General features: G+C 34.6%; 63 protein-coding genes, 1 tRNA gene, 2 pseudogenes and 1 CRISPR repeat array. Of the genes and pseudogenes, 29 read left to right on the forward strand and 37 right to left on the reverse strand.

Annotated features, from left to right (window positions below):
- Window positions 1-33: 33 nt before the first annotated feature.
- Window positions 34-108: transfer RNA gene (locus MVE07_RS00170), tRNA-Glu, on the forward strand.
- Between the two features lie 3 nt (window positions 109-111).
- Here the strand turns inward: MVE07_RS00170 and MVE07_RS00175 are convergent.
- The 6 genes from MVE07_RS00175 to MVE07_RS00200 form a co-directional block, all read right to left on the reverse strand.
- Window positions 112-552 (reverse strand): TIGR00725 family protein, encoded by a 441-nt coding sequence (locus MVE07_RS00175; protein ID WP_297452604.1) that lies wholly within the window; start codon window positions 550-552, stop codon window positions 112-114.
- On the reverse strand, window positions 549-1,001 hold the full coding sequence (locus tag MVE07_RS00180; RefSeq protein ID WP_297452605.1) for a hypothetical protein: 453 nt from the start codon (window positions 999-1,001) through the stop codon (window positions 549-551). The genes MVE07_RS00175 and MVE07_RS00180 overlap by 4 nt, the downstream gene beginning before the upstream one ends.
- Complete coding sequence (locus MVE07_RS00185; RefSeq protein ID WP_297452606.1) at window positions 988-1,449, reverse strand: tetratricopeptide repeat protein; 462 nt, start codon at window positions 1,447-1,449, stop codon at window positions 988-990. The genes MVE07_RS00180 and MVE07_RS00185 overlap by 14 nt, the downstream gene beginning before the upstream one ends.
- Window positions 1,407-1,889, reverse strand: a complete 483-nt coding sequence (locus MVE07_RS00190) for a C39 family peptidase (RefSeq protein ID WP_297452607.1) — start codon at window positions 1,887-1,889, stop codon at window positions 1,407-1,409. The genes MVE07_RS00185 and MVE07_RS00190 overlap by 43 nt, the downstream gene beginning before the upstream one ends.
- Window positions 1,886-2,284, reverse strand: coding sequence for a PA2779 family protein (locus MVE07_RS00195; protein WP_297452608.1), 399 nt, complete (start codon window positions 2,282-2,284; stop codon window positions 1,886-1,888). Before MVE07_RS00195 ends, MVE07_RS00190 begins: the two co-directional genes overlap by 4 nt.
- Before the next feature lie 126 nt (window positions 2,285-2,410).
- The gene (locus tag MVE07_RS00200) at window positions 2,411-3,940 is read right to left on the reverse strand and encodes an IS200/IS605 family accessory protein TnpB-related protein (protein WP_297452610.1); all 1,530 of its coding nucleotides are present in this window, start codon (window positions 3,938-3,940) and stop codon (window positions 2,411-2,413) included.
- A 164-nt stretch (window positions 3,941-4,104) separates the two neighbouring features.
- On the opposite strand from MVE07_RS00200, the gene MVE07_RS00205 reads away from it, so the two are divergent.
- Genes MVE07_RS00205 through MVE07_RS00230 form a run of 6 tightly spaced genes read left to right on the forward strand, consistent with a single transcriptional unit; the run spans window position 4,105 to window position 9,263 of the window.
- Window positions 4,105-4,518 carry a hypothetical protein gene (locus MVE07_RS00205; protein WP_297452612.1) on the forward strand — a complete coding sequence of 138 codons (414 nt, stop codon included), beginning with the start codon at window positions 4,105-4,107 and terminating at the stop codon, window positions 4,516-4,518.
- Window positions 4,515-5,639, forward strand: a complete 1,125-nt coding sequence (locus tag MVE07_RS00210) for a KamA family radical SAM protein (RefSeq protein WP_297452614.1) — start codon at window positions 4,515-4,517, stop codon at window positions 5,637-5,639. Before MVE07_RS00205 ends, MVE07_RS00210 begins: the two co-directional genes overlap by 4 nt.
- A 35-nt stretch (window positions 5,640-5,674) precedes the next feature.
- The gene (locus MVE07_RS00215; protein ID WP_297452616.1) at window positions 5,675-6,817 is read left to right on the forward strand and encodes an alanine--glyoxylate aminotransferase family protein; all 1,143 of its coding nucleotides are present in this window, start codon (window positions 5,675-5,677) and stop codon (window positions 6,815-6,817) included.
- Window positions 6,818-6,829: 12 nt separating this feature from the next.
- Window positions 6,830-7,468, forward strand: a complete 639-nt coding sequence (pspA, locus tag MVE07_RS00220) for a phosphoserine phosphatase PspA (protein WP_297452618.1) — start codon at window positions 6,830-6,832, stop codon at window positions 7,466-7,468.
- An 8-nt stretch (window positions 7,469-7,476) separates the two neighbouring features.
- A complete protein-coding gene (hisZ, locus tag MVE07_RS00225; protein WP_297452620.1) occupies window positions 7,477-8,736 on the forward strand; it encodes an ATP phosphoribosyltransferase regulatory subunit in 1,260 nt (419 codons plus the stop codon).
- A gap of 38 nt (window positions 8,737-8,774) precedes the next feature.
- Window positions 8,775-9,263, forward strand: coding sequence for a peptidylprolyl isomerase (locus MVE07_RS00230; RefSeq protein WP_297452622.1), 489 nt, complete (start codon window positions 8,775-8,777; stop codon window positions 9,261-9,263).
- 11 nt (window positions 9,264-9,274) lie between these two features.
- Here the strand turns inward: MVE07_RS00230 and MVE07_RS00235 are convergent, their stop codons facing one another.
- The 3 genes from MVE07_RS00235 to MVE07_RS00245 are packed head-to-tail and all read right to left on the reverse strand — an operon-like array spanning window position 9,275 to window position 12,283.
- Complete coding sequence (locus tag MVE07_RS00235) at window positions 9,275-10,000, reverse strand: glycerophosphodiester phosphodiesterase (RefSeq protein WP_297452624.1); 726 nt, start codon at window positions 9,998-10,000, stop codon at window positions 9,275-9,277.
- A gap of 1 nt (window position 10,001) precedes the next feature.
- A complete protein-coding gene (locus MVE07_RS00240; RefSeq protein ID WP_297452626.1) occupies window positions 10,002-11,882 on the reverse strand; it encodes a copper-translocating P-type ATPase in 1,881 nt (626 codons plus the stop codon).
- A gap of 53 nt (window positions 11,883-11,935) precedes the next feature.
- Window positions 11,936-12,283 (reverse strand): heavy metal-associated domain-containing protein, encoded by a 348-nt coding sequence (locus MVE07_RS00245; RefSeq protein ID WP_297452628.1) that lies wholly within the window; start codon window positions 12,281-12,283, stop codon window positions 11,936-11,938.
- Between the two features lie 155 nt (window positions 12,284-12,438).
- Here MVE07_RS00245 and alr point away from each other — a divergent pair, with 155 nt between their 5' ends.
- The 3 genes and pseudogenes from alr to MVE07_RS10570 all read left to right on the forward strand — a co-directional run bounded on the left by alr (window position 12,439) and on the right by MVE07_RS10570 (window position 15,036).
- Window positions 12,439-13,488, forward strand: coding sequence for an alanine racemase (gene alr, locus MVE07_RS00250; protein WP_297452713.1), 1,050 nt, complete (start codon window positions 12,439-12,441; stop codon window positions 13,486-13,488).
- Window positions 13,488-14,849 (forward strand): sigma-54 dependent transcriptional regulator, encoded by a 1,362-nt coding sequence (locus tag MVE07_RS00255; RefSeq protein WP_297452629.1) that lies wholly within the window; start codon window positions 13,488-13,490, stop codon window positions 14,847-14,849. The genes alr and MVE07_RS00255 overlap by 1 nt, the downstream gene beginning before the upstream one ends.
- Before the next feature lie 2 nt (window positions 14,850-14,851).
- Window positions 14,852-15,036: pseudogene (locus MVE07_RS10570) on the forward strand (4-oxalocrotonate tautomerase family protein).
- A 28-nt stretch (window positions 15,037-15,064) separates the two neighbouring features.
- On the opposite strand, the gene MVE07_RS00270 reads toward MVE07_RS10570, so the two are convergent.
- Genes MVE07_RS00270 through serA form a run of 3 tightly spaced genes read right to left on the reverse strand, consistent with a single transcriptional unit; the run spans window position 15,065 to window position 18,552 of the window.
- Window positions 15,065-15,832 carry a TIGR04219 family outer membrane beta-barrel protein gene (locus tag MVE07_RS00270; protein ID WP_297452632.1) on the reverse strand — a complete coding sequence of 256 codons (768 nt, stop codon included), beginning with the start codon at window positions 15,830-15,832 and terminating at the stop codon, window positions 15,065-15,067.
- A 10-nt stretch (window positions 15,833-15,842) separates the two neighbouring features.
- Window positions 15,843-16,952, reverse strand: coding sequence for an inositol-3-phosphate synthase (locus MVE07_RS00275; protein WP_297452634.1), 1,110 nt, complete (start codon window positions 16,950-16,952; stop codon window positions 15,843-15,845).
- 10 nt (window positions 16,953-16,962) lie between these two features.
- On the reverse strand, window positions 16,963-18,552 hold the full coding sequence (serA, locus tag MVE07_RS00280; RefSeq protein ID WP_297452636.1) for a phosphoglycerate dehydrogenase: 1,590 nt from the start codon (window positions 18,550-18,552) through the stop codon (window positions 16,963-16,965).
- 691 nt (window positions 18,553-19,243) lie between these two features.
- On the opposite strand from serA, the gene MVE07_RS00285 reads away from it, so the two are divergent.
- From MVE07_RS00285 to thiS, 7 genes are all read left to right on the forward strand, one after another.
- Window positions 19,244-19,402, forward strand: a complete 159-nt coding sequence (locus tag MVE07_RS00285; protein WP_297452637.1) for a hypothetical protein — start codon at window positions 19,244-19,246, stop codon at window positions 19,400-19,402.
- Window positions 19,399-19,890, forward strand: coding sequence for a hypothetical protein (locus MVE07_RS00290; RefSeq protein ID WP_297452638.1), 492 nt, complete (start codon window positions 19,399-19,401; stop codon window positions 19,888-19,890). The genes MVE07_RS00285 and MVE07_RS00290 overlap by 4 nt, the downstream gene beginning before the upstream one ends.
- On the forward strand, window positions 19,890-20,237 hold the full coding sequence (locus MVE07_RS00295) for a 6-carboxytetrahydropterin synthase (RefSeq protein WP_297452639.1): 348 nt from the start codon (window positions 19,890-19,892) through the stop codon (window positions 20,235-20,237). Before MVE07_RS00290 ends, MVE07_RS00295 begins: the two co-directional genes overlap by 1 nt.
- Window positions 20,238-20,302: 65 nt before the next feature.
- Window positions 20,303-21,202 (forward strand): KaiC domain-containing protein, encoded by a 900-nt coding sequence (locus MVE07_RS00300; protein WP_297452641.1) that lies wholly within the window; start codon window positions 20,303-20,305, stop codon window positions 21,200-21,202.
- Between the two features lie 27 nt (window positions 21,203-21,229).
- A complete protein-coding gene (locus MVE07_RS00305) occupies window positions 21,230-21,886 on the forward strand; it encodes a bacterio-opsin activator (protein ID WP_297452643.1) in 657 nt (218 codons plus the stop codon).
- A 55-nt stretch (window positions 21,887-21,941) separates the two neighbouring features.
- On the forward strand, window positions 21,942-25,445 hold the full coding sequence (gene rgy / locus MVE07_RS00310) for a reverse gyrase (protein WP_297452646.1): 3,504 nt from the start codon (window positions 21,942-21,944) through the stop codon (window positions 25,443-25,445).
- A 65-nt stretch (window positions 25,446-25,510) separates the two neighbouring features.
- A complete protein-coding gene (gene thiS / locus MVE07_RS00315; protein ID WP_297452648.1) occupies window positions 25,511-25,714 on the forward strand; it encodes a sulfur carrier protein ThiS in 204 nt (67 codons plus the stop codon).
- On the opposite strand, the gene MVE07_RS00320 is transcribed toward thiS, so the two are convergent.
- Genes MVE07_RS00320 through MVE07_RS00335 form a run of 4 tightly spaced genes read right to left on the reverse strand, consistent with a single transcriptional unit; the run spans window position 25,711 to window position 27,905 of the window.
- Entirely contained in the window at window positions 25,711-26,250 is a 540-nt protein-coding gene (locus MVE07_RS00320) for a DUF1439 domain-containing protein (RefSeq protein ID WP_297452650.1), read from the reverse strand. The genes thiS and MVE07_RS00320 overlap by 4 nt on opposite strands.
- Before the next feature lie 11 nt (window positions 26,251-26,261).
- Window positions 26,262-26,642 (reverse strand): preQ(1) synthase, encoded by a 381-nt coding sequence (gene queF / locus MVE07_RS00325; RefSeq protein WP_029520647.1) that lies wholly within the window; start codon window positions 26,640-26,642, stop codon window positions 26,262-26,264.
- A complete protein-coding gene (locus MVE07_RS00330; RefSeq protein ID WP_297452652.1) occupies window positions 26,643-27,515 on the reverse strand; it encodes a polyprenyl synthetase family protein in 873 nt (290 codons plus the stop codon).
- 45 nt (window positions 27,516-27,560) lie between these two features.
- Window positions 27,561-27,905: a YraN family protein gene (locus MVE07_RS00335; protein WP_297452653.1), complete on the reverse strand. Its 345-nt coding sequence runs from the start codon at window positions 27,903-27,905 to the stop codon at window positions 27,561-27,563.
- Between the two features lie 62 nt (window positions 27,906-27,967).
- Here MVE07_RS00335 and purB point away from each other — a divergent pair, with 62 nt between their 5' ends.
- The 4 genes from purB (at window position 27,968) to MVE07_RS00355 (ending at window position 33,483) form a co-directional block, all read left to right on the forward strand.
- Window positions 27,968-29,278 carry an adenylosuccinate lyase gene (purB, locus tag MVE07_RS00340; RefSeq protein ID WP_297452654.1) on the forward strand — a complete coding sequence of 437 codons (1,311 nt, stop codon included), beginning with the start codon at window positions 27,968-27,970 and terminating at the stop codon, window positions 29,276-29,278.
- 8 nt (window positions 29,279-29,286) lie between these two features.
- The gene (locus tag MVE07_RS00345) at window positions 29,287-30,645 is read left to right on the forward strand and encodes a DUF4139 domain-containing protein (protein WP_297452656.1); all 1,359 of its coding nucleotides are present in this window, start codon (window positions 29,287-29,289) and stop codon (window positions 30,643-30,645) included.
- A 121-nt stretch (window positions 30,646-30,766) separates the two neighbouring features.
- A CRISPR array of direct repeats spans window positions 30,767-31,331; the repeat unit is 30 nt; unit sequence GTTTCAATTCCTTATAGGCACTCTAAAAAC.
- 340 nt (window positions 31,332-31,671) lie between these two features.
- Window positions 31,672-32,988: a tRNA (N6-isopentenyl adenosine(37)-C2)-methylthiotransferase MiaB gene (gene miaB / locus MVE07_RS00350; protein WP_297452657.1), complete on the forward strand. Its 1,317-nt coding sequence runs from the start codon at window positions 31,672-31,674 to the stop codon at window positions 32,986-32,988.
- An 18-nt stretch (window positions 32,989-33,006) separates the two neighbouring features.
- Window positions 33,007-33,483 carry a bifunctional nuclease family protein gene (locus MVE07_RS00355; RefSeq protein WP_297452658.1) on the forward strand — a complete coding sequence of 159 codons (477 nt, stop codon included), beginning with the start codon at window positions 33,007-33,009 and terminating at the stop codon, window positions 33,481-33,483.
- Here the strand turns inward: MVE07_RS00355 and MVE07_RS00360 are convergent.
- From MVE07_RS00360 to MVE07_RS00445, 18 genes are all read right to left on the reverse strand, one after another.
- Complete coding sequence (locus MVE07_RS00360; protein WP_297452660.1) at window positions 33,480-34,418, reverse strand: beta-ketoacyl-ACP synthase III; 939 nt, start codon at window positions 34,416-34,418, stop codon at window positions 33,480-33,482. The genes MVE07_RS00355 and MVE07_RS00360 overlap by 4 nt on opposite strands.
- Window positions 34,419-35,435 carry a phosphate acyltransferase PlsX gene (plsX, locus tag MVE07_RS00365; protein WP_297452662.1) on the reverse strand — a complete coding sequence of 339 codons (1,017 nt, stop codon included), beginning with the start codon at window positions 35,433-35,435 and terminating at the stop codon, window positions 34,419-34,421. It lies immediately after the preceding gene.
- Between the two features lies 1 nt (window position 35,436).
- Window positions 35,437-35,619 carry a 50S ribosomal protein L32 gene (rpmF, locus tag MVE07_RS00370; protein ID WP_029520675.1) on the reverse strand — a complete coding sequence of 61 codons (183 nt, stop codon included), beginning with the start codon at window positions 35,617-35,619 and terminating at the stop codon, window positions 35,437-35,439.
- A gap of 114 nt (window positions 35,620-35,733) precedes the next feature.
- Window positions 35,734-36,228, reverse strand: coding sequence for a TlpA disulfide reductase family protein (locus tag MVE07_RS00375; RefSeq protein ID WP_297452664.1), 495 nt, complete (start codon window positions 36,226-36,228; stop codon window positions 35,734-35,736).
- Window positions 36,225-36,602 carry a hypothetical protein gene (locus MVE07_RS00380; protein ID WP_297452666.1) on the reverse strand — a complete coding sequence of 126 codons (378 nt, stop codon included), beginning with the start codon at window positions 36,600-36,602 and terminating at the stop codon, window positions 36,225-36,227. The genes MVE07_RS00375 and MVE07_RS00380 overlap by 4 nt, the downstream gene beginning before the upstream one ends.
- Entirely contained in the window at window positions 36,603-36,863 is a 261-nt protein-coding gene (locus MVE07_RS00385) for a replication initiation protein (RefSeq protein ID WP_297452668.1), read from the reverse strand.
- A gap of 3 nt (window positions 36,864-36,866) precedes the next feature.
- Window positions 36,867-37,160, reverse strand: a complete 294-nt coding sequence (locus tag MVE07_RS00390; RefSeq protein WP_297452670.1) for a cupin domain-containing protein — start codon at window positions 37,158-37,160, stop codon at window positions 36,867-36,869.
- On the reverse strand, window positions 37,157-37,603 hold the full coding sequence (locus tag MVE07_RS00395; protein WP_297452672.1) for a hypothetical protein: 447 nt from the start codon (window positions 37,601-37,603) through the stop codon (window positions 37,157-37,159). Before MVE07_RS00395 ends, MVE07_RS00390 begins: the two co-directional genes overlap by 4 nt.
- A 9-nt stretch (window positions 37,604-37,612) precedes the next feature.
- Window positions 37,613-38,215, reverse strand: a complete 603-nt coding sequence (locus MVE07_RS00400) for an outer membrane lipoprotein carrier protein LolA (protein WP_297452674.1) — start codon at window positions 38,213-38,215, stop codon at window positions 37,613-37,615.
- A 22-nt stretch (window positions 38,216-38,237) separates the two neighbouring features.
- The gene (locus MVE07_RS00405) at window positions 38,238-39,377 is read right to left on the reverse strand and encodes a hypothetical protein (protein WP_297452676.1); all 1,140 of its coding nucleotides are present in this window, start codon (window positions 39,375-39,377) and stop codon (window positions 38,238-38,240) included.
- Between the two features lie 32 nt (window positions 39,378-39,409).
- Window positions 39,410-40,228 (reverse strand): thioredoxin, encoded by an 819-nt coding sequence (gene trxA, locus MVE07_RS00410; RefSeq protein ID WP_297452679.1) that lies wholly within the window; start codon window positions 40,226-40,228, stop codon window positions 39,410-39,412.
- A gap of 81 nt (window positions 40,229-40,309) precedes the next feature.
- Window positions 40,310-41,260: a TIGR00269 family protein gene (locus MVE07_RS00415; RefSeq protein WP_297452680.1), complete on the reverse strand. Its 951-nt coding sequence runs from the start codon at window positions 41,258-41,260 to the stop codon at window positions 40,310-40,312.
- Between the two features lie 74 nt (window positions 41,261-41,334).
- Complete coding sequence (locus MVE07_RS00420) at window positions 41,335-42,288, reverse strand: hypothetical protein (RefSeq protein WP_297452682.1); 954 nt, start codon at window positions 42,286-42,288, stop codon at window positions 41,335-41,337.
- Window positions 42,289-42,373: 85 nt separating this feature from the next.
- A complete protein-coding gene (locus MVE07_RS00425) occupies window positions 42,374-42,577 on the reverse strand; it encodes a MoaD/ThiS family protein (protein WP_297452684.1) in 204 nt (67 codons plus the stop codon).
- 11 nt (window positions 42,578-42,588) lie between these two features.
- Window positions 42,589-42,999, reverse strand: coding sequence for an NUDIX hydrolase (locus MVE07_RS00430; protein ID WP_297452685.1), 411 nt, complete (start codon window positions 42,997-42,999; stop codon window positions 42,589-42,591).
- A complete protein-coding gene (locus MVE07_RS00435) occupies window positions 43,000-43,296 on the reverse strand; it encodes an STAS domain-containing protein (RefSeq protein WP_297452687.1) in 297 nt (98 codons plus the stop codon).
- Window positions 43,296-44,741, reverse strand: a complete 1,446-nt coding sequence (locus tag MVE07_RS00440) for a GNAT family N-acetyltransferase (protein ID WP_297452689.1) — start codon at window positions 44,739-44,741, stop codon at window positions 43,296-43,298. The genes MVE07_RS00435 and MVE07_RS00440 overlap by 1 nt, the downstream gene beginning before the upstream one ends.
- Before the next feature lie 9 nt (window positions 44,742-44,750).
- Window positions 44,751-45,740: an NAD(P)-dependent oxidoreductase gene (locus tag MVE07_RS00445; protein WP_297452691.1), complete on the reverse strand. Its 990-nt coding sequence runs from the start codon at window positions 45,738-45,740 to the stop codon at window positions 44,751-44,753.
- Between the two features lie 93 nt (window positions 45,741-45,833).
- Here MVE07_RS00445 and MVE07_RS00450 point away from each other — a divergent pair, with 93 nt between their 5' ends.
- Window positions 45,834-46,646 (forward strand): mechanosensitive ion channel domain-containing protein, encoded by an 813-nt coding sequence (locus MVE07_RS00450; protein ID WP_297452693.1) that lies wholly within the window; start codon window positions 45,834-45,836, stop codon window positions 46,644-46,646.
- A gap of 33 nt (window positions 46,647-46,679) precedes the next feature.
- Here MVE07_RS00450 and MVE07_RS00455 read toward each other — a convergent pair whose 3' ends face one another.
- The 3 genes and pseudogenes from MVE07_RS00455 to MVE07_RS00465 form a co-directional block, all read right to left on the reverse strand.
- On the reverse strand, window positions 46,680-47,735 hold the full coding sequence (locus tag MVE07_RS00455; RefSeq protein WP_297452695.1) for a linear amide C-N hydrolase: 1,056 nt from the start codon (window positions 47,733-47,735) through the stop codon (window positions 46,680-46,682).
- Between the two features lie 11 nt (window positions 47,736-47,746).
- Window positions 47,747-49,312, reverse strand: coding sequence for a glycosyltransferase family 39 protein (locus MVE07_RS00460; protein ID WP_297452697.1), 1,566 nt, complete (start codon window positions 49,310-49,312; stop codon window positions 47,747-47,749).
- 38 nt (window positions 49,313-49,350) lie between these two features.
- A pseudogene (locus tag MVE07_RS00465) lies at window positions 49,351-52,497 on the reverse strand (EAL domain-containing protein).
- 116 nt (window positions 52,498-52,613) lie between these two features.
- On the opposite strand from MVE07_RS00465, the gene cbiM reads away from it, so the two are divergent.
- From cbiM to MVE07_RS00500, 7 genes are all read left to right on the forward strand, one after another.
- Entirely contained in the window at window positions 52,614-53,282 is a 669-nt protein-coding gene (gene cbiM / locus MVE07_RS00470) for a cobalt transporter CbiM (protein WP_297452699.1), read from the forward strand.
- The gene (locus MVE07_RS00475; protein WP_297452701.1) at window positions 53,275-53,571 is read left to right on the forward strand and encodes a PDGLE domain-containing protein; all 297 of its coding nucleotides are present in this window, start codon (window positions 53,275-53,277) and stop codon (window positions 53,569-53,571) included. Before cbiM ends, MVE07_RS00475 begins: the two co-directional genes overlap by 8 nt.
- Window positions 53,561-54,112, forward strand: coding sequence for a hypothetical protein (locus MVE07_RS00480; RefSeq protein WP_297452703.1), 552 nt, complete (start codon window positions 53,561-53,563; stop codon window positions 54,110-54,112). Before MVE07_RS00475 ends, MVE07_RS00480 begins: the two co-directional genes overlap by 11 nt.
- Before the next feature lie 2 nt (window positions 54,113-54,114).
- Complete coding sequence (locus MVE07_RS00485) at window positions 54,115-54,885, forward strand: energy-coupling factor ABC transporter ATP-binding protein (RefSeq protein ID WP_297452705.1); 771 nt, start codon at window positions 54,115-54,117, stop codon at window positions 54,883-54,885.
- 48 nt (window positions 54,886-54,933) lie between these two features.
- Window positions 54,934-55,695 (forward strand): hydrogenase nickel incorporation protein HypB, encoded by a 762-nt coding sequence (hypB, locus tag MVE07_RS00490; protein WP_297452707.1) that lies wholly within the window; start codon window positions 54,934-54,936, stop codon window positions 55,693-55,695.
- A gap of 80 nt (window positions 55,696-55,775) precedes the next feature.
- A complete protein-coding gene (locus MVE07_RS00495; protein ID WP_297452709.1) occupies window positions 55,776-56,378 on the forward strand; it encodes a TetR/AcrR family transcriptional regulator in 603 nt (200 codons plus the stop codon).
- Window positions 56,371-57,300, forward strand: coding sequence for a Ni/Fe hydrogenase (locus MVE07_RS00500; RefSeq protein ID WP_297452711.1), 930 nt, complete (start codon window positions 56,371-56,373; stop codon window positions 57,298-57,300). The genes MVE07_RS00495 and MVE07_RS00500 overlap by 8 nt, the downstream gene beginning before the upstream one ends.
- Window positions 57,301-57,509 lie beyond the last annotated feature (209 nt).

The raw sequence follows: 57,509 nt of genomic DNA on the forward strand, positions 1-57,509 counted from the left end.
GTCCTGGGTTCGACCCCCAGGCGGCTCACCATTGCCCCCGTCGTCTAGCCAGGCCTAGGACACCGGCCTTTCACGCCGGCGACACGGGTTCGAATCCCGTCGGGGGCATTTTTATTTTATATACTCTAAAACGTCTTCTATCTTTTTTATCTCAATAACTCCATCAACTTTATGGGTTTTATAACCTAAAATCGTTTTCCCATAAACAAGGCTGTATGCTATTTCTGACAATGTTCCATAATTTCCACCTACAGCAATTACCAGTTCCCCGGAAGCTACTACAATTGGATTTCTGGCAAATCCTATACCTGTATTTATTTTTATATCTACATATCTGTTAGCATCACTTCCATCCAAGGAAGGCATTATCCCTATTGTTAATCCTCCTTTTTCCTTGGCACCTTTGCATACCGCCTCCATTATTCCTCCTCTACCACCGCAAACAACACCAAAACCTTTTTCTGCTATTAATTGCCCTAATCTATAAGCAAATTTATATTCATCACTATCAGGAGTTGCTGTTGAACTACCAATTACAGAAATAAGCCTCAATTTTCCTCCTCCGGTGGTTTATAAAAATATGCAAGGGTTGTTCCCCAAGATAGATGTAATAAAAAAAGTGTTATATGCTGCTTAATATCCATATTTATTATTCCTGAGAGCCATTTTGCACCGCCAAGTCCAAAAATGAAGGCAACAATTAGCACAAGGATATGCCAGCCAATAGAAAATATAAATCCTTTCAGTAGCTTGAAACCGGGAATATAATGGTAAATATATGCAAACACAAACCCAAAAAGAATACTGTTTAACTGATGTCCTATAAAAAGGGCTATGTCCTCATATCCTTTAAATAGGTTTTCTTGAACAAGCCATTCTTTGTAGACTTTATAAGAGCCAAACAGACCAAACCAGCCTTCTAATGCAAGGTCAATAACATACATAACATATCCGGCTATAAAGCCTGCAATAAGCAAAGAACTAAAATTAATTCTGTTCAATTTTTTCCTTAATCTTGTTGTATGTATCTATATACTCAGGTTTTTGTTTTATTTTAAGGGCTTTCTGGATATACTCCCATGCTTCCTTGTATCTTCCTTCCAGATAAAGTAGATACGCAAGGTTATTTAAAGCGTCGGAGTTCTTTGGATTTATTGAAATTGCTTTTTTATAATATTCCTCTGCCTTTTTGTAATCTTTTTTCTGATAATAAAGATTTCCCAGATTAAAATAAGGAATATCCCAGTTCCTATCTCTTGCTATTGCCTTTTTATATTCCTTTTCTGCAAGGTCTAAATCCTCTTTTTTCTGATAAGCAACCGCAAGGTCATTATGTTCCTTTGCTGATAAAGGGTCATCATAAACTATAATTCTGGGCTTACTGCAAGAAGTTAAAAATATCAGCCCTATTGATATACAACCAAGTAAACATTTCCTGCCTTTTCCCATATCTTTTTAAATTTCCTGTAGTTTATTTTTTGAAATTTTTTATATCCGGTGTGAACAATAAATCCATCTTTATCATATCCTACTACGACAATATAATGGGGCTTTGATATTACCCAAAAGCCTAAATCAACAAGGACAATAACAGGTATATCCTTATCAATATACTTTTTTATCTCTTCAATATTACCCTTCTTCAAAATAGTTTTAAAGCCCTTTTCTCTGGCAAAATTTTGCAGGTCAGTTATCAGAGCTCCTTTTAGTTTAGGAATATAAACCTTTTTGCCAATTTCTTCCTGGGATATATTTTTTCCATAATACTGAAAAACAGAAGAAAGGGCGGCGGGCCCACAAAAACCCGACTGCTGTTTAACAAAAGGAACATCTAAAACTTTACCAAATGCAAAAAATACAACAAGTAAAACAGGTAATATTCTTATCAAGCTATGATTATTTCTTTTCCAAGAAGTTTAAGTATTAAAACAATTAAAAGCACAATTATTAAAACAGCTATGATTGCACCGAATATATCACCGCCGGCAAGAACTTTGTCTGAAGCCTGTGCCAACATGTGAATCTGTTCATCTGACATATTAGCCAGTTCCTTATTAACTTCTTCTGGTGTAAGCCCATAGGCTCTGAGCTTTTCCCTTACAAGCTGGTTTTCAAGGGCACGCTGAATTTTGTTAATTTCCATATCTCTAAGGGACTGAACCTGCGTTGTTCCGTCAGACATTACAGAACCAACCATACCGGCGATAGCAGGGGAAGTTTGCAGGAATATAAAATAAACTGCCACAGCAAGAACTATAACTGGATGTGCTACTTTCTTTATCATATTGCCCTGGTAAACCAAAGTGCACGTAAACTAACTACACTTTGGGCTGGGGTATTTGTATTCCGCCTTCTTCAGGTGTAAGCACTCCCCAGCTGGCGGTATTTCGCTTACACCATAGCCCCTGTCTCAAGCAACAGGAACTAACCGACTCACTACCCTGTCCCAATCCCCTTCTACCAGTATAGGTTTCAGGGGTGATAAGTCTCTTGGCACAGACTTTCCTAGAACAGGGATAGTGAGGGCTACCTTAACAACTTGCCACAGTTTGTAACTACTCCTTGAGTAGTCCCTCACCTGTTCCTTCCTTTGGTTTACAGGCTCTAGGGTCTGTGGCTCACTGTTAAGGCTTTGCAATATCTTTATTTGTTTGTTTAGCTCTTTTAATTTCTTTTTTAAAGGTTCTTTCTTGTATTGGTTTTTCTCTATATTTAGTTTTTCTTTTGTCTTTAGTCTTTCTTGTTCTATTTTGTTTATTGCATGTTGCAAGTATTCCTCATCTGATATTAGATTTTCATAGTGTTTTGGCAGTTCTTCCTTAAATCCTAATCCTTTTCTTGCTATTACAAATGCTCCTGCTGTGTCTTTATCTAAACTATATTGGGGTGCATATTTTAGCATTCCTATTATTGATGTGTATGCTGGATTTACTTCTATTACCTCTATCCCTTCTCTTTTTGCTACTGTCTTTATTTTCTCAAGTATCCCTCTGTATATCCACTGCTGTTTGATTTTTCTTAATTTTTTTCTTCCATCTCCTTTGTTCCCTTTTGGTATTGTGTCTAATTTCTCTATTGCTATTGCTTTGTTTTGCACTGTCGCTGTTTCTACTACCTGATGGGCTATCTGCCAGCTTTGGTATTCTCTTTGGTTCTTTGTTTTGTTTATTAAATTGTGTAGGGATATTTTGTTTACTGCCTGTAGATTTCCATCCGGTTTTATGGTTGCAAGGGCTATATGAAATGGTTTTGCGTTTATGTCTATTCCTATTATTCCTTCTTTTTTTGTTATTATTGGCTCTTCTGGTAGTTTTTCCTCAAAGCTTATAAATGCGTAAATTTGTCCGTTTATTTGTCTTATCTCTACTGAGTAAGAAAAATATTCTCCTGTTTCTTCTGCTCCCAATAATCTTGCAATAAACTCTGTCCATTTGTCATTTTCTTTGTTTACTGCTCTTTTTATGTTTGCTGTTATCCAGTCTCTTTCTCCTGTATTTATTCTTAGTCTTAATCCTTCTTTTTCAATTATTATTCTTGTGTTTAAGTTACCTTTTTTAGCCCTGTCTCCTCTTGAGTATAAGTATCCTTTTCTTCGCTCTTGCCATTTTTGTTCCAGTTTTTCTCTTTGCTCTCCATTTAGGTGTCTTTTGCTTAGTTTCTCAAATAGTTTCCTGCCTCCGAATATTACTTTTCTTGGGCTTTGTCCTCTTTCTTTGCAGGAATTTATGAGATTTTGGGCTTTGTGTATTGCATCATCGCAGTATCTACTGTTTAGGTTAAACACTTTTTGTAAGTGTTTTTTTAGCTCTTTTCTTTTGTGTCCTTCCAGTAATCTGTTATATGTGTATCTATGGCAGGATGAAAATTGTCTCATCAGTTCAAATAGTTTTTGTTTGCCTTTTTCGTTTTCGAAAGTTAGCTTGCATTGTAGGGTTATCATTTTTTTACTCAATTTATAAAAGTTGTTCTGTTTATCCCATAGACCTTTTTTATATAATTATAGTTAATAATTTTCACTCCATAGCGATTTATAGTAGTTGTTGTTTACCTCCTTTTGATTTTATTTATAATATCTTATCGGTATTTAATATAGCGGAGGTTTAATTGGAATACAATCTTGTCCATGCAATGATTGGAAGGTTCGCAGTGCTAATTCCACTACTTGGATTATTCTTTGAAGTTGCCACTTTGATAACCCAGAAAGAGCTGGTTTTTAAATTAGCAGGAGGAATAGTTATTTTAGGTAGTATCCTTGCAATAATTGCAGGACTTACAGGGGCACAGGAATATTTTTATCTAATGGAAGAAGCAGAAGCGTCAGTTTATTTCTGGCATGCAGTAGCAGCTTCAGTAATAACATTTTCATTTGTATTAATTCTAATTATGAGAATAACGCTGTTTTTCAAGAAAAAAGAGGCTTTATTTGTGGTTTATATGATTATTTATGTGCTTAATGTTATAGCAAACCTTTTCAGTAATGAGGTTGTAGTTCATACCTTAAGGGAGCATCTGACTTGAGGGTTTTACCTGAAAACCACTGGAAAAAACTATGGAATGTTGAGGAAAAAGACTGGAAAAACTGGCACTGGCAGATTAAAAACAGGATAAAAAGCCTTTCAGAACTTGAGAAAATCACAGGAAAAGATTTTTCAAAAGAAAAAATAACAGAAAAAATTTTTAAAGTCGGAACTACTCCCTATTATCTAAGCCTTGCAAAAGATTTTTCAAAAAATGACCCAATATTCAAACAGATAATACCTGACCTTGCAGAAATAGATGAAACAATCCAATCCTACGGTAGTTTTGACCCTTTTAATGAAGAAGTCTTAAGTCCGGTTGAAGGATTAACCCATAGGTATCCTGATAGGGTTTTGTTCAGGGCTACAAATTTTTGTTCTGTTTATTGCCGACATTGTATGAGAAAAAGAATTTTCCTTGAAGAAGAAAAGGCAAGGACTTATCAGGAATATGACCGTATGTTTGAGTATATTAAAAACAACAAAAATATAAAAGAAGTGCTTATCTCAGGGGGAGACCCTTTAACTCTGCCTAATAAAAAACTTGAGTATATTCTGGAAAATCTTTATAGGATTGAGCATATAGACATAATCAGAATAGGAAGTCGGGAACTTGTTGTTAATCCATTTAGATTTTACGATGAAAAACTTCTCAAGCTTTTTGAAAAATATGAAAAAATCTGGCTTGTAACCCATTTTAACCATCCTGATGAAATCACACAGGAAACAAAACAGGCTGTAAAAAATATATTTTCTACAGGAACACCTGTTTTAAACCAAACGGTTTTACTCAAAGGCATTAATGATAATGAAAAAACAATAGAAAGTCTTATGAGAAGCCTTTTAAAAGTAAAGATTAAACCCTATTATCTATTTTTCTGTGACCCGACAAAAGGAGTTCTCCATTTTAGAACTTCTCTGGAAAAAGGCATAAAAATAATGGAGTATCTAAGGGGAAGGGTTTCCGGTCTTGGAATACCAACTTATGCAATAGACCTTCCCGGTGGTATGGGAAAAGTTCCTCTGCTTCCTGATTACATTATTAGAGAAGATGAAAATCATATAATTTTCAAAAATTATGAAGGAAAAACAGTAAAAGTGAGCAAATCTTATCTGATATAATAAATAAAAGCTCAAAATCTATTTCCGGAGGATGTATGTTAATAAAAGAAAGATTGTTTACACCGGGACCTGTTCCATTACCACCACAGGTTATCAAAGCACTGGGACAGCAGATAATTCACCACAGAACACCAGAATTTACACAAATTTTCAACGATGTTCGCCAGAAACTCCAGAAATTACTTAAAACTGAAAGAGATGTTATTATGTTTGCCTCCTCAGGCACAGGGGCAATGGAAGCTTCAGTTCTAAATTTCTTTAAGAAAAAGGATAAAGTTCTTGTTATAAATGCTGGTAAATTCGGCCAGAGATGGAAAGAGCTTGGAACAACTTTTGAGCTTAATGTTATTGATTATCAGATAGAATGGGGAAAAACATATAGCAAAGAAAAAATTGAAGAAATTGTAAAAGAAAACCCTGACATAAAAGGAATTTTTGTTCAACAATCAGAAACTTCAACAACAACATACCACGACGTTAAGTTTTTAGGAGAAATATCTAAAAAGCTTGATGATTGTCTTCTTGTAGTTGATGGCATTACATCAGTCGGAGTTTATGAAGTTTATCCTGAAGAGATAGGCATAGATGTCCTTGTAACAGGTTCACAAAAGGCCTTAATGCTTCCACCGGGACTTGCTGTTTTGTATTTTAGTGAAAAAGCAGAAAAAAGACTTTCAACAAGCGATATTCCTAAATACTACTTTGATGTTGCAAAGGAAGCAAAAAAACAGGAAAACGGCCAGACAGCATACACACCGGCAATAAATCTAATCATTGCTTTAAACGAGAGCCTTAACCTTATACTTGATGAAGGGCTGCCGCAGCTTGCAAAAAGACATGAAATTATGGCAGAAGCCACAAGGGAAGCTGTTAAAGAAATAGGCCTTAAGCTTCTGTCAGAAAGTCCTGCAAACTCTGCAACAGGAGTTTATGCACCTGAAGGAATAAATGCAGATGATTTGAGAAAACAGCTGCTTAAGATAGGATTTAGAGTTGCAGGTGGACAAGACCATCTAAAAGGTAAAATATTCAGAATTGCCCACATGGGATACTTTGATTTTAATGATGTTATTCAGGTTATCGCCGGTCTTGAGCTTGCTTTGGCAAAAGTTGGTTATCCGGTTGAATTAGGTAAAGGTGTCAAAAAAGCACAGGAAATAATTCTCAAAAATATATAAGGAGCGGTCAAAGTGGCAGTAAGAATTATATATGTCAGACATGCAGAAAGTTTATGGAACCCAATCGGGAAATATCAGGGAAGATTAGACCCTGAATTATCAGAAAGGGGACACAAACAGGCACAGCTTCTTGCTTTAACACTGAAGAAATACTCTCCAACCGCTTTATATACAAGTCCGCTTAAAAGAACATATATGACAGCTGAATATATTGCAAAAGAGCTGGGACTGGAAATAAATATTGATGAGGATATTATTGAGATAGACCATGGGGAATGGTCTGGAATGCTTGTTGAAGAAGTTAAAGAAAAATATCCAGACATGTTCCGCCAGTGGCTTTATGAACCGGAAACAATAAAATTTCCCCACGGGGAAACCCTTGTTGATGTTTATAACAGGGTAAAAAGATTTCAGGAAAAAATGCTTGAAAAACATGATGGAGAAACAGTTATAGCAGTTTCCCATACAGTTCCAATCAGAGCCTCATTTGTCGCAGGACTGGATATTCCACTTTCAAAATTCTGGAGTTTTGGGTGTGATAATGCATCTTACTCAATACTTGATTATGACAAGGTCAGACCAATTCTTTATAAACTGAACAACACATACTTTTTAGGTGATTTATTTATACCTGCATTAGATGCACTATAAGGTGAGATATGGATATAGAAATTCCTGCCGGTGTTAAAGTTTTTAATCGGGCTGAAACCTACCAGCTAAACACCATAATAAACAAAATAACTAACACTTTTGAAAAATGGGCTTATGAGGAGATAAAACTACCTGTTTTTGAGTATTTTAATGTCCACAAAAAAGCCCTTGATGAAAATATAGCAGGTAAAAGCTTTAAAATTGTTGATAGAACAACAGGGGATATTCTGTCTTTAAGGGCTGATTTTACAGCCCAGATTGCAAGATATTTTTCCTCCCTAAAAAGAAAAGAGCTACCTAAAAGATACTACTACAAAGGAAGCATTTTCCGTTATTCTCCGCCGAAAACAGGGGATTTATGGGAGATATTCCAGACAGGTATTGAACTGATTGGCTCAGACAGACTTGAGGCGGATGCAGAGGTTATAACAATAGCCTGTAATGCTTTAAGCAATATCGGAATTAAAGATTTCCAGATAGACCTGAATAATATAAAAATTTTCACTGGTTTAAAAAATATTCTCCACCTATCAGAAAAGGAATACCAGCAGTTTATGCAGTTTATAAAAAACAGGGAAATATTTAATCTAAAAAAATTTGTTTCCCGATATGAAACCTCGCAAGAAATAAAAGAGTTTATTGTAAATATTCCAAAATATCAGGGTGGATTAAAACTTATACAGGGTTTAAAGAAATTTGTATCCAATTATCCCCAGCTTTTAGAACCACTTGAAGAGCTTGAGAATATATACAATATTCTTACAGAATATGGAGTAGCAGACAACGTTGTTTTTGACCTTGGGGAACCAAGGGAGTTTTCATACTACACAGGAATTGTTTTTGAGATTTTTATAAAAAATTTCTCTAAATCTATAGGACAGGGTGGTAGATATAACAACCTAATTTCCAGATATAATGGAGATATTCCTGCTACAGGATTTGCCTTTTATGTTTTGAATATCTGGCAGTATGCAAAAGAAAACAAACTGCTGGAAGAAAAGAAGCTTAAAGACTTTTTTATCATTGACCTAACACCTGATAAAAAGGCTGCATATCAGATTGGAAAAGCTTTAAGGGAAAAAGGATATATTGTAGGAAGGGATATAATAGATAGGGATTACAAAGAATCACTGAAATTTGCCTTTAACAACAGATATAAAAAAGCAATAATCATTGGACTGGACACAGACCCAAAAACTGTATATATTTATTCAACCCCTGAAAAATATGAAAAAATAAAAATACAGGATTTACTGGAAAAAATATAGCACCTCAGGTGCTAAATACACATAAAGGAGTTTTTTTTATGAAGGCTACAAACAACAAAGTGGTAACATTCCACTACACACTCAAGGACAAAGAGACAGGAGAAGTTCTTGACAGCAGTCAGGAGTATGGGCAACCTTTAACTGTTTTATTCGGTGCTCAAAATATCATTCCCGGACTGGAAAGCAGAATGGAAGGTATGGAAGCAGGGGAAAAAAGAACCATTGAAGTTCCTGCTTTAGAGGCTTACGGAGAGAAAAATCCAGAATTAATCCAGAAAGTTCCAAGGGAATACTTCCAGGGAATTGAACTGGAAAAAGGAATGCCTCTTCAGGCTCAAACTCCAGACGGACAAATCATAAATATGATTGTTGTTGATTTTGATGATAATGAAGTTACTGTTGATATGAACCACCCATTAGCCGGAAAAGACCTTGTTTTTGATGTTGAAGTTGTAAATGTTAGAGATGCCACACTTGAAGAAATTCAACACGGACACGCACACGGCGAAGGCGGAGTTCATCATTAAATAGAAGGGGTTTACAAGCCCCTTTTAATCTCTTCTCTCCATCTAACCATAAGGTCAGGATAATCGGTTGCTATTCCATCACTGCCCCTTTCTGCAAAAATCTCGGCAGTTTCTTTGTCATTTATAATCCATGATACAACCTTTAGCTTTAGCCTGTGGGCAAATCTAATTGCCTTTTCTGTGGCAAGTTTATAGTAAGGCAAAACAAATTCACAATTTATATCCTTGGCCTCAAGTATTTTTCCCGGAGGTCTCATATAGATTAATCCTGTTACAAGGGAATTATCTATCTGTTTTACCTGCTCAAGTGCTTCCTCATAAAAAGAGATAAAAGCCACCCATTCCTGTGCAGAGTGTTCAAAAACTTTATTTACAATATCCTGTGTTGTTTCAAGCTCTTTGATTTCTATGAACAAACCTGATTTTCCGTTAACCGTCTGTAAAGCCTCATCAAGGGTAGCAACAGGTTCTCCCTCAATGGTTATATTTCCCCTTATAAAATCAAAATCCACTTGTGAAGGTGGAATAGCCCTACCTGTTAGCCTTTTAAAATCTTTATCATGTAATAAAATAAGCTGCCCATCTTTTGTTTTTCTAATATCTACCTCAACAATATCAGCTCCGGATTTTATTCCATACTCAATGGCTGCAATTGTATTTTCAGGCTTTACCCCTTTTGCGCCTCTATGTCCAATAATTGCAAAAGGTTTCACAGAAAGCTTTTTTAGAATAAGCATATCAATCTCCTAATCTGGTATTATTTATTCTAAGGGCATTCAAAACAACACTCACAGAGCTAAAAGACATTGCAACCCCTGCAATAACAGGCTTAAGCAGTATTCCTGCCACAGGATATAAAATTCCCGCTGCAACAGGTATCCCGATAACGTTATAAATAAATGCCCAGAACAGATTTTGTTTTATAACATTCATACTAAACGAAGAAAGATTTATTGCCTTTAAAACTAAATTTAGCTCATTTTTCAAAAGTAGAATATCACCTGTTTCTTTTGTTATATCTGTTGCCTGAACAACGGCTATTCCAACGTTTGAAGATGCCATTGCAGGAGCATCATTTATTCCGTCCCCGATAAACATTACCTTCTCACCTTTCTGTTGCAGTTCCTTCACAATTCTGTATTTATCCTCAGGTTTTAGCTGGGCAAAGCATTCATCAAAGCCGGCTTCAGCACATATTCCCCTTGCTACTTCTTCTTTATCCCCTGTTAGTAAAACAGTTTTTATCCCTTTTTCTTTTAATTTATTTAAAACAGTCTTTGCTTCAGGTTTGAGGTTATCGCTAAGATAAAAAACAGCAACAAGTTTATCATCAACAGCTATTAAGAGCTCTGTTTTTTTAGAGTTTTCCTTAATAACAAACCCGTGTTCTTTTAGGAAAGCTTGATTTCCTGCTATAACATTTTTTCCTTCAATCATCGCAATAATTCCTTTTCCGGAAACTGATTTAAAACTTTCAGGTTTTGCCTCATACTCAGGGATTTTTTCTAAAACAGCTTTTGCAACAGGATGGTTAGAGTTTTTCAAAGCAGGATAAGCATATTTTAACAGCTGTTTATCAAATATTTTTTCTTCTATAACAGAGAGCTTTCCTTCTGTTATTGTTCCCGTTTTGTCAAAAATAGCAACGGTAATATCCTTAATCCCTTCAATAATTTCCGGATTTTTAATCAGTATCTTTTCTTTAGCTCCTTTGCTTACTGCAACAACAATGGCAATTGGTGTAGCAATTCCGAGGGCACATGGACAGGCAATGATTAAAACAGAAACAGAAGATAAAAATGCTATATCCGGTTTATCCATCAAATACCATATATCAAAAGTTAGAATAGAAATAATAAGAATAGCAGGAACAAAAACTGCCACAACCTTGTCAGCAAGTCTTCCAACAGGTGGTTTTTTTTCTTGTGCCTGTGACACCAGTTTTGCCAGCTGGGATATAAATGCATCTTTTCCTGTTTTTGTGGCTTTGATTAATATATATCCATCAACAAGAAGACTACCGCCTAAGACTGTATCCCCTGTTTTTTTCAAAACAGGCAGGCTTTCCCCTGTGAGAATTGACTGGTCAATCTCTCCGGAACCCTCAATAACTACGCCATCAACAGGAACCCTTTCGCCGGCTTTCACCACAACAATATCTCCAACTACTATACTATCAGCAGGAATCACTGTCTCTTTTCCATCTACAATTATTAATGCTTTTTGGGGTTTTAGTTTAAGGAGTTTTCTCAAAAATCCTGTTGCCTTATTTCTGGAACGGCTTTCTAGATATCTGCCAAGTAAAACAAATGTGATAATAGCAGCTGCACCGCCAAAATAAGTTGACCTCATATTCTCAGGAAAAAGGAAAGGAAAGAATATAACAAAAACCGAATAAAAATAAGCAGCAGAAGTCCCTATAACAATAAGCAGGTTCATATCGGCAATTCTGTTTTTCAGACCACCTATTGCAGACCTGTAAAACTCCCAGCCTGCCCCAAACTGGACAATAGAGGCAAATATCAGGGAAAGGACATTTTTCAGGTTTAAAAATTCATTTGACTGGATTAGAGGCTTTTCCAGAAAAGGCAGTTTAAAAAATTCAAGGGAAAATACCAAAACTGTAAAAATTAAAGCAATAATAAACCTAATTTTAAGGCTTTTTTCTTCCTCTAACTTTTTTTTTCAAAATTTTCTAAATCTTCAGAGGCATCATAACCAAGCTCTTTTATCTTGGCTATTATCTGTTCTTTGGTTATTTTTGCAGGGTCGTATTCAAAAACACCTTTTGATGTTGCCAGATTAACCGAGGCAGAAATAACTCCTTCTGTAGCCCTAAGTGTTGCCTCTATACCAGCGACACATCCGGCACAATGCATTCCTGATATGTTAAGTTCTACTGTTTTCGTTTTTCCTGTAGTTTCTTTCTTTTCATTCTTATCATCTTTTCCACCGAAGAAAAACCAGCTTATACCACCTATCATTAACGCGGATACCGATAAAACAGCGAATTTATCCAACTTTCTGCCTCCTGGCTATGATACAGAATAATTTATTCCAAACTCTGCGAAAAGTGAACTCTTTTATTATAAAATTTTTTAGCCTTAAGATTTAACCGAAAAATATTAAAAAGCGGAGGTAAACATATCTGAAAGGATATAGAAGCTGGGCAGAAATCAGCAAAGACCGAGTTGAATATAATTTAAAATTAATACACAACTATGTAAAAAAAGATATATTTGCCGTAGTAAAGGCAGATGCCTATGGGCATGGTGCAGAAAATATATCCAGAATTCTCCAGCAGTATCCATTCGTAAAATATCTATGCGTTGCAACAGCAGAAGAAGGAAAAGAGCTAAGGCAGGCAGACATAAAAAAAGATATTCTGGTTTTAGGGGGAGTTCTTCCTGACGAAATCAAATGTTTTAAGGATTATGACCTTGTCCCTGTAATCTCCGATTTTAACCAGCTTCAATTAGTCCAGAAATATAATATATCCCGTATCCATATAAAATTTGATACAGGAATGCATAGACTCGGATTTCTACCGGAAGAAATAGACCAGGTGTTAAATAGCTTGAATGGTTTAAATGTAGAAGGCATTTTATCCCATTTTCCATCTGCTGACATTGACCCTGAGCTAACCGAAAAACAGATAAAACAGTTTCAAAAAATAGTTGAAATGGTAAAAAAAGCCGGAATAAATCCCAGATACATACATCTACAAAACAGTGCAGGACTTATGTATAAATGTGATTATTGCAATGCAGTCAGGATAGGTATTTCCATATACGGAGAAAAATCTGCTCCTAATTTTTCAATTCCTGTTAAAACTGTTATGTCAATCAAATCAAAAGTTATTGCTATAAAAAATCTGAAAAAAGGAGAAACTGTATCCTACGCAGGCACTTTTACAGCCCCAAAAGATATGAAAATAGCAATTGTGTCCTTTGGATATGCAGATGGTTTGCCAAGGGATTTATCAAACAAAGGATACTTCCTTATTAATCATCAAAAAGCAAATATTATAGGCAATGTGACAATGGACATGACAATAGTTGATGTCTCCCATATAAAAAACATAAAAATCGGGGATACTGTAACGGTTGTTGGCAAAGACAACGGAAATGAAATATATTTTGAGGATATAGCAAGGTTGTGCGGCACAATACCTTATGAGATAATGTGCAGAATATCAAAAAGGGTTAAAAGGGTTGTTATCTAATGGAAAATCAAAACTTTTCCATACTTGTTGTTGATGATGAGGAAAACATAACAAGTCTATTAAAGGATATACTGGAAGACGAAGGATTTAATGTTGATGTTGCCTATTCCCTTCACTCTGCAAAGGAAAAACTAAAGGAAAAAGATTACGATATTGTTTTTCTTGATGTCTGGCTTCCTGACGGGGAAGGAACAGACCTTATACATTTTATAAAAGATATAAATCCTATAACAAAAATCATTATGATTTCCGGCCATGCAAATATCCCTATTGCCGTAAAAGCCCTGAAAGAAGGAGCCTTTGACTTCCTTGAAAAACCTATTTCAACAGATACAATCCTTGCGGTCTTAGAAAAAGCCATAAAAGAAATCAAAAAGGATTTAGAATACACATTTCTAAAACAGGAATTAACCAAAGATATAGAAATTATAGGAAACAGCCCACCTATCCAGAAACTAAAAAAACAGATTGAAAAAGTGGCAAGAACGAATGCATGGGTAATGATTTTCGGAGAAAATGGAACAGGTAAAGAGCTTGTTGCCCGTTCTATTCATTTCCTTAGTGATAGGGCAAATAAACCATTTGTTGATATAAACTGTGCTGCCCTGCCGGATGATCTGATAGAAGCAGAGCTTTTTGGATATGAAAAGGGGGCATTTACCGGGGCAATGACAAGAAAACCGGGAAAGCTGGAAATAGCAGACGGGGGGACACTATTCTTAGATGAAGTAACAGACATGAGCCTCGCAGCACAGGCAAAGTTATTAAGAGTTTTGGAAGAAAAGGAGTTTACAAGACTTGGTAGTAATCAGAAAATAAAAGTGGATATCAGGGTTATATCAGCCACAAATAAAGACCTTGAAAAAGAAATTGAAGAGGGTAGATTTCGTCAGGATTTGGCATTCAGACTGGCTGTTGTTCCAATCTATGTTCCACCTCTAAGGGAAAGGGGAGAAGATATAATTCTCCTTGCTGAGCATTTCCTTAAGAAATCATGTATAGAAAACAAAATTCCTCCTGTAAAACTCTCGGAAGATGTCAAAAAAGTTCTCCTAAAATATGATTGGCCTGGAAATGTTAGAGAGCTCAAGAACCTAATGGAAAGATTATGTATCTTTGCTTCAGGTGAAGAGATTACACTGGAGGATTTACCACCGTATATTTTCAAGGGAAAATCACCAGTCGGAAAGAAAAAAATAGAAATAAAACCCTTAAAAAAAGTAAGGGAAGAGGCAGAAAAAGAAGTTATAAAACTTGCCCTTGAAAAATATAACCGTAATCTAAAGGAAGTAGCAAAAGCTCTTGAGATAGATCTTTCCTCACTTTACAGAAAACTAAAACAATATAATCTGGAGGAGTAAAAATGCCCTATGTTAATGTGAAAATAGCCGGAGAGCTAACAAGGGAGCAGAAGCAAAAAATTGTTGAAGGTATCACGAAAGTTCTGGAAGAAGTTGCAAACAAACCTCCATTGCAACCTATGTGGTTATTGAAGAAGTTGATAGGGATAACTGGGGAAAAGGAGGAAAACTATTATCAGACAAATAATAAAAAGGCGGCAAAGCCGCCTTTGAACTTAGAATAGAATTCCTGCTTCCACAAAAGGCTGTTTTATCTTGATATCAGCAGAAACATCATCAATATCATCTATTTTAATCTTTTCATACTTATATCCAACACCGATAAACGGCTTTACTATCATTGTTTGAAAAGGTTTTACTTTTAACTCTCCGGTAATATCATAAAAATGATGTCCTCCATAAGCTATACCATTTCCTTCAACAAGTATGGAGAAATAATCAACAGGTTTAAATTCAACAGCACCATGTAGCATTGGAATAGGAATTGTAAGGGATTTTGAATCTTCATCTCCGGTAGTTAAATCTTTAACTTTTGCATAAAAATCAACAACTCTGATATTTAGTCCTATTTCTGCATCTAAAACATGTGTTACATTCACAAATGGAAGGTTATAAAAAAGAACTGCATCATAGTGGTCTAAACGAAGTTTGGAATAAACCCTGTCATTTACTGTAATTGTGATATTACCAAATGTGTAGTTATTTTTAACTGTTCCTGTTCCTTCAAATCTCATTTTCTCATACATAAGTTTGATATTTGGAAGAATAGGAATAGGATGTTCCAGTTTAGCCCTCAAGAAGAATGAATTTTCATCATCAAGTCCCAGTTCATCTGTATCGATATCATTTCCTTTATAGCTTCCTGAACCATCAATACTTTGTTTGATATAACCGGCAGAGATTTCTCCATCAACACCGGGAACTGCTAAAGCAGATGTTACAGCAAAAACTGATGATAATGCAGCAAAGAATAATCTTTTCATGTAACCCTCCTTATCTTTCTCTTATTCCTGCTATGAATTCCTCAACCATTTCTCTGGCCTGCCAGTCTTTATACTGGATAGGTGGATGTTTCATTGTATAAGCAGAAATAGAATAAAGAGGTCCTCCTATTCCTCTATCCTGAGCAAGTTTTGCACATCTAATTGCATCTATAGCAACACCTGCACTGTTTGGAGAATCTTCAACATCCAGTCTAAGTTCTATATGCATAGGAACATCCCCAAACAGTCTTCCTTCCAGCCTGATAAATGCAACTTTTCTGTCTTTAAGCCATGGAACATAGTCAGATGGTCCAATATGAATATTTCTTGGATCCATTCCATAAGGAATGAGAGATGATACTGCTTCTGTTTTTGATTTTTTCTTTGTTGCAAGTCTGCTTCTTTCAAGCATATTTAAAAAGTCTGTATTTCCACCGACGTTAAGCTGATAGGTTCTATCTATTTTTACTCCCCTGTCTAAAAGAAGTTGTGTTAAAACCCTATGGGTTATTGTAGCTCCTACCTGGGATTTAATATCATCCCCAACAGCCGGAATACCTTCTGCTTCAAATCTTTTTGCCCATTCATCATCTGAAACAATAAATGTTGGCATACAGTTAACAAAAGCAACTCCTGCCTTTAAACAGGCTTCTGCATAATATCTTGCAGCCTGCTCTGCACCAACAGGCACATAATTTATAAGAACATCTGCACCTGTCTCCATAAGCACTTTTGCAACTGTATCAATGCTATCTTCCTTTGCATCAGAGAGCACAAATGCATTTTCCGGAGGATAATTTTTCATATGTTCAGGGTATCCATCTAAAACCTTTCCTTTTCTTACCTTTACACCTGTTTTTGGGATATCTCTCTGGAAAACAGTTGTGCAGTTTGGAGGATTAAATATAGCTTCTGACACATCATATCCAACTTTTCTTTCATCAATATCCCATGCTGCAACAACTTCTATATCCCAGGGTTTATATCCCCCGATATCTTCATGCATGAGACCGCTTGCTTCAATATTCTGTTTTTCCTTGTAGTAATAAATCCCCTGAATTAATGCACTGGCACAATTTCCTACGCCAGCTATTGCTATTTTGATTTTTTTGTCTGGCACCTCTTTCCTCCTAAAGTATTATCTGTTTTGCTTTTAAAATTTCCGGTATATCAAGGATTTCTTCCAAGATTACATCTGTAATTTTTTCGTCCAGCTGTAGAGCTCCAAGGGCAACTTTGCCTTTCTCAAGTCTTCCAAGCCTGAACCCTGCAATGTTTATGTTATGTCTTGCAAGAATTTCCCCTATTTTAGCTATTACTCCAGGAACATCTTTATTTTCGAACATAAGAATAACACCTTCAGGGTCTATATCTATCCAATATCCATCAACCAGCATTATTTTTGGTATTTGGTTATAAAATGCTGTTCCACCTACTATATGTTCTTTTCCATTTTCAACTGCTGTTATCTTTATAAAATCTTTAAATACAAGTCCTTCTTCCCTTGAGCTTTCAATAACATTTATACCCCTTTCTTTAGCTAAAAATGGAGCATTAATAATATTTACCGGCCTATCTAAAATAGGTTCTAAAAATCCTTTTAAAACATAGGCAGAAATAGGTTTAATATGCTCGGCGATAGAACCTCTAACTTCTATATTAAGTTCCTTAAAGTTGCCACCTGCATATTGGGTAAGGAAACTACCTAATTTTTCGGCAAGTTGCAGGAATGCTTTTATATTCTCAAAGCCTTCTGTTATTGTAAATGGTGCGTTTACAGCAGCTTCAACAAACTGACCTTTAAGGGCTGCTATTACCTGCTGTGCTATTTTAATTGCAACTTTATCCTGAGACTCATAAGTGTTTGCTCCAATATGTGGAGACAAACTTATATTTGGAAATTCAAAAAGCCTTCTTATTCTGTCGTCTGGGGGTTCTTTACTGAAAACATCAAGTCCAATTCCGGCAAATTTACCTTTTTTCATATATTCATACATGGCATCTTCATCAACTATGCCACCTCTTGCACAGTTGATGAAATAAACACCATCTTTCATAAGTTCAAACTCTTTTTCTCCTATCATTCCCTTTGTTTCCTCTGTTAGAGGACAGTGGAGAGAAATAATATCTGACCTTTTTATAAGCTCATGAAGGGTATCAACAAGTTCTACCCCTAATCTATCTCCTTTTTCTCTCGGGATATATGGGTCATAGGCTATTACTGTAGCTCCAGATGCTTTACATCTGATTGCAACCTGAGAACCAACATTACCCAGTCCAATAATTCCAACAACTTTTCCGTCTAATTCCTCGCCCATAAATCTCTTTCTGTCCCATTCTCCTCTCATCATGGATTCATGGGCAAGATGGAGTTTCCTAAGAACTGCGTATAGATGAGCCATTGTAAGCTCAGCAGCTCCGACAGTATTCGCCCCCGGTGCATTTACAACCAGAATTCCTCTTCTGGAACATCCTTCGAGGTCAACGTTATCAACACCAACTCCGGCTCTACCGACTACTTTTAATTTTTCTGCTCTTTCAAGGAGTTCTTCATTTACAGGAGTTCTACTTCTTGTGATTATTGCATCATAATCTTTGATTATCTCTAAGAGTTCTTCCCATCTAATTTCAGGCTGATAATCAAGGTCTATTTCAGGATCATTGTTGAGTATATCAAGGCCTTTGTTAGATAGGTGGTCAGTTACAAGGACTTTGAACATTTTATATAAATTCCTCCTTACGAAAATTTAATGAAATATTATTATATATTGAATACGATAGAAAGTGTTAATATATATGCTATTTCTAATATTTTGAATTTGATCAAATAGAAAAGTTGCTAAAATTAGGACATTACTGAAAGTGAAAACATTTAGAGAAATTTTAAACAACCTAAATTAAAATTTCTGCTGATAAATCTAAAATCCTATCCCATATAGTTTAGATAAAACTCGTTAATTAGATTGAATAAAAAAATTTAATTTGGCAAGTGTCCTTCAAGGATTAGCTAAGATTTAAAAATTTTTATAAATCCTCTTTGGAGGTATTAAGTTGCATCAACTTTTGCGAAGCAAATTGGCGACCGAATGGGAGCAGCCTCCAGTAATGCGAATATATTTCCTATTCAAAATACAAAACTTAACAATAATTATTATTGATTTCTTGCCAAAGACAATTTAGCAATTTATGTTTACTAAGCCATATTCTTTTTCCATATAACCATCTATTTAATATATTTAATTAAATAATTTACTTTTTCATACCAATTATTATACTGGCAACAACAAGTAGCAAGAAAATAACCATTATTGCTACAAGTTTTATCATCCTTACCTCCTATGGTTAATAATTACTAACCATAGTATATCTTATTATGTTAAAATTTATATTAATTATCCGGAGGTTTCAAAAATGGAGAATACCTGGTGGGAATTAGCTGGAATTATATTTTTTACATTTATGGTTATTACTGTCGGTCTTATCTGGGGTCTTGCAATAAAAGCAAGCTATAACGAAGAAAGAGAAAAACAAAAACAACAGCAACAGGCACAAAAAAGGGAAAACCAATGAAAAGAAACTGGCCTTTTATAATTATCACAGGAGTCGGCATATTTGCCACACTCGTTTTTCTGTATATCTTTGTATATGGCCTTGCAACCAGAACAGTAAAATCAGCAGTTCTTATAGAAAAAGCATATCCCCATGTAAAACCACAGGAATATCTTAATCTTCTTCAGAGAAAAGCAGCAGCAAATAATCTCAAGATAATACAGCTCAGGTCTGATAGAGGATATTTTCTAATTCAAATTATCAACGATAAAAAACTTGATGAAGTTTTATCTATAGCTCCACAGGTTGCACCACTTGCTATTGTAAACCTTGTTATATACGACCTTGGAGATGGCACGGGAATAGTAGGAAACAACCCTTACCTATGGGATATAGTTGTTGATAGTGCAAAGGTTGATGAAATAGCCGAAAGCTACTCAAACGAACTTTCTGATATATTAGATAGTATCTACTGGGATTACAAAAAAGAGCAGGAGTTACTTAAATAATGCCATATATAGTTAGAGTTCGTAGAGAATTTCAGGCAGCCCATTATTTAACCGATTATCACGGAAAACCTGAACCCCTTCATGGACACACATGGGAAGTGGAGCTTTTCATCCGTGCAGATAAGCTGGATAAAGGGGGAATGGGATTTGATTTTGTGGAAATACATCAATTTTTAGATGAGATTCTCCCAGATTACAAATGTATGAATGATATCTATGATTTTTCTCCAAGTGCTGAAAATGTTGCCAAATATATATACGACAGAGTAAAAGAAAAATACCCCACCCTCCAAAAAGTTGTAGTATGGGAAACAAAACACGGTGGCGCCGAATACTTTGAAGAATAAATGTTGACAGGGATTATCCCGGTAATATATTGATTTATGTAGGAATAAAATAAAAGGAGGGTGGAATGGCTGAAGACCCTAAATATCACGAAGAAGAAGAAAGGGTTCACGAGTATCGGGAGCCCAAGGTAGTAAAAGAAAGTATTTTCACAGGAAGTAAAGCCCTTGAAAAAGCTCCAAAAATTTATGGAATCCCTACTGGAATTGAAGGATTAGATGATTTATTTTTTATTGTTGAATCGGAAGACGGAAAAATAGTCAAAAAATCTTTAGGTGGAATACCAGCTTACTCAGTTTTTAATATCACCGGTGTAAATGATACCGGTAAATCTCTTATGGTTGAGCAGTTCACAGTAGAACAGGCAAGAAAAGGCCATAAAGTAGCCTTTATCACAGTTGAATCACCGGCAAATTTTGTAATTGCCTCAATCAAAATGAGAGCAGCTGCTATGGGATATAACTTTGATGAGTTTGAAGACAATGTTATTCTCATAGATGCTGCATCACATTCAACACTAAGGGAGAATATTCCTGACCTGCTGGCAACCCTTGCTTATGCAATAAAAACTTATCATATCAAATTCACAGTAATTGACTCTATAACAGGGCTGTTTGAAAACAGGGAAATGATGGCAAGGGGAATAGTCAGAAGATTGTTTAACTTTATGAAAAAGTGGTATCAGACAGCACTTTTCGTATCCCAGAAAAGAAGCGGTCACGAGGAACTGACATCAGAGGCAGCCGGCGGATATGCAGTTGGCCATATTGTTGATGGAACAATGGTTCTTGCGAAAGAATTAATTGATTCCTCATTTAAAGCAAAACTGTATAAAAAAGAGATTGGCGAAATAGTAAGACTATTCAGAATTGATGGTTGTAGAATGTCTGGCCATGACACAAGAACCCATTATCTTGAAATAACTGACACAGGACTGGTCAGGATACTGGGACCAATTGGAAAATAAAAAAATTAAATAAAAGGAGGGCTGAAAATGGTAGTATTAATTACTTCAAAACCTGTAGATGAACATGATTTAGAAAATCTAGTTGGAAGGGTATTTTTCAAAGCAATAGACCTGCTTGGAGGACTTCACAAACTCGCTGAATACAGAACATTAACATGGCTGCCATCATTGGCAAGGGCAGCGTTTGCGATAGTTCTCAGAGAGGAATATCTCAAAACAGAAGAAGAAATTGCAGAAATTGTAGGTCTTACAAGAAACACAGTAAGAAACATACTCAGAGCTGACCCAAATGCTGCAATGTTCAAAATTGAGCACATGGACGAGCTGACAAAAGAAGAGAAAAAAGAACTAAGAGTTCATACCGCCGGTGGAGTTGCAAAACTTGCTTATAAACTGGTCAAAGAAGGTGAAGAAGCACAAACATTACTTGAATTCTGTAGAGAAATGTCTGCTAAAGCTGTTCAAGTATGTGAAGCACCATGGGCTTACACAGTGCTTAAACACAGTAAAGGCTTAAAATATCCAGTCCAAGATGCAGCAGCACTTAAAGAAAAATTAGGCGGTATAACAATAAAAGGCATTCCAGCTTCAGAAGTGGCTGAAGGTTTATCTTATCCAATTAAAAACCCTGCACAACTTCTCCATGAAATAAAAGAATTCTTACAGATGAAAGGTGTAGAATAAAAAATCAAAGCGGGCTTCAGCCCGCTTTTTTTATTTCAAAACACAGGAGAGGAAAATGGAAAGCAAAGTTATACCCCTTATATACAAAAATATGTGTCCAAACTGTGGAGGAGATATAACTTCTGAAAGACTCTTTAAAGGTCTTGTATGTGAAAACTGTCTTCCTGATGAAGTTCCACGGGAAGATTTGTGTGATTTTTTAGGCTATGGAAAGTTCCTTGATGTTTGTCAGCTATGGAGCAAAGTCAGGGACTTTAAGGAGTTTTTCAGACAAATTATAAAAAATGATTTATGGTCTATACAGGAAACCTGGGCTACCAGATTTTTCCTGAATATCTCTTATGCACTTCTTGCCCCAACAGGTATAGGTAAAACCACATTTGGGCTTGTTTTATCCAAATACCTGAAAGACAAAGAAAATAAAAAAGCATACCTAATCTTCCCTACACAGATGCTTGTTAATCAGGCACATGAAAGATTGGTATCCTTTGGAGTTCCGGAAGAAGATATTCTTGCATATACATCAAAATTTGCAAAAACAAAGAAAAAACAGGAAGAATACAAAGAAAGAATAAAAAATAACGATTTTAAAATTCTCCTGACCACAACAATGTTTTTATACAAAAATATAGACATTATTCCCAAAGGAGAATATGCCTTAGTCTTTGTTGATGATGTTGATAGTATCCTAAAATCTGCAAAAAATATAGATAAAGTTCTTATGCTTCTTGGATTTACACAGGAAGACATTGATTACACATTAAAATTCATAACATTTAAACAAAATCTGTTTAAAAAAGGACAACCAACAGAGGAAGATTTTGAACTACTGCAGCACTGGCAGGCAAAAATCCAGAAAATAGCAGAAAAAAGAAAAGGTGTTCTTATAGTTTCCTCAGCTACTTCAAATCCAAGGTCAAAAAGGGTAAATCTATTCAGGGAATTACTTGGTTTTGAAGTAGGAAGACCATCTTTAACCCTAAGGAACATAGAGGATGTATATGAAAAACCTGAAAAAGTATGGGAAAGAAGTATTGATGTAATCAAAAAACTAGGAAAAGGTGGACTGGCATTTCTCTCATCATCAGAGACAAGGGAAACACTTGAAAAATATGTGGAATTCCTAAACCAAAACGGCATTACAGCAGTATCCTATGAAGAATTAATGGATAGGCTTGATGAATATAGAGAAGGCAAAATTCAGGTTGCCGTCGGATTTGCAAGCTACAGAAATCCTCTTGCAAGGGGAATTGACCTACCTGATGTGATTAGATATGCTGTTTTTATCGGTGTTCCAAAACTCCAGTTTAATATCAGATTTGAAGAAGAGTTTATCCATCTTTATTACTTTATGCTGTCTTTAACTCCATTCCTTGCAAGGAAAAAGCTATTAGACCCTCTGGAAGTAAAACAGCTTTACGATTACATAAACTACCTGAAAATATATGCCTTTATCCCTCCTGAAAAGCTTGAGCCTGAAAAACTAAACAAAATGCGCCAGATACAACAATACGTTAAGAAACTGATAGAAAAACCTGAGATTTTCTCAGCTGTCCAGCAATCTCCGGAAATCACCCTCAAAAAAGAAGGAGATACATTTATCCTGACAACCGCCGACGTAACTGGTTACATACAGGCTTCAGGAAGGACTTCCAGATTGTATGCAGGCGGTTTAACAAAAGGACTGGCTTATCTGCTTGTGGACGATGACAAAGCATTTTATTCTCTGCAGAAAAAGGTAAGATGGTTCAGCGAAGATATAGAGTTTAAACCTGTTGAAGAAATTAATCTTGAGGAAATCCTTAAACAGATAGATGAAGATAGGGAAAAAGTCCGAAAAGTTTTATCAGGAGAATTCATAAAAGAAGAAAGACAATCATTCCTTACAACAGTTGTTATTGTTGAATCTCCAAACAAAGCAAGAACAATAGCCAACTTCTTCGGAAAACCCCTTAGAAGAAAATTAAAAAATCTTGATGCTTATGAAATAGCTATAGGTGAAAGATTTCTGACCATCGTCGCAAGCAAAGGGCATGTTTACGATCTGAATAAAGAGGAATATTACTTTGGAGTTAAGAAAAACGGTGAACTTGTTCCTATATTTGAGCCGATAGATGAAAGTAAAAACAATATCATCCAGAGCATAAGAGAACTTGACCTTGAAGTCAATGAGATATTCATTGCCACAGACCCTGACACAGAAGGCGAAAAAATTAGTTATGACCTGTTTTTAAACTCTCTACCTTATAACTACAACATAAAAAGGGCTGAGTTCCACGAAGTAACCAAAAAGGCATTTTTAGAGGCCATTAAAAACTACAGGGATTTTGATGTAAATCTGGTAAAAGCCCAGCTTGTTAGAAGGGTTGCAGACAGATGGATTGGGTTTACCATTTCCCAGTATATCCAGAAAAAACTCCATAGACACTGGCTATCAGCAGGTAGAGTTCAAACACCTGTCTTAGAATGGGTAATAAACAGAACAGATGAAGCAAAACAGAAAATAGCAATTGTTAGAGTTGAGATAAATGGTTATCCATTTGAGTTCCAGTTTGAAGATAAGAAAAAGGCTAAATGGTTCTATGACCATCTTGAGTTTGTAATGGTTAAAGCCCTTGAAAAAGAGGAAGAGCATCTATTTGTTAAGCCATTTACCACAGATACTATGCTGTCAGAGGCTGCAAGGGAGCTTAGATTTTCTCCTCAAGAAACAATGCAGCTTGCACAGGATTTATTTGAGGCAGGACTTATCACATACCATAGAACAGATAGTATAAGGGTTTCCGAAGCAGGAGTATTTGTTGCCAAAGAATATATAACTGAAAACTTTGGTGAAGAATACTTTAAACCCAGAACTTTCTCTACAGCAGGCGGAGCCCATGAATGTATTAGACCTACACGACCTATGGATGCTGATGATTTAAGGTCAATGATTTACACAATGAACCTGCAAGGAATAACAAACAAGCATATCCGCCTTTATGACCTGATATTCAGGAGATTTATGGCCTCACAGATGAGGGAAACAGTAGTTGAAAAAACAACCTATGATATAAGAGCTTTTGATGAGGAACTACAGGAAGGAGTTTTAACCAGAATAATTGAACACGGCTATGACCTGATACTGCCTGTTAAGGTTTATTCAATTCCTGAAGGTAAAATAGAAGTAAAAGACAAAAAATCATATCATCTAAAGCCTAAAGTTCCTTACTATACATTTGCAACACTTATTCAAGATATGAAGGAAAAAGGTATCGGAAGACCTTCTACCTATGCAGTAACAGTTCAAAAACTTTTAGACAGGCATTACATAATAGAAAGAAGAGGATACCTTTTCCCAACAAAACTGGGAAGAACTGTAATGGCACTGATTAAAAAGAGAGAAGATATTTATAAATTTGTTAATGAAAACTACACAAAACAGCTTGAAGAAATTATGGACAAAGTAGAAAGAGGAGAAGCAGACTACGAAGAAGAACTGGAAAAGCTGTTTAATGAACTAAAAGAGAAAAAATTATTCTTTAAAGTAGAACTTGGAAAGTATGCCTATGAAGAATGAAAATCATAAATTCCTGCCTAAATTGGATATAGAATTTTTAAAAAATAAGGGTGGCAGGTAAGAAAATGAAACTGAAGGTAAACGGAGAATACAGGGAATTTAACAAAGACCAGCTTACAATAAAAGAACTTGTTCAGGAACTTGGTATAAAAGCACCAAACTATGCTGTTGCTGTAGGAATGGAAGTTATTCCCAAAAGTGAGTATGAAACATACCAGCTAAAAGACGGAGACGTCGTAGAAATAGTTACCTTTGTAGGCGGAGGCTAAAGCCCAAACCTCAGGATAAGCTTTCCGTCCTCTGCCTTTATATCTTTTAGAAAGCGATACATTAGTTTTTTGTTATCAAATCTATAAACCGGAACTGTGCTGAATACTTCACCAATAAATCCAAACAGAGTTTTTCTGTGATTTTCAGGTATAAAAGAAACAAGATTTTTTCTGAAAAATTCTAACTTTTCAATAACAGGGTCTTTCAGGTATATAGCCCTTTTTTCAGGGTCATATTTGATACCACCTGATATAAGAACTTTTCCTTTTACTTCAGGAAGCATTTCCACAGAATAAATTACATCAGAACCTATCTTAATTCTGTCTTTTTGAATATTTAGCACATCAGGATTATCCAGTTTTATATGGACAAATTTATATTTTTTCTCAACAGGGAATTCCTTTTTCAGATAATCATTAAGTTCCTTTGTGGAAAGGGTGAGTGTTAATCCAGGAGTTCCTCCCTGATTTCCTGTCTGAACACAACCAGTTATGACAAAGGCAAACATAAAAAATACAAGAAATATTTTTCTCATCACTCCCTCCCTTATTTATTATCCTCCGAGGAAACTGTTATTATTGTTTTAACATTTCCCCTTGGATTCCAGTCACCTATTACTTCTAAAAACCTTGGTTGAAGCAGGTTGTATAAATCATCATATATCTTATTGGTAGCTTCCTCGTGGGATATATACTGATTTCTGTATTTGTTCAGATAAAGTTTAAGTGATTTCAGCTCAACAATATACTGGTCAGGTATATATCTAATTTTTATTGTTGCAAAATCCGGATATCCGGAACGAGGACATAAGCATGTAAACTCAGGAAAGGTTATATCAATTGTGTAATTTTTTTCCGGATTTGGATTAGGCCATCTTTCTAATTTTGCTTCCTGTATTTCCTTTTCTCCGTATTTTAACTGACTCATCTATACCTCTCTGCTTATTATATATTTTGCAATTTCCTGCAAGATTTCAGGGGATTTTAATATTTTAATCTCATTTACTGCTTTTTCAATATAATCTTTTGCTATTTTTTTAGATTTTTCAATACCATACAAAGATGGATATGTAAGTTTATTTTTCTCCCTATCTTTTCTGGTTTTTTTTCCTAATTTTTTCTCATCTCCTATCTCATCAAGCACATCATCCCATATCTGAAATGCCAGTCCTATATAAAGACCATAATTTTTGAGAACTTTTTCTTCCTCATCTGTTGCATTTGCCAGAACAGCACCTATCTGGCAACAAGACTGGATAAATTTTGCTGTTTTATGGGTATGTATAAACTGAATATCATCAAAAACATTTTCTTTTTCATGGAGTATATCAGCTGCCTGTCCTCCTACCATTCCGTATATACCTGTTCCATGGGCAAGGAGATTAATAACTTTTATAAGCTTTTCAGCCGGAACACTTTGGTTCTGAGATATCAGTTCAAAGGCATAAGACTGAAGACCATCTCCGGCAAGAATTGCGATTGCTTCTCCGAAAACCTTATGGCAGGTAGGTTTTCCTCTCCTAAGGTCATCATCATCCATTGCAGGAAGGTCATCATGTATCAGGGAGTATGTATGGATAAACTCTGCTGCAACAGCAATATCAACTATATCCTCTATATCTTCTTTCCCTACCGCTTTAGCACTTTCCAGTATCAAAATAGGTCTAAGTCTTTTTCCACCGGCATTAAGGGAATAAGCCATTGCCTCAAAAAGTTTTTCAGGAGTTCCTGATGGAATATATTCCTGAATTTTCCTATTGATAAATTCTGCCTGCTGCTTAAGATAAGCCTTTATATCCATATATCCTCTCAAATTTTGTATTAACCAGAAAAATATAAAATATTTTCACATAATATCAAAGGCATTTTCTATATGTCTTATCTGGTTTTTGTCAATGGCTATTACATCAAACCTGATATTTTCATAATTTGTAGTTGTTTTTGTTAAATAAGCATTTGCAGTTTTCATTATCTTCTGGATTTTCCGGTGGTCTATACTTTCTTCAGGTGAAATAAAACTGCCGCTTCGAAACCGAACCTCTACAAATATAAGGGTATTACCCTGTTTGGCTATAATATCAATCTCACCATATCTGGTTCTAAAATTTCTGTCCAGAATGGTATAACCTTTTTGCTTCAAAAAATTTACAGCTTTTTCTTCTGCTATTTTCCCGATATTAGAACTACTCATAAAAATGATTATACCAGCAAGCTGATATAATAGTTTTCAAAAATATTTTTGAGGAGTGGCAAATGATAAAAAGATACACCCTTGAAAGAATGGGAAATGTGTGGAGCGAAGTTAACAAATTTCAAAAATGGTTAGATGTTGAGATTGCAATTTGTAGAGCATGGAACAAACTTGGAAAAATTCCTGATGAAGCCCTTAGGGAAATAGAAGAAAAAACATATATTGATGAAAGCGTTGTTGAGAGAATACATCAGCTTGACAAGATTTACAACCATGATGTTTTGGCTTTTGTAACTGCCATAGCAGAGCAGGTTGGGGAAAATGGCAGATATATACATCTTGGAGTAACATCTTCAGATGTTATAGATACTGCCCTTGGACTTTTGATGAGAGAAACTGCTGATATTCTTATTCAGGATATAGATGCACTGCTGCCTGTTCTTATGGAAAATGCTTTTAAATATAAAAAGACTGTTATGATGGGAAGAACACACGGTGTCCATGCAGAACCAATGGTATTCGGGCTAAAATTTGCCCTCTGGTATGAAGAGATGAAAAGAAACAGGAAAAGACTGGAACATGCCAGAGAAGTTGTTTCTGTAGGGGCAATCTCAGGAGCTGTTGGAACATACTCAAATATCCCACCGGAAGTGGAAAAATACGCCCTTGAAGAGCTTGGTCTAAAACCTGAACCTGTTTCAAATCAGGTTGTTCAACGGGACAGACATGCAGAATTCATGGCAGCAATGGCTATAACAGCATCATCACTTGAAAAAATAGCAGTTGAGATAAGGCATTTACAAAGAACAGAAGTTCTAGAAGCACAGGAGCCATTTAAAAAAGGTCAAAGGGGTTCTTCTGCAATGCCCCATAAGAAAAACCCAATAACCTGTGAAAGAATAACAGGACTTGCCAGAGTAATCAGGGCAAATGCAATTCCTGCGATGGAAGATATTGCCCTCTGGCATGAAAGGGATATCTCCCATTCCTCAGTTGAGAGAGTTGTCCTACCTGATAGTGCAATAGCACTGGATTATATCCTTTATCTCACAAAGAAAGTTCTGGAAGGTCTTGTGGTATATCCTGAAAATATGAAGAGAAATATGGATTTATCAAAAGGACTATATTTTTCATCAAAAGTGCTTGTTGCACTTGTTGAAAAAGGATTATCCAGAGATGAGGCTTACGACATAGTCCAGAGAAATGCCATGAAAGCATGGGACACACCAGGATTAATGTTCAAAGATGCCCTTTTACAAGACCCAGAAGTAACATCAAGGCTTTCACCTGAAGAATTGGACAAAATATTTGACGTTAATGCATTTTTGAAAAATGTTCCTTATATTTATGAAAGAGTATTTGGAAAATATTAGGGGGAGCCATGAGAAAAATCCTAACAGGGCTGGCTATTTTGGTTGCCGGCCAGTCCTTTGCACAAACAGTTTTTCCACAAATAACAGGACTGGAAATTTACAGAAATACAGCCTTTATCAAAGAGAAAGTATCAGCTACCAGCAATACCACAATAATTCTTCCACACAACATTGATATAAACAGCTTAAATATCTCTCTTCAACCAGATATATGTAATATTCTCCAGATTACACAAACAAAAGCAGAATATCCTCAAGAATACAAAAATTTGCAAAAACAGATAGAGCAGTTAAACCAAAGGATGCAGACCATAGACAGCCAGCTAAAAGCACTGGAAAAAATCCAGCTAAACCCAAAAGGATTAGATGAAAATATAAGCAAAATTGGAAATATTTATGAAGAAAAGTTAGCAGAAAGGGAAAAAATAAAAAAACAGATTTCACAATTACAGAAAAAATTAGAAAAAATCAGGAAAAAATACCAGACATCAATAAAATTAAAAACAGACTGCCAGACACCTCGGCTAAATTTAAAAATACCTGAAAAAATCACAGGCTATCAGCAATACAGTATCTACGCATCAACTTTCAATAAAAAAATCAAGATACTAAATAACCTTTCTATAAAAAACCAGACAGACTTTGAATTAAAAAATATATCAGTTGAATACTATCCATACATGAAAACACTGACAATCCAGCCACCTCCATTTAACAGACCTGTTTTTAGAACGCCAAAACTTTATATGAAACAGGTAGAGGCACTACCCCAAACCCAAATAACAGAAACAGAAACCAAGTTCTTCTACACGGTAAAAAATGTAAATATTCCCGCAAAAAGTTCAGTAAAAGTAAATATCCAGAAAAAAGAGTATCCGGCTGATTTCAACATTTTTATTGATGGCTATGCCACAGCTACACCATTTTTGATGGCTGTTTTCAAACCTGACCAGAACTTTCCACCTTCAATGGCTGCTTTTTATGTAGATGGAGTTTTCATTGGGAAAGGTAGATTAAAGCCAATTTCAGAGGGAGAAGAAAATAAGCTCTATTTAGGTGAAGATGTTTTTGTAAAAGTAAATAAATATCTAAAAGAAAATAAAATTGAAAAAACATTTTTAGGAAAAGTAGTAACCACAAAAATATGGCATTATTCTATAAAGAATAAGCACAAAAAAGCTATAAAGATTGTCCTCGTTGACAGAGTTCCTGTTCAGAGAACAGAAAAAGAAGAAATTCAGCCTATATCCTCAAAAAAATGGAAAAAATTGGAAGCCAACGGCAAGATTATCTGGGAGTTTGTCCTTCCACCAGACAACACTCTGGAACTGGATTTTGGATACAAAATCATAAGAACAAAAGAATAAAGTAAGTATTATAAAAACATGGAAAGTTTCTGATTGAATATTCAGGATACATATCAAAACTTTGTCAAATTATCTGAAAGAAATTTATAAAGATTTCATTTTTATAATCACTACATATTAGCCTCAAATTCCTTATAGGCACTCTAAAAACAATTACAAAAAGCATTTCCAAGTATGAACTTACCAATGTTTCAATTCCTTATAGGCACTCTAAAAACATCCTGAATATTTTACACCTGAAATGCCAATTTATTGTTTCAATTCCTTATAGGCACTCTAAAAACCACATTTAGGAGCTGACCCTACATTTTTTATAAAGCGTTTCAATTCCTTATAGGCACTCTAAAAACGGTAGGAAACCACGGAAGACTTAAAAAACAGAGAGAAGCGTTTCAATTCCTTATAGGCACTCTAAAAACACTCCAACCACAGAAGACGGAAATATCTGGAGAGAGTGTTTCAATTCCTTATAGGCACTCTAAAAACCCTGACATATGGGCAGATTTGAAAATATAGAGGGCTGTTTCAATTCCTTATAGGCACTCTAAAAACAACATACAGAATACTCGGACAGATAGCAAGAGAATTGTTTCAATTCCTTATAGGCACTCTAAAAACAACAAAACATTTGGATTAGCAAATGAAAATTTTTATTAGTTTCAATTCCTTATAGGCACTCTAAAAACCCCTGAAATTGATTTCATATTCTATTGTCAAATAGCCGTTGATATATCTTATTGAAATTAAATATACGAAAAATTATAGTCCTTGTCAAATTGATTTAATTTTCAGTCGACCTCCAATCTCGCAAAAATCCCCGGGGATCGACAAACCTTTGGTATACAAAGCCGAGATTTAAATTTTAGCCAAATTTCCTGTGAGATTTTGTCTCAATTAAGGTTCAAAAATCTGCGATTGACAGACTCAGATTTTTTGAATTTTTGAAAAGATCTAAGTAATTGAAGAAAATCAAAAAATAATATAAATTGTATAACCTATATAAATTCTATTTTAAGAGGTGGAAAATTGAAAAAATATTACATAAGAACATTTGGCTGTCAGATGAATGTAAACGACAGTCAAAAAATGGCAGGAATTCTAAAAAGTTTAGGTTATGAACCGGCAAAAGATTGGGAAGAAGCTGATGTTATACTGGTCAATACATGTTCCGTCCGTGAAAAACCAGACCAAAAGGTTTTATCAGCACTGGGAGAATTCAAAAAAATAAAAAATAAAAATCCAGATGCAATTATTGGTGTATGCGGCTGCCTTGCTCAAAGGGCAGGATATGAAATTCTCCAGAAAGCACCGTTTATTGATATGGTATTTGGAACAACAAACATTCACCATCTTCCACAACTTCTAAAAGAGGCAGAAGCAGGAAACAAAGCAGTTGAAATCATAGAGGACATAGATGCAAACGAAACAGAATTAGACAAATACCCAACAGTCAGAGACAACAAATACACAGCTTACGTCACAATTATAAGAGGCTGTGATAAAAAATGCACATATTGTATAGTCCCTTACACCAGAGGAAAAGAAAGAAGCCGTAGGATTGGAGAAATACTACAGGAGGTTCAATGGCTTGTTGAAGATGGAGTTAAAGAAATACACCTGATAGGTCAAAATGTAACTGCCTACGGTAAAGACCTTGGGGATGTTAAGTTTTATGAACTGCTTTATGCAGTTGCCGATATAGATGGTGTAGAAAGGATAAGATTCACAACAGGACATCCAAGGGATTTAGATGAAGAAACTATAAAAGCAATGGCAGAAATTTCTCAGGTCTGTGAATATCTTCACCTTCCAATACAGGCAGGTTCGGACAGAATTTTGAAAGCTATGGATAGAGGATATACACAAAAAGAATACCTACAAAAAATAGAACTTCTGAAAAAATACATTCCAAATATAGCACTTTCCACAGATATAATCGTTGGTTTTCCTGGAGAAACCTATGAAGACTACCTTGAAACAATAAAAGTTCTGAAAGAAGTGGAATATGACCAGGTCTTCGCCTTTAAATATTCACCAAGACCAGGAACTCCAGCAGCAGAAATGCAGATGACAGAAAAGCCGGAAACCGTGAGCAAATGGCTAAATGACTTGATAAATCTCCAAAAAGACATTAGTTTTAAGAAAAATAGGGAATACGAGAACAAAATTGTTGAAGTTCTGGTTGAGGAAGAAAAAGACGGCAAATTTGTAGGTAGAACCAGAACAAATAAACTTGTTCATTTTGAAAGCAGGCATAACTTATTAGGAGAAATAGTAAATCTCAGAATAAGCAAAGCCAACAGGTTCAGCCTTGAAGGTGAATTAGTAGAGGAATTAGTATAAAGTGAGGAGGCCAATATCATGATTGAAATGAATGTGCAGGGAATTACTTTAGACCCTGTTACAAATATGCCCATTGTTATTCTTAGGGGAAAAGAGACTGATCATGTTCTTCCTATATGGATTGGAATTTTTGAAGCAAACGCAATCGCAATGCAACTCGAAGGTATCACAAGACCAAGACCGATGACCCATGACCTGATTAACAGTATTATTGATTCTTTAAATGGAGTTGTGGAGTATATTTATATCCACGATTTAAGAGATAACACTTACTATGCAGAAATATCAATCAAAGCCGGAGAAAAACCTCTTAAAATTGATGCAAGACCAAGCGATGCTATTAATATTGCTTTAAGGAGTAAAGCTCCTATCTTTGTTTCAGAAGAAGTTCTTGAAAAATCTCAGATTGATGATGGAAAACTGGATGCCTCTGAAGAAGAAATTAAAGAATGGCTTGAATCTATAAAACCTGAAGATTTTGAGTCTTTCCTTTAAAACTGGAGAACAATCGCTCCCCACGTAAGTCCTCCTCCAAACGCTGTGAGGAGGATATAATCTCCTTTCTTGATTTTTCCTTCTTTCCAGGCCTCATACATTGCTATTGGAATAGAGGCTGCACTTGTATTTCCGTATTTATAAATATTACTGAAAACTTTATCTTCAGGAAGCCCTAACTTTTCAGCCAAAGCATTTATAATTCTGATGTTTGCTTGATGTGGTATAACAAGGGATATATTATCTAAAGTAATTCCAGCCTCGTGAAGCGCTTTTAACGAAGCATTTTCCATTGATTTAATTGCCAGTTTAAATGTTTCTCTTCCTCTCATTCTGAGTTTTTCTCCGACAGGACAATAAAGTGAACCCCAATGGGAACCGTCAGATTTCATAACAGCAGATAAAATACCACTTCCATTTTCAGTGGCCGATAACACTACAGCCCCTGCTCCATCTCCAAATATAACAGCCGTTGACCTATCTGACCAGTCTATTATATGTGAAAAAACTTCAGCACCAACAACAAGAACATTTTTAAACTGACCTGAAGTAATAAATGAGTTTCCAATAGTAAGACCATAAATAAATCCACTACAGGCAGCCGATATATCAAAAGCCATAGGTTTAAAACACCCCAGCTTATCAGCAAGAAAACATGCAGTTGATGGAAAAGTCATATCAGGAGTAGATGTTGCCACTATTACTGCATCTATATCCTTTGGAGAAATACCTGCATTTTGTATAGCTTCTCTACATGCAGGAAGTGCCAGATCACTAGCTTTTTCCCATTCTTCTGCTATATGTCTTTCTTTTATACCTGTTCTGGTTGTTATCCATTCATCTGATGTATCAAGAATTTTTTCTAAATCATGGTTTGTGAGAACACGGGGTGGAACATACATCCCAATACCTTTTATTTCAGCCTTTGTAGCCATCTACTCCCTTAGCTCCTCAGGTATTAGATTTGTGAGGTTTTCCTTTAGTTTATCATTAAAATGGGTTTCTTCAAACTGGGAAGCCACCTTAAGAGCATTTTTTATAGCTTTTGCATCTGCTCTTCCGTGGGTTATGATACATGTTCCCTTTGCTCCAAGAAGTGGAGCACCACCGTATTCTGCAAAGTCAGCTTTTTTCTTAAACCTTTTCAGGGCAGGAAGCATTAGAGCTGCACCGATTTTTGAAATTATGCTTTTCTCCACTTCCTGCTTTATCATTTCTACAATAATTGTTCCGAGACTTTCACTGGTTTTAAGAACTACATTTCCAACAAAACCATCACACACAATAACATCAAAATCACCGGTAAAGATATCTCTACCTTCAGCGTTACCTACAAAATTAAGGCCTGTCATTTTTAAAAGAGGGTATGTATCTTTTACAAGGTCGTTACCTTTGCCTTCTTCTTCACCAATGCTGAGTATTCCAACTTTTGGAGATTCGGAACTTTTTAAAATCTCTTTTACATAGGTATGTCCCATAACTGCAAAGTAGAGAAGATGCTTTGGACGACAATCAACATTAGCCCCAACATCTATAAGAACTGTTGGTTTTCCTTTTTTTGTAGGGAAGGCAACAGCAATACCAGGTCTTTCTATACCTTCTGCAGCACCAACAACAAATTTGGAAATAGCCATTGCTGCACCGGTATTACCTGCAGAAACAAAAGCCTGAGCTTTACCTTCTCTGACAAGTTTACCGGCTATATACATTGAGGATTTTCTTTTTTTACGGACTGCGACAGAAGGTGGTTCGTCCATACCAATTACTTCTTCCGCATGGACTATCTCAATAGGAAGGCCTTTTCCTCCAGCTTTTTCCAGTTCTTCTTCTAATATTTCCTTATTTCCTACCAAATAAACGCCAATATTGTATTCTTTTGCAAATAATACGGCACCTTTTACATTGCTCTGAGGGGCATAATCACCCCCCATAGCATCAAGAGCTATATACAAGTTATACTACCTCGATTACCTCTTTGTCTTTGTAATATCCACAGTGTGGACATACTCTGTGTGGTGCCTTTGGCTGTCCACATTCAGGACAAAGAGAAAGTCCCGGTATATTTACTTTTTTAAGCCAGTGTGCCTTTCTCATTGCAGTTTTAGCTTTTGATTTTTTTCTCTTAGGTGCTGCCATATTTTAACCTCCTTAAAACTCGAAATACGAAACTGATATTATACCAGAAAAATCAAGTATTTAAAAGATAGCCATATTATGCAAGATTTACATAAATCTACGATTTACAAAAAACTAACTTTTCTTTTTTAAAGACTCTGCTTTTTGTATGGCTTGGTCTAAAAATTTTCTCAGATTTTCCTCTGTTACTGCACCAAATATAACAAGGAGTTTTTTACCCTCAGGTGTTATTATATAAGTAGTTGGCGTTCCCCTAACTGGGAATCTTATAAAATTGCGTTTATCCCCGGGGTAAATAGGAAAGTTAGGGTCTGTCAAATCGCCTTTGTTACTGTCTATAACGATACCTATAAACTGAAATTTATTTTTGTATTTAGGTTCGCTTAAAACTTTTTTAATTACCGGCATCTCTTTCATACAAGATGTGCAGGAATACGCAAGAAAGTTTACAAATATAAGCTTATCTTTAGGAAGTGGAATAGGCTTTCCATCAGCAGATAATAAGATACTTTTAAATACTTTTTTGTTATCTACCTTTTCCTTTTGACAGGAAAAGGACAAAAATATTATTAAAAACATTAAAAAAGCTGAAAATACTTTCTTCATCATACCTTTTCCTGAACCCTTAGGACTTTTCCAAATAGTTCCAGAGTTTCAACAATCTCTTTAGGAACTCTGGTTGTTCTTTCATCTTTGCCATCTCTTAAAACAACTTTTCCTTCTTCTTCTCCAAGGTATTTAAACAATCCCCATTGTCCTTTTTCTCTAAATAACACTATATCTTCTTTTGAAGGCTTTAGTGGTGGAATTTTTCCTATTAAAACCCAGAGATTCCTTATTTTTACCCAAAAAACATTTTCTTTAAAATTTTCTATCTCCTCAACAAGCATAAGAGGAGTTTCCACATCCTCAAGTTTGTCCATTGTGTTTTCATCTATCAGCTCATAAGCCTTCAGGAAAACTGTTGGAATTTTCCTTTCCATTTATCCTTCTCTGGTTTGTGCTTTCCTAAGAGGTATTAGGGCATTTCTGGTCTGTTCTTTAAGGATGTTTATTGATTGAGCTGTCATAAAAAATGCATGCTCAAGATTTATCAAAGCTGCTTCTAAGTCTTTATCTTTTGTATTAAATCTAAGCTCTCTGAACTCTCTATGTAATTCATCAAGATTTGTTCCCAGTTCATAAGCCAGTGTAAAAGCTTTCATCACAAGTTCATCCATCTTTTGTCTTTCTTCTTTTGTCATTTTTTACCTCCTTTTTTTGCTTCCGCATACATAACAGACACCTGTTTCTGTCTTTGCCCAGTGTCTTGTTCCTGCCGGTAAGTCCAGTCTATCTCCTTCATTTAAGACTATTTCTCCGTCTTCTGTTCCCATTACAACGGAACCTTTATAAACCCATCTAACCTCTTGATAAGGATGGGTATGCCAGTCATAAAAAGAACCGGCACCATCACACCACGTAAAAATATTGGTATATCCTTCTTTTTCAAGTTGTTGTTTAATAATCTCCGGGTCTGTGATACCTGTTTTTTGTATCATTTTTTCCCGATTAAGCTCCATGTTTCATGGTCTATATTGTGAAGAATATACTCTGGGGCTTCTATTTCTATTACATATTTGCCATCTATTACCACAGGCTCTCCTTTCTCATCTGTTCTAAATTTAAGCTCTGCCGCCTTGTGTCCCTGTTTGTAAAACTCCATTCTTGTACCATAGTCTTTAATCTCAGTTATTCCGTGCATATTCATCTGGCGGACTATTACATCATCAATAAATCTTTTGTCTGATATGGAAAAAATTCTCTGGCTTGGGCGTTCGTGGAACTGTTTGTCATTCAGCCAGACCAGAAAGGCAAATATTAGTATGGATAGGTCAATAATTCCAAGCGAAACGGCGTATTTTTTCTCTAAAACAAAAAAGGAAATTACAGTTAAAACTGTAAAAGCTGCAATAAATCCTAAAATAATTTTTCCCATATTCATTTTAAAACCTCAATACTCCATCCATTCGGTATCTTTAGGTATTTTAATATAAAGGTTCAGGAGTTTTCTACCATATCTAAAATCATAAAAATCAATAACAATTTTGTTGCCTTCTTTGTCCCATACGGTCATCTTTTTTATGGTTAAGTCATCTGATAATAGCATTGTGAATTTTTTAATATCTTTTTGGTCTTTAGGAGATAAAATCAGCAGTATATATGTGCCTTTTTTCTCATTTTTTTCCAGTTTAAAAAGGGATTTGAGACTTTCTCCTGAGGCTATTGTTTTGAATATCTTAAGCATTATAAACTGGTCAGAAAGTTTCGTTCTTACTGCTTGTTTTTCTTCTGGGGAATAAACGATTAATTCATTGCCTTTAAGATAATATATCTGTTTAACAGGCTTGAAATACTCAAGCTTTACTGTGTCCGGTTTTGTTATAAATAACTTCCCTTCATATTCATCAGGCTGGTCTAATCCTTCCATAAATGTTTGCTGCTTGAACTGTGCTGTTATTGAACTTATCTGTGATAGCTTTTTCTCTAATTTGTCTAAAATATCAGCATAAGAAAAAGAAAAAACAAGGAGAAAAAGAAAAATATATTTTTTCATAAACTCCTCCAATAATTTAGCTCTATAAGATTGTTCCTAAATTATACAAATCATTATTAGTCAAAGAACCCTTTCCTACATACGTTAGAAATCTATCAATAACTACTACATCAATTCCATTAATATTAACATCATATATTGTAAAGTTTTTATAAGGCTGTTTTTTTATAGTATTAGTATTTAATGAAAATATTTGACAATTTTTACAACAGCAATTATTTATTTGCTGATTTACTATCAAATCAACAAAAACTTTCCCATTTAGTATTACTTTTCTTAAATTAAATTTGCTTTTTATACAGCTGATTTGGTTTAAAATTTCGTAAAATCTTTTATTCAAATAACATATACCGTGTGGTGTAGTTTTAAATGTTGAAGTGCTATGTGAACGGTATGGAATGAGGTCTACATTTATTAAATAACTATCATAAAAATTATAAATTTGTCTTTGTTTATGGATCCCTTTTCCAGAAAAATAAGTTTGTGGTAATCTATGTAAACCTGCGAATAAATTTATTAGCCTTGTATAGTATTTTGAAGTTAAACCGTTTATAAAGAAAATCTCATAAAAATTAATATAAAAGTTTAACCAGTCCTGATAATTGTAAATTCCAGTTAAATAATATGAAATGTTCATTATTAGATCTTCTATTAATGGATTTGGATATTGTGCACCTGGATTTAGACTAATTAAAACATATTTATCATTGTTTCTTTCCTTATCACAAACATTACCAGTAAAGTATGTGGGAGATGTATTCATAAAGGCGGTGCTAAAGGTGGTTTTTAAATTGTTTAACTTACTATCATAATTTGTGTTATTAAACAAATAATCTTTAAAATCATTATCTATCTCAGTAAATAAATTACTGCTTATGCAGCAATTGTTTTTTGGCAAACTTACCAGAATTATTATTATAAATATACATCTTTTTCTTAGTTTTTTAATCCACTCAATAAACCAAAATGGTATTTTGAAGCTATCCCTTTTTAAAAATTTAATAATTATAATTTTCCCAAGATTGAGTTTTTTCTCTATTAATTCCTTTAGTTTTTTAAAAAATTTTTCATCTAATTTTTCACTCGTTTTAGTGTAATCCAGTACTTCTACATTACTTTTTTCTAAAATTTGTTTTATACTTTTTGAATATTTGAACGACATTAATACCTCCCCCATATAAAAATGTGTTTATTTTAATACAGCCACATGGCCAGTTTCTTTCTGTATTCCTTGGTTAAAGGGTTTCCTTCCCCAAGGATATTAAATATTGCTACCATTGCTTTTCTGCCTGCCTCATCTTTGTATTTTTTGTCCAGCTGGACAACTTTCAGGAATTTTTCAAGTGCATCTTTGTATTGCTCCTGCAGTGCAAGACAGGCTCCTTCCTTAAGAAGTTTATCAAGCTCATTTTCAGGCTGCAGTTCCTCACACCATTTTTTGAATGTGATTAATTCTTTTAATGCCTGTGCTTTTGTAAAGTATTCCTTATGATATTCCTTAATAGAGTTTAACAGCTCTTCTGCTCTGTCTAATCTACCCTCTTTTATGTAAAACTGGGCAGCTTCAAGGGCTATTTTTTTGTTTTCAGGATATTCTCTAAGGAGTTTTTCGTAAATATCCTCTGCTTTTGTTAGATTTCCTGCCATAAATTCCATTTTTGCTTCATCAAGTAGTTTATCTGCTTCGGATTTTATGTATTTAGATAAAACTTCCCTCAGTTTTGGCTCCGGTAAAGCCCCGACAAATCTATCAACCTCTTTTCCATTTATAAATATACGAACATCAGGTATTCCACTAACCCCAAACTCCTGTGCTATGTGTGGATTTTCATCTGTGTTTATTTTTGCCAGAACAAAACCATATTCACCTGCAAGCTTTTCCAGTAGAGGCTTTAGAACTCTACATGGACCGCACCATGGAGCCCAAAAATCTATAACAACAGGCCTTTCATAGGATTTCTCTACAACTACTTCCTCAAAGTTATCATCACTTACATCATATATTAAAGCCATCTTAACCTCCTTTTATGTTTATTACTATATATTTATAATATGAATTTTTAGTGATATTTTCAAATAAAATCTTAGCCTATATCACTCAGATTTTGCTGCTGTTTTAACTTTCTCTTTTAGTTTACATACGCTACATATTTCCGAGAACGAAGGTTCTCCGCATATTTTACATCTTTGGAGTTCCTGTTTTTGCTTTTCTTCATGTTCCTTTAATATCGGATACATTTTTTTTAGGAAATTTGTATAAAACTGGAGTTTTGTTCCTGGATGTTTTTCTTCAAGCTGGGAAAACAGTTCCTTATATTCTATAGATGAGGCTCCTTCTGAGAATGGACATTCGTATTCTATATACTCAATATTGTTGAAAAATGCATAAAGTGCCGCTTCTTTCTCTGTTATTTTGCACAGGGGTTTTACTTTTCTAATAAATCCGTTTTCTTCTCTTAAAACAGGATACTGTCTTTTGAGGTAATCAATATCCCAGTGGAGTGTATTTCCAAATAGGACAGCCACTTCATCATCAAGGTTGTGTCCTGTGGCTATTATGTTGTATCCAAGTTCTTTTGCATATTTGTTCATGTAATACCTTTTTACCGTGCCACAGGCTGAACAGGCAGGCCTATTGGTAATCTGGTCTATTTGTGGAATTGGGGCTATTTCTTCTTTAAGTGAAACTATATGTAAAGGTCTTTCTATCTTTTCTGCAAACTGGAGTGCAAGTCTTTTACTATCCTGTGAATACTCATCAATCCCAAGGTCTATATAAAATCCATCTGCTTCATATCCAAGTTTTACCAGTGCATTCCACAAAGCAAGGCTGTCTTTTCCGCCTGAAACAGCAATTAGTATTCTGTCTTTAGGAGAAAACATACGAAACTCTTTTATAGTTTTTGCCACTCTTTTTTCAAACCACTCTATAAAATGCTTTTTGCATAAAGCAAGCCTGTGGTGTGGCAGGAAAACCACAGCCTTTTCTTTTTCTCCTTTTGCCTTACAAACTGTGCATCTACTTCCTTTTTTAAGTTTTGCCATTTTATCTCCTGAAGGATTTTAATACCGGATAATAATTATATTCTTACACAGGAATTTTCAAATATTATGATTTTTTATACTTTAAAATCAATTTTTGAGATAAAACCTATATCAAGGTTTTCTTTTAGGTAGATACCTGATTGGGAGAGTTGACTATTTTTGAAAGGAAAATAAGTTTGAGTATTACCCAGATATATTGCTCCTATATCTAAATCCTTAAGGGAATAAATTCTGTCTTGAGATGGAGTTTTCATCCATACACCTAATTTGTTAAAAATCCTATCATTTTCATCTATCCAGTTGTTTTTATCCTCATCGTAATCGGATAACTCACCAAAGCCATCACCGGTTTTTGTGCCAAATAGTTCACCGCCGTTATCAATCTTTCCATTTTCATTTTTATCAAAAACAAGGAAACCTTTTCCTTCTTTTAGAAGGGGGATTTTCTCATTTTTTCCGTCGCTATCTATATCAAACTCAAATCTGCCATCAGAAAGTAAAGCAGATATATCCCCATCCAGAACAATAACAAGAGGGTCTATTAAAGCGAGGCTTCCTGCTTTTAGGTTGAGATGTTCCAGTTGAAGCTGTGATTTATCTATCTCAAAGGATAAGTCAAATTTTATCTGTCTACCGTCTTTGGTTTTAACATATCCGGAAGCTATAAATTTCACGTAATTCTCTTTATAACTAACTTTTTTGTAATCAAGCTCAACTGCAGATTGGAGAATATCTAGAGGCTTAGTTTCTAAAAAGTTTTTCATCTTAGAGATAGACACATTTTTTATTTTTTTACCTGTGATTTTTTCTATCAATAGTTTTATTAGCTCTGCCATAAGTTCTTCAGGGGTTTTATCTCCTTGAGATAAATTTATATGTGTAATATCCATCTTAAATTTTGTGATTAATAGACCTTTTTGCTGATTATTATTTTGTGTAGTGATAAACCTTAGAGATAGTTTTTCATAAGAAAAATTTATATTTTTACTCTGTGCAGAAAGATTAATATCATAACTATCAATTTTCATAGGAAAATCCCCATGATTAATAGATGTTTTTATTATCGTTAAGAAAGTAAAGTTTTTTAATTAAGTTGTTGATATATTTGAACTTTTATCCGCCGGATATGGCATTGACCACTTTTATTTCATCTTCAGGGGTTATGATTTCATCCTCGCTTGCAAGTTCTCCGTTTTTTGCAACAAATGCATGTTCAGGGGATAACCCCAGTGCTCTGAGAATATCTATAGCTTTAACAGGTTCTTTATCAAATTCCAGTATTTGTTCTTTACCTCTGTATTTTACCTTTATTTTCATTTAATCCTCCATTATCTAAGTAAATAATCCCTCAGGATTTTTGCATGGTCAAAAACTAGTTTGTCAAAAGGAATTTCTTCCAGTTTAAAAACTTTTACCTCTTTGGCATCACTGCTGGCTTTTGGCTGGCCGTAAGCTTTACATACAAAGGTGATTGATATTGTGTGAAATCTTGGGTCTCTGTTAGGTTCAGAATAAACACCAAGCAACCTGACAATCTCCACATCCAGACTGGTTTCTTCTTTCATTTCCCTGACCAAAGCCTGCTCAACAGTTTCCCCTACATCAACAAAACCACCGGGAATGGCAAGTCCCAAAGGAGGATTTTTTCTCTCAATAAGCACTATTCCTTTAAAATTATCATTTTCATCAAAAAGCTGAATTATCCCATCTACAGCAACATAAGGTGTCTGTATAGCCATCTATCTACTTTCCCTCACAATTGAGATATTTTTAAACTCATCTTTAAGTTCAAGTATATCCAGTATTTTATCAAGTATTTCAGGTGGATTAACAAGTGTGATATCAATTCCTTCCTTTAATAGCATATACATAAGTTTAACTGCTTCGCTATCTACAAGCTTAGAACCGGTAAGGTCTATAACAAGGCTATCAATATTTTCCATATTTACAAGACTTTCCATTCTCTTGACCACAGGATAGTTAAAATCCTCTTCCAACCTTATAATAAGCTGATTTCCTTTTTTTGTGTATTCCATTACATCACCTTTTTATATTCAGAAAATATCCTTCTCTTAATTTTTTTGGCCATATCGGAGAACACATTTATATACCTGAAATCCAGATTTTCCATTATTTTTTGCATACGAAGGTAATCCTTTTCCTTGTGGAAAAGGGGCATTAATCCTGAAAATATAAAACCTGCTTCCTGAAGAGGTTTAACCGCTTTCTTTGCGTAAGGATGGTCAAGAGGAAGGTCTATGTATATGCCTTTAATACCTTTTTCAACAAGAGCTTTTTCCTTTTCTCTAACTCTAAACAGAAAATCCTGTCCGTATTCATCAACAATAATAACTGCATTTTGCAGCTTATAGTTTATATTCAGTCTTAGTTTAGACTTTTCCGGAATATTAATTTTCTGCTTTACAGGGAGATTTTCAACTTCTATTCCCAGATTTTGATAAATCTGCTTTAGTATCTTGCTGTATTCAACAGGTAGATATAACTGAACCTTTTTCCTCTCAACAAGTGGTAGAAAATCAATAACTACAGAAATTCGTTGCTTTGCCTGTTTAAACCCTTTGTATTCTGCATAAGGAAAAAATCCAAGAACCAGTGCCGTAGATTTAAAACCATACTTAGCATTTACTTTCTGGCTTATTGTATGCACTGTCACCGCTTCTCCAAACAGGCCTAAAAGCCCCTTACTTTTTGCCATATCAATAAGGGCTTTCATCATCATTTTCATTATTCCCTTTCCCCTGTGTTTTGGGGAAACAACAACCTCGCCGACCTCTCCAATATTTGAGTCTGTAGAACGGATTACCGCAAAATATCCAACAGCTTCTCCTTTATCTGTCCTGACAATAACACCAAATTTTTTGCCTTCTCTAAGGGCTTTTACAATTCTGTCCGGGTAATACATATCTTCTTTTGGATATGTGTATCCATAGGAACGATAGATTAGTCTGGCAATATCTTCGGCATCATTTTCTGTAACAGGGGCTATCTGATAGCTTACAGCTTTTTCCGGTTCTTTCTGGAGAACTTCCTGAGTAAGTAACTGGGTTATATGCTTGTGTTTTATGTTTTTGACTATTCGGAATTCTTTTCCTGCTCTGCCTTTATAGATATAAACAAAATGGTCAACAAGGGATTTTATCAGCTTAAATCCGGCACCTTCAAAGTTGTTTTCTTTTTTTACCTTTTCAACAGAATATTTGTGTCTTTCAGGGTCAAATGGTTCTCCAAGCTCCTGCAGAATAATCTCAAGGTCAGATAAACTGCTTTTAAAAAACATATTAAATGTGGCTTCTTCTTCAAAGGCAAATAAAACAACATCTGTGATTAGTTCATCTACTGCCGTTGCCAGCTCAACGGCTTCAGGCTTTTCAAGACCTGAATTTAAAGCCCAGCTATATGTAAAATCAACAACAGGCTGGATTATTTCCACCCTGTTAGGCAGTTCCATTTTAATATCCATTTTGCCCTCCTAAACAACCCTGAATCTTCCCACATCTTTCTTTTCAATGAAATTTTTTATAGCCTCTATTGTGCAATTTCTAATATTGTTCAATGCGGTTTCTGTATAATAAGCAATATGTGGCGTAATTATCACATTTTCCAGACTATTTAACTTCAGGATTTTTAGGTCTTTATAATCCCCCTTTCCTTCCTGATATTTTTCAAGTATTAATACATCTTCCCCTTCAAAAACGTCCAGTCCCGCTGCAGAGATTTTTCCTTCCATTATTGCCTGATAAAGATGGTCTGTGTTTACTACTTTTCCTCTGGAGGTGTTTATTAAAATCACTCCATCTTTCATTTTGTTTATTGTTTCAGAATTTATTAAATAATGGGTCTGGGGCGTATATGGAACGTGCAATGAGATTATATCGCTGTTTTTAAACAGCTCTTCAAGGGAAACATATCTAACTCCTAACTCTTTAAGCTGGGGATTTTCTTTTATGTCATAAGCATAAACATCTTTGAAAAAGGCCAGTGCTATCTTTGCAACCTCTGTTCCGATTCTTCCTGTTCCTATAATTCCTATACTTTTTTCAAATAAATCTTCTCCCAAAATCTGGCTTTCCTGCCTGTAATTAATTTTTTGGGTTCTGTTGTTTATTTTTTTAAGCTTTCTTGTTAATGCAAGAATAAGTGCAAATGTATGTTCTGCTATAGATTTTGGAGAGTAAGCCGGAAGATGTGCAACCTGAATATTATTCTCCTTACAATACTCAAGGTCTATATGGTCAACCCCTGCAGAACGGGTAATGATTAGTTTGAGATTTTTCAGCTTTGACAAAAGATTTCTGTCAAGCTTATCAAAAACAAAAACAGAAAGGATATCTGTATCTTCTATTTGTTTAATATCTATTTTGTCAATTGTTTCAGAAAAAATTAAAGGATTGAAGTTTTTCAATTGTGATTCAAAAAAATCTTTTTCCTCAGGTTTTACGCTGGTAAATACTATTCTCATTTTCCCCTCCGAAAAACTTTCTTTTTATTAATTTAGGACTTTGGCCGAATATTTACAAAGGAAATAAAACTATAATTAGAGGGAGGTAAAAGTATGGTTTCAGATGTATGGGGAGTTATTCAGACCTATCTTGCTGCTTATGGTCTAAAGGTTATAGCAGCAATCCTCATTTTTATCATTGGTAGAATGGTGGCCGGATGGCTAACATCTCTGGTAAGAAAGCTGATGGACAGGGCAAAATGGGATGTAACTTTATCAAAATTCTTAGGCGATATCACCTATGTAATTCTGCTTATTATTGTTATTATCCTGTCTCTAAGTGCCCTTGGTGTTGACACCTCAACATTTGTTGCTATTCTTGGTGCTGCAACATTAGCTATTGGTTTTGCCCTTAAAGACCAACTTTCAAACTTTGGTGCAGGTTTTCTTCTCTTGTTATTCAGACCATTTGAGGTAGGACATTTTATTGAGGCAGGCGGGACTTCCGGTGTAGTTGAGGAAATAGGAATGTTTACAACAAAGCTTAAAACAGGGGATAACAGGCAGGTTTATGTAGCTAACTCTAATGTAATAGGTGGAAATATCATTAACTATTCTGCTAAAGATACACGAAGAATTGACCTTACAATAGGCGTTAGCTATGAAGATGACCTGCAAAAAGTGAAAGAGGAATTATGGAATATTCTTAATAGCGATGAAAGAATTCTCAAAGACCCTGCTCCTACGGTAGCTGTTGCAGAACTCGCAGATAGCAGCGTTAATTTTGTTGTTAGACCATGGGTTAAATCAGGTGATTACTGGCCTGTTTATTTTGACCTGCTTGAAAGAATTAAAACCAGATTTGATGAAGTTGGTATCTCAATACCATATCCACAGATGGATGTTCATCTGAAGAAAGAAGATTAACAGAAGGCCGCCCTTGAGGGCGGCTTTTTTATTTTAAGGTTCTTGTGCGTATTCTATAGGTTTAGCAGATTTAAAGTATTTATTAATTTCCCCCATATACTCAGGATGCTTTTCCACATTTACCATCTCAACCTTGGCACCTTTTGAAAAATCCAATTTTTTCATATCAACCCATACCAGATTTGGTGATATTGTAGACTCATAAAAATATCTTAGATTTGTCTGGTCTGCTATTGTTCTCCACAGGGTTGTTGATATATTTGGTTTTTCAGGGTCTGGTCTACCGAATGGTGAAGATACATTTCTCATAATTGACATTAAAGATGCAACAGCTTCTCTATAATCTTTAGGCTCAGGTAGATGTTTGTTATAAAAGCTTGCTCTTACAAATCTATCCGGAGATTTCCTTGTTCCCGGAAGAAAGTTATGACCTCCTATCTCCTCCCAGTAAGCTGTTAAAGCAAGTTGTTTTTCAAATACTGGTGAATTGGTCATAACCTGATATTTAGGGGAATGATGAATTACAAACTTGCCCTTTAAAACCTCTATAATTGCCGAATCTCCTGTAGCATCAGAAACAGATATATGCATTGTTGGAAGATGCTCACTATTTGGTATTGGAACAGGCATAAGTTGAACTTTCCCCTTATTCAGAAAATCCACAGCCTCTTTAACGGTTGCAAAATTATCCAGTAAAAACTGAACAAAAACTGAAGTAGTTATGCCTTTTTTAGAAGGGTCTCTTTTTCCGTATTCTGTTTCAGATAGATAAAGCATATTAGCGACAAGTCCCTTTTCATTAATACCATCAACAGCGGCACTTTGACCTGCAGCAGTCTGGACAATAACAACACTACCGTATTTTGATATCCAGTGGAGAGGATTTTCTTTTGTAAGTCCACTTCTTTCCAATCCCCGTGGAAATTTCCATATAGTTGTCGGATATCTCAGATACCAGTCCATACTACGACCTGTCATTGTAAGACCATCTTTAAAAACATGTAAAACTCTCGTGCATGCCTGACTATCGGTAAATAAAAGTAAAAATAAAGTAGGTAAGAACATTAGGAAAAAGCGTTTGATAAACATAAAATCCCTCCCTATTTTTTATTTGATATCAAGGCTGATACCTTATTCTCGAATAAATCTTTTACAATTTTTAGAATAAAAGCATTTTTAATTCCTGAAAACTCCTTTAGATATCTTTTTCTTGTAAGTATATAAACCTTTTCAGGTCTATTTAAAAATGGAGAAATCTCATTTTTATTCAGGGGCTTTATATGTTTCCTCAGATAAAAAACAAATGCCGGATTAAAGTTTTTGTAATATCTCACAGGTTTTTGTTTATCTATCAGGGGTAGCATCTGCATTACAGGATTTCTTTTATCAACCGGTGGAAAAGCTTTGTAAAAAAATATAAAACTCATGAATATTGAGAATACAGACAGGGACAACACGGATAAAATAAAATTCCTTTTTAAAGCAAAGATAAATGCAAAAATACCGCCGGCAGTTAATATAAGGAACCAGAACGACAGATAAGCAAGGTCTCTTATTGCAGGTTCATTTTTTATTCCCAAATAAAGACCTATAACAATAGCTATGCTTAGGAAAATGTATACTGAGATACTGGCCAGTATTGATTTTAGCTTTGATAGATAAATCTGAGTAAGATAATAGCCTAAAATTATTGCAAGGGGCGGATATGCAGGAACAGTATAGTTAGGCAGTTTTGTTTTGGAAATGGCAAAAAATCCCACATATACCCCTGCAAAAATTAAAGAAAATAATAAAATATCTTTACTTTTATCTTCCCAGACCTTCTTTAAAGCCTGAATAATAAAAACAGAAAAAGGTAGCAGTCCAATAAAAACAAATAAAAATGTGACTAAAAATATTCCTCCGTGCCCTTCCATCGGGGCAGAAAATCTATGAATGTTATGTTTAAAGATAAAATCGTAAACCCATTTCCCATCGGTTTTTATATAAACGGCAATATACCACGGTAAAGATAATGCAAGAGTTATAAAAAGTCCGGTTATAGGCCTTAAAAATTTTATTGAGTTTAAGCTTAAATTTCTGGTTAAAAACAGATAAAGCAGGACTATTGCAGAAGGCAAAACAACTGCAACCGGTCCCTTCGTTAAAACCCCTAATCCCATAAAAAGATAAAACAGGTATATAAAAACTACCTTTTTTCCTTTAAATCCTACAAAAAATGAAAAAAGGGCTGCATTTATCCAGAAGATTAGATACGGGTCAGGAACGGCCATATGGAATTGAACAGCAGTATGCAAAGATGATACCAGCACAACAAAAGCCATAAACGCCACTTTTTCTCCTAGATATCTTCCGGCAAATAAAAATGTGATTAAAACTGTCAAAGCCCCAAAAACAGCAGAGAAAAATCTTGCTGAAAACTCATTAATACCGAACAATTTATAGGCAAGCATCATAAAGTAATAATGAACCGGTGGCTTATCTGTTCTGAGCTCATAATTAAAGGTCGGAACAATTAAATCTCCCCTTTCCAGCATTTCTCTGGCACATTCAGAGTTTTTAGCTTCATCAAGGGAGTATATAGAAAGACCGCCTATATTTGCAGAAAAAATAAAAAAAGCAGTTATAAAGACAAATATATACAGAAAAATATCCTTTTTATTCAAAAAGGGATTACCTCAGGAATTTTTTTTAATTTATTTTATCAGCTTTTCAGGATTTGATTTAGATAGTTATTGAAACTTTCTTCATCAATTGGTTTCTGGAAATAATAACCTTGTAAATAATCACAAGAAAACTCCTGAAGTAGTTTAACCTGCTCTTTCTTTTCAACTCCTTCAGCAAGGGTTTTCATACCAAGCCTGTGTGCCAGCTGGATTATTGTTTCCACAATAGCCTGTTCACTTTTGCCTTTCAACATATCCCTGATAAATGATATATCAATCTTAAGCATATCAATCTGAAGGTCTTTCAAGTAAGAAAAAGATGAATACCCTGTTCCAAAATCATCTATAGCTATTGAAAGTCCCAGCTTTTTAAGATTTTGAATATTATGCTGTGCCAACTTTATATCCCTTAAAAGTTCCCTTTCTGTAACCTCAAGGATTATTTTTTGTCTTATCTTCTGGGGTATATTCTAAAATTTTTTGTAAAAATACTCATCTAAAAAGCTTCTACCTGATATGTTTATTGATACTTTTATACCCCACTGCTTTATTTTTTCTATAGCATTTTTTATTAAAATATCTTCAAATTCTGTAATAAATTCACTTTTTTCAAGGAAATCAATAAAAGAATCCGGATAATATATTTTTTCTCCATCTTTTATTCTTACAAGGGATTCTGCCCCTACAAGCTTAAATCCTTCCCGGGTAAAATAGGGCTGATAGTGGAATACAAACAAATTGTCTTTTATTGCCCTTTTTACAAGATTTTCTATAAAAATTGATTTTCTGGCCAGTTTTTCCATCTGAGGATTATAAAACTTAATTACATTTTTACCCTCTTTCTTTGCAGATGTAAGGGCTATAAAGGCTTTTTTATAAAGGGTTTGAAAACTTCTTCCATCAACTGGATATATTGATATACCTATATTGAAGGAAACCTCAATTTCCAGACTATTTATTTTCACGGGGCTGGAGAATATCTCGTATATTCTTTCCAGAATAATTTTTATATCCTCTTTTTTCTTAAGACCATGGATAAACAAACCAAACTCATCACCGCCTATACGTGCTTTTATATCTTCCTTTTTAAAGTTTGTTTCCAGTTGTTTTGCAAGGAATTGTAACAGCTTATCTCCTGTGTCTTCCCCGTAAACATTGTTTATATAGGACATGTTATAAATATCAATTATGATTAGAACTCCCAAATTTCTGGTGTTTTTCAATTTCTCAGATATGTTAAATGAAAATCCATAGGCATTTAAAAGCTGGGTAAGTGGGTCGTAAAATTTGTATTTTTCAATTTCCGAGGATAAATAAACCTCTTTTGTTATATCCCTTCCTGTTGCAACAAAAAATATTTCTTTGTTTTTAAGTTTTATAGGATGAATTAAAAGGTCTAAATAAAATAGCTTTCCATCTTTTGTTCTATTTACAAAAACTGCCTCAAAATCTTTACCTGCTTTAATAGATTTCCACAATTTTTTATAAAAGTTTTTTGTCTGGTATTCGGATTTAAATATCCTTGGAGTGTTTCCTATGATTTCCTCTTTTTTATATCCTGAAATTCTTGATACTGTTTGATTAGCATATATTATTCTCCCTTCTGAGTCTGTTATCATAAACCATTCTTTTGATTTTTCTATGGCATTGGTGATTATCTGAAGATTTTTAATATTCTCAATTTTGTCTAACGCAAAGCTTAGGTCATTTTTGATTTCATTTAATATAGATTTTACATCTTTGTTTATAAATCCCTTTTCAGAAGAACCTCCTGTTAAAAATCCATAAAGTTTGTTTTTCTTAAAAATTGGAATTACAAAAAATGAGTTATATCCGTAAGATTTTATTTTGTTTTTTATAGGAGAATTCAAACCGGATTTATCTATATCTGATACTATCAGCGTTGGGTATTTTGTATCCCTATACCATCTATAAAGCATTAATTCAGCAAATTTTGCTTCCTCTTGTGATGTATTTCTCCCGTAAGCCATTTTGATATTATTATTTTCCAGTTTGAAAAATCCCGCCTTTTCAAATTCAACAATATCTATAAGGTTATCTACTGCCTTTTTAAATATTTTGTTTTCATCAAATTCTTTGATAATCAGCTGGTTTATTTCTCTTATAAATCTGTAAAACTCTTCTATTCTTTTTCTTTTGGTTATATCTACCCCTAAGACAACACCTACATATTTTCCTTCGTAGAATATAGTTTTGGAGAATCCCAGCAAATATTTTGTTTTTCCGGCTTTGGTTTTTATCTTTAACTGTGTATATTCCCTTTTGAAAAATTCACCTTTTATCCTGCGATTTGCAATTTCTTTAATCAAAGGTTTATCCTTTTCATCTGCGATAATATCCTCTGGCTTGAGTTTCCGAAGTTCTTCCAGAGAATAACCTGAAAATTTCAGGAATGCCTTATTGGCAAACAAATAAGTTTTGTGATAGATAAGGATAAATATATGGGGAAATTCCATTATGGATTTTAAAACGGCTTTTTCTTCTTCAATCTTTTTCAGGATGTCCGTTATGTTGTATATGAAATCAAAACTTTTCAGAGTTTCAGGGGGGATTTTTTTCAGTGAGTTTTGTTGAATAAATTTTTCCAGCTGTTTTTTATATTTTTTGTAAAAATCTTTTTTTACTAAAAATGAATGGTGAAAAATCGTTTGAATTCTTTTAATAACAGCTATCTGGTTTTTTATGTCTTCAGGTAGCTGGTCGTAATAATCTTTGTAAATAAACCCTATATCTATCTGATTGTCAATTAAACTTTTAATTATTTCTGTGTAAGAACATATAGGAATAATATCCACATACTCAAATCTGGAATGTATTTCTAAAAGTCCCAGATACATGTATTTATAGGGATTTATTCCTGTTCTGGGATTTCTGGGTAGTTTTTTCCCTTTTCTTTTTATTATGTAAATTACATCCTGCTGATGACCAAATTTTGCAAGGGGTATAAACCCTTTTTTACTCAGTTCAAGTGATACGTCAGGGGATGCATAATAGATATCTACTTCTATATTTTTAGACTCAAGGAGTTTTTCCTCTTCAGAATGATTTTTGAATAGAATAAGTTCTACCTTTTGGGAAAAAATATCCTCCAATGATTTAGCAATACTTTCCCATCTATCTAAACCCTGTCTTGTGTCATGCGGACATATAGCAAATCTAATCATAAGTTAACCTCTAATATCTAATTATCGGTCAAGAAATTTATTTTTAAATCCTAAGTTGACAAATGAATTTTCATTCATTATCTTGGATAAAAGAATAGCAATATTGGAGATGCAGAATGCATATTCCGGACGGTTATTTATCACCTGTGACATATATACCTTCTTATGCTGTAGCTGTGCCTCTTATGGCCTATGGTATAAAAAAACTAAAAGAAAAACTTAATGACCAGACATTTCCATTGATATCCTCTTTAACTGCTATGTCTTTTTTGATAATGATGATAAACATTCCCATCCCCGGGGGAACAAGTGGACATGCCATTGGAACAGCTGCTATTTCCATTCTGATTGACCCGTGGATAGCTTTTATATCTATTAGCCTTGTTTTACTGATACAGGCGCTTATTTTTGGAGATGGTGGAATAACAGCATGGGCTGTTAATTCTCTTGCTATGGGTTTTGTTGCATCATTTGTAGCTTATTACACATATAAAGGATTATCTAAATTTAATGAAAATATAGCCCTGTTTATTTCCGGCTGGCTTTCCATAGTGGCAGCTTCTTTTATTATTGCTGTATTTTTAGGTGTTCAACCTGTTATTGCCCATACCTCTGATGGAAAACCGTTATTCTTTCCGTTTGGCCTTGAAATAACAATTCCAGCTCTTGTTGGTTCCCATATGCTTTATTTTGGTATTGTTGAGGGGATATATACGCTTATTGTTATAAAGTTTATTGAGAAGATTAAAAATCCATTTTTAAAAGGAAGGGTAAAAAATGCATAAAAAACTCCTTCTGCCTGTGTTTTTACTGCTTGTTGCCGTTCCCTTAGGGCTGCTTACAGATAAACCTGCATGGGGAGAATGGGAGCAGGATTTTTATAAACAGGTTATTGGTTTTATTCCTTCAGGAATAAAACATGGAAATTTAATAAAAGCTGTAATCCCTGATTACTCCTTAAATGGTATTCCTGAAGTTGTATCTTATTACATATCTGCTATTATTGGAATTGCTGTTATATTTTTATTTTTCCACACTCTAAAACTTTTTATCAGGTCAAAAGGTGAAGGATAAACTATTTTTTGTCCTGTATTTGCTTGGCATAATCGCTCTTACTTCTGTTCATAATCTATGGTTCTTTGTTGTTTTTCTCAGCTTTTTATTTGTTTTTTCAGGAAAAGATATTTTTTCTATACTAAAGAAAACAGCCTTTTCTATAATCCTGTTTAACAGTATAGTTAGCATAAGCTATATCATTTATTCTGTTTTGAAAAATCAGGAATGGTTTGAGTATATAATTCTTCTTAATTTGAGGGTTTTTACCATTACATTTATGACATTTCTTTTCATACAAAAGATAAATATATTCAAAGCTTTATCATTTTCTAAAACACTGCAGTTTTTAGTTGTTCTATCTTATAGCCAGATTTTGATCTATAAAAAATCCTTTAATGAATTTAAACTGGCACTAAAAAGCCGAATTATACAGAAACCTGAAAGAAAGGATATGTATAATTTTATCTCAAGGGTATCTTATTTCTTTTTGAATAAGTCTATAAATAACTCAAAAGAAATTTCACAAGCAATGAAATCAAGGGGATTTTTTATAGATTGAGTATGATAAAAATAGAAAATCTTTTTTTTAAATATGAAAATAAAGAAATTTTAAAGGATATATCTTTTTCTGTTAAGAAGGGAGAAAAAATTGTTCTCCTTGGTATAAATGGAAGCGGAAAATCAACACTTTTAAAAATATTAAACGGTCTAATTTTTGCTCAGAAAGGAATATATGTTTATAAAAACACACAAATAACTCCTAAACAGCTTAAGGACAAAAATTTTGCAAAACAATTTAGAAAAGAAGTTGTTCTCCTTTTCCAAAATCCTGATAGTATGTTGTTTAACTCTACTGTTTATGATGAAATTGCCTTCGGTCTCCGTCAGCTTGGAATGGATAACATAGACGAAAGGGTTAAATACTGGGCAAATAAACTTGGAGTTTATAGATATTTAGACAGACCGCCTTTTGACCTTTCTGGTGGAGAAAAACAAAAAGTATGCCTTGCCTCACTTCTTGCTTTGGAACCTGAATTGCTTTTACTTGATGAACCTACTGCAAATCTTGATCCAAGAAGTATAGGCTGGCTTGTTGATTTTCTGTATGAGCTTGATATTACTGTTATTACTACTACCCATAATTTAAGCTTATCTTTAGAACTCGGGGATAGGGGGCTTGTCCTGTCTGAAAATCATCAGCTTATATATGATGGAAATCTTGAGGGATTTGTCAAAGATATAGAAAAGCTAAAAGAGGCTAATCTGATACATACCCATAAACACAGACACGGCAAAGTTATCCATACCCATTACCATCTCCATGACTTTTGATTTCAAGTGTATTATATTAATGAATATCCATTCATTAGGAGGATTAAAATGTGTAAAGACTGCGGTTGTTCTATAACAGATACACATCATCATCACGACCATGAACACCATCATCACCATCATCATGGGAACCCAACCCTTGAGGATAAAAAAACTGTTGAAGTAATAACAAAAATCCTTGATGCCAATGACAAACAGGCAGAAAGCAACAGAAAACATTTTGACCAACACGGAATTTTTGCGATAAATCTTATGAGTTCACCGGGAGCCGGTAAAACAACACTTTTAGAAAAAACAATAGAACTTTTAAATAATGAGCTAAAAATCGGTGTTATAGAAGGAGATTTAGAAACCAATAGAGATGCAGAGAGAATAAAGGCAAAAGGTGTTCCTGCATACCAAATCACAACAGGGCAGGCCTGCCATCTTGACGCCTTTATGGTTCATGAAGGAATACACCATTTGCCCCTTGAAGAGCTTGATATTGTATTTGTTGAAAATGTAGGAAATCTGGTTTGTCCTGCCTCCTATGACATAGGAACTCATCTTAATGTTGTTCTTCTTTCTGTTCCTGAAGGAGACGATAAACCTGCGAAATATCCTGTGATGTTTAGAAGTGCTGATCTTATGCTTATAACAAAAACAGACCTTCTTCCTTACTTTGACTTCGATGTCAAAAAAGCCATTGAAGAGGCCAGAGCCTTAAATCCTAAGATGGACGTTATACAGATTTCCACCAAAACAGGAGAAGGCTTGGATAAATGGATTAATTACATAAAGCTGAAATCTTCTCTAAGAAGCATAGTATAGTCCTTTGAAACCTCTGCTTTGATATTTTGACCTAATATTCTTATACTTATATTCATATAAAACAAAGCAGGGGTTATACATTGTCAAAGGTAAAAAGAGTTTCTAAAGAAGAAAGAAAACAAGAAATAGTAAAAACAGCCTGTAAACTTTTTGCAGAAAAGGGATATTACAATACAACCATTCCAGACATAGCAGAAGCTATGGGAATGAGCGTTGGGAATTTATATAACTATTTCAGTTCAAAAGAAGAACTGGCTAAATACATAATGAAATACTCCTCTAAACTTCTGGGAGATGAGATAAAAAAAATAAATGAGGAAAATATAACCACAAAAGAAAAAATTTATAAGATTGTAAGGAGATTTTTTGAGATAGCACAGCAGCAGCCTGAATTAATTGAGTATTTCCTCAGGGTTTTCTTATCAAACAGAGAAGTTTTTGATGAAGGTTGTGAAGGATTTTTATGCGTAAATGAAGTGGTAACAGAACTTATGCTGTTTTTAGAAGAAGGAGCAAGAAAAGGGGATTTAAGACAGCAAGATTTCTTCCCCGCATTTGTTACAATGATGGGGCCCCTTGGTGGAATGGTTTTTCTGCAAGGAGAAAATGTTTTACCTAAATCCCCTATAGAATATTCAGATGAACTTGCAGAGAATATATGGCGTGCATTGAAAAATGACTAAAAAAACACTGCTATGGCTTCAAGGATTATCATGTAATGGAAATTCCCAGTCTCTATTAAATGCAGAAAATCCATCCTCTTATGAAATTTTTTCAAAAATAGACCTGATATTCCATCCAGAAATCAGCTATAAAGAAGATATCCTGCAAGTTCTAAACAAAGTTTTATCAGGCAAGAAAAAAGTAAATTTTCTGATAATAGAAGGCAGTATAACAACAGATAAGCGTTTTCACAGAATAGGGGAACTTTCAATAGGTGAGATTGTTTTAGAACTAAAAGATAAAGTTGATTACATTATTGCAGCCGGAAACTGTGCATCTTTTGGCAACATTCCTGCTACTTTTCCTGAAAATCCTGATGTAAAAGGACTACAATTTACATTCAAAGAAAAAAAAGGTTTTCTTCCCTCTGATTTTAAAACGAAATCTGGCTATCCCGTAATAAATATTCCCGGATGTCCTATGCACCCTGCATGGTTTATGCAAACCCTCATTGCACTTCTTGAAGGAAGAGAAGTTATCTTAGACAGCTTTAATAGACCAAAAGAGCTTTTTATGTATCTTTCCCATAATGGATGCACAAGAAATGAATATTTTGAATGGAAAACAGAGGCAGAAGAGTTTGGACATAAAGAAGGCTGTCTTTTTTATAATCTTGGTTGTAGAGGACCAATGACCCATGCACCGTGTAATAAAATTTTATGGAATAGGATATCTTCTAAAACCAGAGCAGGAATGCCTTGTATTGGTTGCACAGAATTTGATTTTTCATTAAGGGAAAACTTCTTTGAAACAAAGAAAAATATGGGAATTCCTGAAGAAGTCCCTTTAGGAGTTTCAAAAAGAGCATACATAACAATAACTGGCGTAGCAAAAACTCTAAAAAACGAAAGAGTCTCTAAAAAGTTAGAGGAGACAGATTAAATAAAATGACGTATATTATATGAAAGAAATATACGTAAAGAGGTACCAATTTTGCATACCAAATTAACTTTAAGAATAGAAACAGATTTAATAGAAAATGTAAAAGAGCTTTCCCAGAAAAAAGGAAAGTCCATATCTAAGATTGTGGAAAATTATTTTAAACTAATCTTAAAAGATAAAGAAAAAAATGAAGAATTAACTCCAACAGT

Source organism: Persephonella sp. (genome assembly GCF_027023985.1).
Taxonomy (GTDB): domain Bacteria; phylum Aquificota; class Aquificia; order Aquificales; family Hydrogenothermaceae; genus Persephonella_A.

Bases quoted from the DNA above. Each gene is read 5' to 3' on its own strand.
- MVE07_RS00270 (WP_297452632.1), bottom strand. From the start codon at position 15,832: ATGAAAAGATTATTCTTTGCTGCATTATCATCAGTTTTTGCTGTAACA.
- MVE07_RS00235 (WP_297452624.1), bottom strand. From the start codon at position 10,000: ATGCTTATTCTAAAAAAGCTTTCTGTGAAACCTTTTGCAATTATTGGA.
- MVE07_RS00285 (WP_297452637.1), top strand. From the start codon at position 19,244: ATGGAGAATACCTGGTGGGAATTAGCTGGAATTATATTTTTTACATTT.
- rpmF (WP_029520675.1), bottom strand. From the start codon at position 35,619: ATGGCAGCACCTAAGAGAAAAAAATCAAAAGCTAAAACTGCAATGAGA.
- MVE07_RS00415 (WP_297452680.1), bottom strand. From the start codon at position 41,260: ATGGCAAAACTTAAAAAAGGAAGTAGATGCACAGTTTGTAAGGCAAAA.
- MVE07_RS00450 (WP_297452693.1), top strand. From the start codon at position 45,834: ATGGTTTCAGATGTATGGGGAGTTATTCAGACCTATCTTGCTGCTTAT.
- MVE07_RS00380 (WP_297452666.1), bottom strand. From the start codon at position 36,602: ATGGAAAGGAAAATTCCAACAGTTTTCCTGAAGGCTTATGAGCTGATA.
- MVE07_RS00290 (WP_297452638.1), top strand. From the start codon at position 19,399: ATGAAAAGAAACTGGCCTTTTATAATTATCACAGGAGTCGGCATATTT.
- MVE07_RS00390 (WP_297452670.1), bottom strand. From the start codon at position 37,160: ATGATACAAAAAACAGGTATCACAGACCCGGAGATTATTAAACAACAA.
- MVE07_RS00355 (WP_297452658.1), top strand. From the start codon at position 33,007: ATGATTGAAATGAATGTGCAGGGAATTACTTTAGACCCTGTTACAAAT.
- MVE07_RS00435 (WP_297452687.1), bottom strand. From the start codon at position 43,296: ATGGAATACACAAAAAAAGGAAATCAGCTTATTATAAGGTTGGAAGAG.
- trxA (WP_297452679.1), bottom strand. From the start codon at position 40,228: ATGGCTTTAATATATGATGTAAGTGATGATAACTTTGAGGAAGTAGTT.
- MVE07_RS00420 (WP_297452682.1), bottom strand. From the start codon at position 42,288: ATGAAAATTGATAGTTATGATATTAATCTTTCTGCACAGAGTAAAAAT.
- MVE07_RS00335 (WP_297452653.1), bottom strand. From the start codon at position 27,905: ATGAGTAGTTCTAATATCGGGAAAATAGCAGAAGAAAAAGCTGTAAAT.
- MVE07_RS00475 (WP_297452701.1), top strand. From the start codon at position 53,275: ATGCATAAAAAACTCCTTCTGCCTGTGTTTTTACTGCTTGTTGCCGTT.
- MVE07_RS00215 (WP_297452616.1), top strand. From the start codon at position 5,675: ATGTTAATAAAAGAAAGATTGTTTACACCGGGACCTGTTCCATTACCA.
- hisZ (WP_297452620.1), top strand. From the start codon at position 7,477: ATGGATATAGAAATTCCTGCCGGTGTTAAAGTTTTTAATCGGGCTGAA.
- MVE07_RS00230 (WP_297452622.1), top strand. From the start codon at position 8,775: ATGAAGGCTACAAACAACAAAGTGGTAACATTCCACTACACACTCAAG.
- MVE07_RS00400 (WP_297452674.1), bottom strand. From the start codon at position 38,215: ATGAAAAAATATATTTTTCTTTTTCTCCTTGTTTTTTCTTTTTCTTAT.
- thiS (WP_297452648.1), top strand. From the start codon at position 25,511: ATGAAACTGAAGGTAAACGGAGAATACAGGGAATTTAACAAAGACCAG.
- MVE07_RS00445 (WP_297452691.1), bottom strand. From the start codon at position 45,740: ATGAGAATAGTATTTACCAGCGTAAAACCTGAGGAAAAAGATTTTTTT.
- MVE07_RS00300 (WP_297452641.1), top strand. From the start codon at position 20,303: ATGGCTGAAGACCCTAAATATCACGAAGAAGAAGAAAGGGTTCACGAG.
- MVE07_RS00425 (WP_297452684.1), bottom strand. From the start codon at position 42,577: ATGAAAATAAAGGTAAAATACAGAGGTAAAGAACAAATACTGGAATTT.
- rgy (WP_297452646.1), top strand. From the start codon at position 21,942: ATGGAAAGCAAAGTTATACCCCTTATATACAAAAATATGTGTCCAAAC.
- MVE07_RS00375 (WP_297452664.1), bottom strand. From the start codon at position 36,228: ATGATGAAGAAAGTATTTTCAGCTTTTTTAATGTTTTTAATAATATTT.
- MVE07_RS00195 (WP_297452608.1), bottom strand. From the start codon at position 2,284: ATGATAAAGAAAGTAGCACATCCAGTTATAGTTCTTGCTGTGGCAGTT.
- MVE07_RS00385 (WP_297452668.1), bottom strand. From the start codon at position 36,863: ATGACAAAAGAAGAAAGACAAAAGATGGATGAACTTGTGATGAAAGCT.
- hypB (WP_297452707.1), top strand. From the start codon at position 54,934: ATGTGTAAAGACTGCGGTTGTTCTATAACAGATACACATCATCATCAC.
- MVE07_RS00305 (WP_297452643.1), top strand. From the start codon at position 21,230: ATGGTAGTATTAATTACTTCAAAACCTGTAGATGAACATGATTTAGAA.
- cbiM (WP_297452699.1), top strand. From the start codon at position 52,614: ATGCATATTCCGGACGGTTATTTATCACCTGTGACATATATACCTTCT.
- MVE07_RS00405 (WP_297452676.1), bottom strand. From the start codon at position 39,377: ATGTCGTTCAAATATTCAAAAAGTATAAAACAAATTTTAGAAAAAAGT.
- MVE07_RS00295 (WP_297452639.1), top strand. From the start codon at position 19,890: ATGCCATATATAGTTAGAGTTCGTAGAGAATTTCAGGCAGCCCATTAT.
- MVE07_RS00330 (WP_297452652.1), bottom strand. From the start codon at position 27,515: ATGGATATAAAGGCTTATCTTAAGCAGCAGGCAGAATTTATCAATAGG.
- purB (WP_297452654.1), top strand. From the start codon at position 27,968: ATGATAAAAAGATACACCCTTGAAAGAATGGGAAATGTGTGGAGCGAA.
- MVE07_RS00395 (WP_297452672.1), bottom strand. From the start codon at position 37,603: ATGAATATGGGAAAAATTATTTTAGGATTTATTGCAGCTTTTACAGTT.
- MVE07_RS00360 (WP_297452660.1), bottom strand. From the start codon at position 34,418: ATGGCTACAAAGGCTGAAATAAAAGGTATTGGGATGTATGTTCCACCC.
- queF (WP_029520647.1), bottom strand. From the start codon at position 26,642: ATGAGTCAGTTAAAATACGGAGAAAAGGAAATACAGGAAGCAAAATTA.
- MVE07_RS00185 (WP_297452606.1), bottom strand. From the start codon at position 1,449: ATGGGAAAAGGCAGGAAATGTTTACTTGGTTGTATATCAATAGGGCTG.
- MVE07_RS00320 (WP_297452650.1), bottom strand. From the start codon at position 26,250: ATGAGAAAAATATTTCTTGTATTTTTTATGTTTGCCTTTGTCATAACT.
- MVE07_RS00255 (WP_297452629.1), top strand. From the start codon at position 13,488: ATGGAAAATCAAAACTTTTCCATACTTGTTGTTGATGATGAGGAAAAC.
- MVE07_RS00345 (WP_297452656.1), top strand. From the start codon at position 29,287: ATGAGAAAAATCCTAACAGGGCTGGCTATTTTGGTTGCCGGCCAGTCC.
- MVE07_RS00485 (WP_297452705.1), top strand. From the start codon at position 54,115: ATGATAAAAATAGAAAATCTTTTTTTTAAATATGAAAATAAAGAAATT.
- MVE07_RS00440 (WP_297452689.1), bottom strand. From the start codon at position 44,741: ATGGATATTAAAATGGAACTGCCTAACAGGGTGGAAATAATCCAGCCT.
- MVE07_RS00500 (WP_297452711.1), top strand. From the start codon at position 56,371: ATGACTAAAAAAACACTGCTATGGCTTCAAGGATTATCATGTAATGGA.
- MVE07_RS00430 (WP_297452685.1), bottom strand. From the start codon at position 42,999: ATGGCTATACAGACACCTTATGTTGCTGTAGATGGGATAATTCAGCTT.
- MVE07_RS00455 (WP_297452695.1), bottom strand. From the start codon at position 47,735: ATGTTTATCAAACGCTTTTTCCTAATGTTCTTACCTACTTTATTTTTA.
- MVE07_RS00200 (WP_297452610.1), bottom strand. From the start codon at position 3,940: ATGATAACCCTACAATGCAAGCTAACTTTCGAAAACGAAAAAGGCAAA.
- serA (WP_297452636.1), bottom strand. From the start codon at position 18,552: ATGTTCAAAGTCCTTGTAACTGACCACCTATCTAACAAAGGCCTTGAT.